The organism is Streptomyces sp. NPDC058086 (genome assembly GCF_042885015.1).
GTDB lineage: Bacteria > Actinomycetota > Actinomycetes > Streptomycetales > Streptomycetaceae > Streptomyces.
This window is the reverse complement of the sequence record NZ_JBHVST010000054.1, coordinates 1-57671: the sequence shown is the minus strand read 5'-3', so window position 1 is coordinate 57671 and position 57671 is coordinate 1. Positions and strand designations below refer to the sequence as shown.

The following is a 57671-nucleotide window of genomic DNA, read 5'->3' as shown; positions in this document are numbered from 1 at the left end:
GTGGCGCAGGAATGGGCAGCTGTGCACGGGCACTTCCTGCCCCCGGCCGCGGCGGTGTGGGACGACGGCTTCCCCGTCGGAGTGTGGGCCAAGAACCAGCGCGCGGCAGCCCGCAAGGCGGTCCAGAATGCCGGACGACGCGCAGCTGGCGAGGTGGGGGTGCCCGGCGCCGGGGAGCTGTCGGAGAGTCGTACGGAGGCGTTGGACGGGATCGATCCGGCGTGGTGTCCCGCGTGGGGTATCGACTGGCAGCGGGGCTTCCACCTCACGCATGCCCACGTGCGGGCCGGCGGGACGCTGCCCGTGCGGGCGGGCGAGGTCATCGTGCAAGGCGAAGACCTCGGCGCCTGGACCACCGCCCAACGGGCCGGGTGGGAGACGCTGATGCCCGCGCAGCAGTGGCTCCTGGACAGCGTCCTCGGAATGGATTCGGTCAGCGAGGCAGAGCAGCAACCCGCACGGCGGACACAGGCCGACCGATGGGCCACCCACCTCGCCGCAGCCCGCCAGTTCCACGCCCGCGAAGGCCACTTGAACACACCGCGCAAGCACGTCGAAGAAATGGCAGGCGAAGGCGGAGAGGTCACGGCGGTTCGGCTCGGAGGGTGGCTGGACAACACCCGACGCCGGGCAGGCCGGCTCCCCGCGGCCCGCCGCGCGGAACTCGACGCCCTCGGCATGCGCTGGCAGGGCGGCCGGGACGACAAGGCGGCCGCCCTCGCGGAGGAGCGACAAGGCGACCGTCCTGGCCTGCCACGGTGACCACAGCAGCAGGAAGCCACCTCCCACAAACGCGTCCACGGGGAGGAAGATGGATCACTCATCGTGCATGCCTGATTCACAAAGAGTGTTGGATTCTCGCCTGTCTGAATTCTGTTCACGAGTTGCGGCCACGGTTGTTCAGCACTTCGGCCCCAAGCCACCCGATGCCCGAGACGACCAGGAAGGACCCGCCGGTGCCTACCACCGCCCCACGCCCCGGACAACGGTCGGAGCGGGGCCAGCTGTGGCCCCTGTACGCGGCGGGCTTCACCACCGCGTTCGGCGCCCACAGCGTCGCGGCGAACCTGGGCCGCTTCACCACCGGCCACCACCAGTCGCTCCTGGTCCTGGGTGGCCTGCTCGCCCTGTACGACGGCGCCGAGGTCCTCCTCAAGCCCGTCTTCGGCACCCTGGCCGACAAGGTCGGCCCCCGCCCGGTACTGCTCGGCGGACTGCTCGCATTCGCCGCGGCCTCGGCCCTGTTCGCCTTCGCCGACACCACCTCATTGCTGTGGGCGGCCCGTCTGGGCCAAGGCGCGGCCGCCTCCGCCTTCTCCCCGGCCGCCTCCGCCCTGGTCGCCCGCCTCAACCCCGTCGCCAAGCACGGCCGGGCATTCGGCTCCTACGGCTTCTACAAGAGCATCGGCTACACCGCCGGCCCGCTGCTCGGCGGGGCACTGGTGGCCGGTGGCGGACTGCCGGTGCTGTTCACCGCCATGACCGCTCTGGCCGCAGCCGTCGCCGCCTGGGCGGTCCTTGCCGTCCCAGCAGTACCACCACTGCCCAAGGCCCGGCAGACGGTCGTCGACCTCGCCAAACGGCTCGGCCAGGGCAGTTTCCTGCGCCCGACCGCCGCACTGGCACTGGCCACCGCCGCCCTGTCGGCCGGCGTGGGCTTCCTGCCGGTCACCGGCGCCGCCGCCCACCTCGGGCCGGTTGCCACCGGGGCGGCCGTCTCCCTGCTCGCGGCCTGCGCGGCCCTGGTCCAGCCCCGGGCCGGAGCCGCCCTCGACCACGGGCGCATCACCACCGCGACGGGACTCAGCACCGGGCTTGCGGTCACCGCCGCCGGACTCGCCGCGGCGATGCTGCCCGGCCTGGCAGGCGTCCTTCTCGCCGCGATCCTGATCGGGGCCGGCACCGGCATGATCACCCCGCTCGGCTTCGCCGCCCTGGTCACATCCAGCCCGCCCGAACGGCTCGGCCAGACCATGGGTGCCGCCGAACTCGGCCGCGAACTCGGCGATGCCGGCGGCCCCCTCCTCGTCGCCGCCGTGGCCGCGACGACTGCCCTCACCGCAGGCTTCGCCGCCCTCGCCGCCCTGACCGCTGCCGCCGTCCTTGCCAGCCGGGTCAGCGACGAGTGCGGCGTCCGCCAGCCCCGGCCGTAGAACTCGTCGTTCTTCCAGTCGGCCTCGCGGGGTACACGGTTCCTCCGCCAGCCCCGGCCCCTTCTCGTGAGCAGAGCCAGCCGGGCTACACCTCGGCATAGGCGACGACCACGATGGTGTGCAGGCAGATCACCGCGCCTGCCTGGGGAAACGGGGTGCGCGCCTCACAGGCCTCACGGGTTCAGGCACGCTACCTTTGCCTCCTGGTACGCCACGTACCAGGAGCTCGCCGACACCTCGCCCGCTCACGGCACCGCCGCTCACCGGCGACACCTGCAGGAACTGTCCCGGCGCATCGCCGGACACCCGTACTGGCAGGCTGCGGCCGGAACGCCGGCGGCCCGGATGGCGCTGAAGGAGCTCGCCCGAGCAAAGGCGCAATCGTGACGCGCGGCACCCCATGGGAGCGCGCGGGCTACCGGCCGGTGTCCTGGTACGGGGAGGCGCAGTAGTCGACGCCGTCAATGATCACGCACGCCGTGAAGAGGATGATCGGATTGCTCTGGATGTCGGTGGTTTCGCTGCAGCTGCCGTTGAAGTTCGACAGCGTCTGAAGGTTTCCGACCCTGCGGTAGTAGCGGACGGCGACCCCGTAGTGGTCCGGATAGGCGTCGCAGACCCTGACGGCGCCGTTCGCACCGTAGGACACGGCCCGCGCGCGGGTGTGAGCGCCGTAGGCGACGATGGAGGTGCGGTCGGCGGCCTGCGCCGGTCCCGAAAGCGCCAGTGCGCCCAGCAGAGCCGCGCCGGCGGTCAATGCGCGCCCCGTCTTCCAATACCTGGCCATGATCTTTCCCTTCTCGTCGGCCCGTCGGGCCTATGGGTCCCCCGTGGCGTGTGCCGTCGGGCTGGGCGGGGCCGGTCGAGGTGCTGCCGGCCATCGAGCTTTCCGGCCGCGGCTTTGTCTGGCAGCCCCCTGCTGCCACTTCGGAGCTCATGAGTGCCTCCTGCCGCGGTCGCTACGGTTTCCCCCTGAGAGGGAGGCGAGCCCCCGGAGTGTGACATCGACGCCCTCGGAGGTGACCTACATCTCGCTGTTCGACAGTGCGTGGTCCACACATGGACGCAGTCGGCACGCAGGCAAGGAGCTGGGTGAGGCAGTTCAGGCCTGACCGTGTCCGGGCCCACCGTGATGGTCGGCGGCGGGTCGACGTTCGTTGTCCGCAGCGAGGGCGTGACCAACATGGCCGTTGATCACGCCCTGCTCGGTGCGCGGGATCTACTACGAAGTGGGCCGTCCCGACTGAGAGGGCGGCGTCTTGGAGTTCACCGTCGAGCCGACGACCTCGGCCATTGGTTCCAGGGAACAGATCTTCTTGGCGCCCTCCTCGACATGCATGGTAGGGACGAAGTTGGCTCGCGGAGTCGTAGTCGATTCCGGCCTCCTGGAGCGCGGTGCGCACCGCGGCCAGGTCGGTGGCCTCGGAGATGACCTCGAAGGTGCCGAAGAGGTCGTTGGCCTCTTCGGCACCCATGTCGAGCACGGCGCCGAGGACGTCGTCCTCGGTCAGCTCGCCTTGGGGACGATGACGACGCCCTTGCGGTTGAAGAGGTACGAGACGGAGCCCGGGTCGGCCATGTTGCCGCCGTTGCGCGTCATGGCGACGCGGACGTCTGGCTTTGTTCACGAGTTACGACAGCGGATGTTCGCCGCTCGCGGAGGTGCCCAGTTCGAGTCAGTGTCCATGTTCGCGAGAACGGACAGCACCCCCTCGGCATGATGGATTGGTGATCAATCCGATAGCCCCCGTGGTGCCTCCTGGCCGAATGAAGCAGACCCGGCAGCCCGACTTTGCACTCCCCAGAGGCATGCATCTGCGCCCTTGGCGACAGAGTGACGCGCGGGTCCTGGTGGAGTCGTGTCTCGACCCGGACATCCAGCACTGGAACCGCCCCGGTCAGCTGACCATCGGCGCAGCCCGGGAGAAGATCGCGCGCTGGAAGCAACGGTGGCACAGCGAGGAGGCCGCCATTTGGGCCGTCGCTCCCGAGGACGACGACAAGCCTGTGGGGTTGATCGGCCTCGCCGACCTGGACCTGCGAGGCGGCAGCGGCGAGTTTGTCTACTGGCTGCTGCCTGCCGGTCGCGGGCGCGGAGCCATGGTCAACGCCACCCTTGCCATCAGCCAGTGGGCCTTCGAAAGTCTGGGACTCCATCGCCTGCGCATCACGCACTCCGTGGCCAACACCGCCTCGTGCAGAGCTGCCGCCAAGGCCGGGTTCGCCTTGGAAGGAACGATGCGCAGCGCACTCCTCCACGCCGACGGCTGGCACGACGAACACCTCCACGCCCGCATCCAGGACGACGCCGGGCCCTCGTGACCCCGCGACGCTGACCTGCGGTCAACGCACTTGCTGTCGAACCTTGTGGACATCGGCGACCTGGAGCCGCCCCCGAGTGCCTCCCAAATCACTGTCGAAGCGCTGCCCTATTTCATGTACGAAGCCAGACGTCCGAGGCGGCGCGGTTGCGGTTGTCGGTGAGGCACTCGATGAGCACCGCGACACCGTTCGGGCCGTATCCCTCGTTCATGGTCGTCTCGTAGTCGGCGCCACCGGCTTCAAGACCCGCACCATATGTTCTTGATCAGCTTCGTGAGGAGCTTGCCGTGCTTGACATCGATCACGGCCTTCTCGCCGCTTCGTCGTGGCCCATTGAAAGTGGCGGAGGCGGAGGCCGTACTGGACGTCGTCGGCGAGAACCGTCGTGTTGCACGCAAAACAGCACCGCGGCGTCGGGGTCGGGGTCGGGGTCGGTGAGGACGTCGCATTCCACACCGGCCGGATCGTCCTGTCTCACATCACGTTGCCGCTGCCCCAGGTCGCGTTGCCGGACCTGCCGGTGAACGACAATGCCATGCGAACGCGTGAGCTCCATGACAGTGTTCATGCGGTTCTTCAGGACCTGCGGGCCGGTTCAGATGCCGGGGTTGAAGACGACCACGACCGGCGGGTGCCCCTCCCGCCCGGTCGACGGGCACTGGGTACGCCACACCGGACTCTCGCTGCCGAGCGGGTTCTTGGACTTCAGACGGAAGTAGCGCAGGTACTCCTCGAACGACCGTCTCGTTGACCGCGACCGCGTGCGGGGCACCCGAGCGGACCGCACCACGCGCGGTCCGGCCCATCTCCCCGACCGGTCGGTCCAGGACTTCCGCGGCGGCGTCTAGTCCGAGCGGCGTCAGGTTCCACAGCTTGTTGCCGTCCCGGGTGCTGCCCTCGGAGACGGCGAGACCGTGCCGGGCCAGATCCAGAGCCGCGTTCGGAAGGCCTTGTTGTCCTTGTGGCCCGGCGCCATCAGCCGGTGCATCTGGTCCGCCGTCGCAAGCTTCAGCACGCCCAGCGCGGCCAGTACATGAGCGCGCACCGCGCTCGTGGAGCCGTACGGATACGTCCGCGACCCACCCACCCACCCCCCACCACTCCCCTTCGGTCTTGGGTTCCTTCGCGACCTGCACACGTGACCCACCTCTTGGGGGTTCAGCGGCACCGCGTAGTGGGCCTGAACTGCGCAAACCAAGGGCAGGCCACTACAGGCTTCGGTGCTGGCAGCCCTGCTCGACCTCGACGGCCATCTCGACCTGGTCGGCGACCCGTTCTCCGGTGCCGTGATCGACCGGGGCAGGATCGTACTGCCGGGCGACCCCGGACTGGGCGCGTGCCCGCGCCCCGACAGCGAGAACACTTGGGAGAAATGACGTGCAATTCCGCTGCGCCGTACTCGACGACTTCCAGAACGTGGCGAGCACATGTGCCGACTGGTCGACGCTGAGCGATCGGGTCGAGGTCGTCTCCTTCACCGAGCACTTCGCCACCGAGGACGACCTCGCCTCCGCCCTCGCCGACTTCGACTTCGTAGTCACCCTGCGCGAGCGGGTGCCCTTCCCGGACTCGCTGCTGAACCGGCTGCCCCGCCTGAAGCTGCTGATCGCCTCCGGCATGCGCAACTCGGTGATCGACTACGCGGCTGCGAAGGCGGGCGGCGTCACCGTGTGCGGCACCCAGAGCTCCTCGACGCCGCCGGTCGAACTCACCTGGGCCCTGCTGCTGGGACTCGCCCGCGGCATCGTCCAGGAGAACAACGCCCTGCGCGACGGCGCCCACTGGCAGTCCACCGTCGGCGCCGACCTGCACAGCCGCACGCTCGGCCTGCTCGGACTCGGCAAGATCGGCAGCCGGGTGGCCCAGATCGGACTCGCCTTCGGCATGAAAGTCACCGCCTGGAGCCAGAACCTCACCAAGCAACGCGCGGACGAGGTCGGCGTCGAACTCGCCTCCTCCAAGGAGAAGTTGCTGGCAAGCAGCGACTTCATCTCCCTCCACCTCGCGCTGAGCGACCGCACCCGGGGCCTGCTCGGCGCCGCCGAGCTCGCCCTGCTCAAGCCCACCGCCTACCTGATCAACACCTCGCGGGCCGCGATCGTCGACCAGGACGCCCTGCTCACTGCGCTGCACGAGGGCCGTATCGCCGGCGCCGGCGTCGACGTCTTCGACGTCGAACCGCTGCCGGACAACCACCCGATGCGCACCGCACCGCGGCTACTCGCCACCCCGCATCTCGGCTATGTGACCCGCGCCAACTACGCGTGCTACTACGGCCAGGCCCTTGAGGACATCCAGGCCTACCTCGACGGCGAACCGGTCCGGGTCCTCGGCTGACGTGTCGTCGTGAGCCCCGGCGGCCGTGCGGCCGCCGGGGCCTCCCTTCCCCTCCGCAGTCGCCGTCCCACCGTTCCCCGCACGACCGGAGACCACCACCGCGAGCGTGTCCCGCCGCCTACGAACCCGACCCCTTCGTGGTTCCCGACGGGCGGCCGGTGGACGAGCAGGTTCTTGCCGACGCACCCGACGCCGCGGTGCGGATGGCCTCGTTGCGTGGGGTGGACGCGGCCCATCTGGTCCTCGCCGACGTCGACCTGTCGGGGTACCTGTTCGCCGGGACCGTGCACCTGGACCAGGTGCGGCTGGAAGGCACCTGCGCCTTCGACACGGTCCCACCCCGCACGCACTGGCGGCGCTGGTGCCCAATACGGTTCGCCCAACGCCGCACCCTCGCCGAAGAACACCGCTGGCGCGCGAGCCAGCCGACCGCGGTCAGGGGCTGGAACGTGGCGGTGTTCGGCGCCGGACACGTCGGGCCTGCGCAGCTGGCGCCGGTGTACCGGGCCTTACGCAAGGCGTTCGAGGACGGCAAGAACGAGCCGGGGGCGGCGGATTTCTACTACGGCGAGATGGAGATGCGCCGCCACGACCGCACCGGCACCACCCGCACCGAACGGGGACTGCTGCACGGCTACTGGATGCTGTCCGGCTACGGCCTGCGCGCCTCTAGGGCCCTGGGCTGGCTCGCTGTCGCCATGCTCGTCACCATCGTGCTGCTCATGGTCTTCGGACTTCCGAAAGACGACCCGAAGCAGGAAGCGTCCGGCACCGTACCGCCGGGCGGCGGCAAGGTCACCTTCGAGATCGACAAGGCTGATCCCCAGAACCCCACCGGGAACAGGTTCACCGGCGAGCGCTTCGAGAAGGCCCTAAACGTCACGCTCAACTCGGTGGTGTTCCGCTCCTCCGGACAGGACCTGACCACCGCCGGCACGTACATCGAGATGGCGTCCCGCGCCACCGAGCCCGACCTTCTGGGCCTGGCGGTCCTGGCCGTCCGCAACCGCGTCAATCGCTGACCCAGCCCGCCCGCGGCCAGGGGGCCGACGAACGGCCACTGGGCACTGAAGCAACCGGTGCGCCCTAACCGCCATGAGCCCCTGCGCGGAAGATTTCAGTGCCCAGGTCGCAGCCCCGCCCACTTCCATGCGGTCCGACACCGGTCGTGCAGGCCCCGGTCGGCCTCGCCTTCGTCACGTACGAGACCCCCCCGCATCCACGCCGCCAACGAGCGCGTCCGGGCATTCAAGACCGGCCCGCACCGCCCGCCACGCCGTCTGTCTGAGCCGACCTCCCTGCGGGACCCCGCTCGCCGCCACTCTCCCAGGAGCCCTGTCATGCCATCGCCACGCCCGTTCCGTCAGCGGGCCTCACCATCAACGCCGTGCTGCTCCTGCTCACCGCTCTGGCGGACAAGGCCCTCCCGTCCGCCATCCCAGCCACGGAGCCTCGTTGTCCTCGGGTCGGCGAAGTCCTGGAAGTCATTTACTGTGTCTCCGTACGCGATCGGTCGGCGGTGTCCGGCGGGGTCCGGGGGCGGAACAAGACGGCAGCCGACCCCAGGTCGATGCGCTCGTCCATGGCCAGGCGGAAGGTGCCGTACGGATTGACATGGGCAAGCGGATCGACCTGGCGCCTCTGGCTGTTCCCCGCCCCCGGCAGACCGTCGGTGCGGCGCGGGCCGCGAGATCCACACTGTGATGAGGGCTACTGTGCCAGTGCGCCGATCGCCTGCTCGGCCATCTGGATACCGACCGTTGCAGCCATGGTGGCTCCGGCTTCCAGCAACCGATCCTTGATCTGACCAGCTAGCTGGCGCAGCTGGCTCACCTGGGGAGTACCCGACGTGGCTTCCTCATGCAGTTCCTGGGTGACGCGCTCCAGTTCCACACGATCCGGCTCGTCCAGGCCCAGAGCGCCGCTGACCTGGCCCACATAGCCAGCCAGTTGGATGAAGGCTCTCGGGTCAATGCCGGTGGAGTTGTTCTGGGTGAAGTTCTGCTGCTCGCCGACGATGACCCCTTGCGCGTTCGGCAAGTAGGTGTTGTAGACGGTGAGCGGGTCGCGGCGTTTGCCCTGCCCGGAGTCCTCCGCGTACTTGGGCATGAGCTCCAGCACCTCCGTCAGATAGTCGAGCGCTATTGCAATGAATGCCGCGTGAATCCGTTGAAACAAAGAGGAGAACTGCCCAGAGTCATAGTGTCCGATAACCTCCATGCCCTGGAGTCCGTCCGTTGCCTCGGCGAATCGCTGGGGAACCTCGGTCGTCAGAAACGCCCCGAGTACGCGGTGGCACTGGTAGTCCCAGCCAGGTTCGAACGACGGGCTCGGGCTGAACCTGCCATCCACCACCTGTTCGTAGCGAAGACTGCCCTCCGATATCAACGCGGCGAGCTGATCAGCAACGGACGCCGCCACGACGTCATCACGAAGTCGGGCGAATACCGGCGGCTTATGGCGAGGCAGAGCCGGAGGCGACATGGTCCGCAGGATGTTCGCCAACCCGACGAGGCCCGCACGAAGTTCTCTTAGGCGCGCCTCCCACCTATCGCGTGGTACCGAACCAGGGAAGGCGCCGTTCCAATACTCGCTAGGAAGGATATAGCCAAAAATCTGTCCACCGGTCATTCTGCGGATGTCGCCGCCCGCAGCACTGTAAGACGACCACACTCCCTTGAATTTTTTGAAATCCCCAGGCAAGCGGGAGAGGACATTTTCCATATTCACTAGCCAGTCACGAAGGTCATAGGGCACCCGCGGCGTGGCATTTGCATGGTGCTGCATCTGGTCGGCGATGCGGCCCGCGAGTTCCGTCAGGGCCTCGCTGATCACCCGGCGTGCGGCGTGGGGATCGGGTAACCCGGCGTGTTGGCTAGATGGCATTTGATCATCATGGCCTTAGTTCGCAGCGCACGGCAAGGGGCCAGCAAGAGGGGGCGCCACTAATGATCGTGTCACAGGTTGCAAGCACAGAGCCGGAGGCGCAGTGTCGGTAAACGACCGTCTGCCGACACTCACGCCGGTGATCACGAACCCGCAGATGGGCAGTGTCGGCAACTCACTTCGGAAATCAACGTCAGTGAACGGTCCACCCGATAGATTCCGACACATGCTCAAGATCGGGGTCCGAGTAGGAACGGACCAGGAAACCGGTGTTGCTGTCAGAAGTCTCGGTCACCGCCTCGAACCAGCCCAGCACATGCAAAGATCCCGCCCGATCTACCGATCGGACGGGATCTCGTCAACCGCCCCGGAGCTGACTCAAGAACAGTTGGGAGCTTGACCCCGCAGGATCTGGGCCTGCCGGTCCCGGCCGGCAGGGAGAACGACAGCATCGGACTGTCCATCGGCCCCGACCCGTTGGGGCCCTCATGCCACCGCTGCCGCCACTCAGCCCCGGCAGCATCGTGCGGACACGCGACGTTGACCCGCGGAGTCAGGAGGAACTGACGTCCGTGGTGTAGGTCAGAACCACGCATCCATCGTTCCCCGCTGCGCCGGGGACGGAAGGTGCCTGGCGGCCGGGATTGGCCGCGCCGAGGTTGCCGGCGCCACGTCCTCCGTGGCCGCCCATGCCGGAGCCTGGGCAGGTTTCGGGATACTGGGCGGGCGTGCCGCCATAGCCGCCCAGACCGGGATTGTTGCGAAATCCTTCGCAGCCGCGCTCGCCGCCGTTGCCCGGGGTGATGGTGCGGTCGGTGCCCGCGCACCGGCTTGCCGCTGCGCCGCCGCCCCCTCCTCTGCGGCTGGGGCGGCCGCTCTCGATGCATCTGGATGCATCGCCGCCAGCCGCCTCCCAGCCCTGCTCGGCGGATGCCAGGGTCCCGCCGATACCGACGGTGGTGTTGGAACCGTTCCTACCCCATGCACCGCCTTTGCGAAGGCCGCTTCCGCCCTTGCCTCCCGATCCGCTGCTGCCGACCGTGAGGGATATCGTCGATCCGCTCTTGACGGGGATGAGGCACGACACCACGGCCGAGTTGCCGCCTCCGCCGCCGCTCAGGGAATCGCCGTTGTTGCCCCCGCCCCCGCCTTCTCCCCACCGCCGCCCAGAGCCACGATGCGGATCTGACTGACGCCCTGCGGCACGGTGAAGGTGTGCTTGCCGGCTGAGGCAAACGTCCGCACCTCGGCAGCAGGTGCCGCGGACACGGTACCCGGCGACAGCAATGACGCGGCAGCCATCACAGACACCAGAACCGCGCGCCGCGGCCTGGAAGATGGAATGAATTTCATGAATAACTCCCTGAAGACCGATTAGACCGTCCTTGGACTGGATGGAGGCGTAGCTGAACCCTTGTAGCCGCACGATGCGCGGCCGGATGCCCTCGCCGTCGTGAAGGGTTGTGCCCTGGGCTCGCAGGAGGTCCACCGCGCCGGAAGGTGGTGCGGCGGGTGTGAAGTGCACATCGCCTGCCTGCATCCGCGAGCAGTCCAGGGCCACGTCCTCGCCGTTCAGGATGGCGCCGTCAAAGGTGAGCTGATCCGATATCTGCGCACCGCGCAGGCATACGGCCCCCTGCGCGGTGAACCCCTTGGAGAAAACCAGAGTCGAGGCCACGGCGTTGTCCGCGACGCGCGCCGGACCATCGGGGTTGTCCAGTCGGGCTCCCTCCATGAACAGGCCGCCGGACAGCTGGGCTCCCAGCAGCCGTATCCCACCGTGCGCGGTGAATCCTCTGCGGCAGAACACCCCGCCTTCCATGACAAGGCCGCCGGCGAACAACGCCCAACGGTCCGAGGTCGACAGCATCGCCTCGCTCAGTTTCAACTCGCCTGCGATTTCAACTCGCCTGCGATCCGAGCTCTCATGAGCGAAACCCCGCAGTGGAGAACCGATCGCTGCAGATCGAGGGTGCCCTCTACCCGGGCCGACGTGGCGTCCATGCCGGGCGCCCGACTGCCGATGATCCCAATCGTCCGGGTGGCCGCTCCATAGAGGTTCGGACCCTCCTCGAACCAGCAGCCCTCAAACCGCAACATGTGGTCGATCTCCGCTCCAGCGAGATCGAGATGACCGGTGATCCGCGCGCCAGCCACCCGCAAAGCCGTGCCCCCCCGGTGGCGCTGCGTTTGCTCCCCGCGCCAAAGCTGTCACGACGGCCGCCCGAAGCGTGCGTTCGGGCCCCCAGTCCGCCCCTCCGGCCTGATCGTCTCCGCTCGGCGTGCCCGCGCGAAGGTCCACCTGGCGACCTTCGGGGAAGGCGTCCCACAACTCACGTTCAGGCGGGGCCAGTTCTTCGTACGGCAGCATCGATACAGCGTAGACAGCACAGTCCCGGACGGCGTCGCCGTGACCGCATCGGCTGAGACCGCGAGCGCATCCGTATCCGTATCCGTCAGACCACACCAGCCGAAACACTCCCCGATCCAGCACCTCAACTCATCTGGTCGTCGCACGTGGCCGACACAGCCGCGAACCAGATCCTTCGAGACGGGACAGCCAGGTCGGTTGGCTGGCACGCTCCGTATCGTCGGCGCGCTGGCAGGTCCCCGTGGGCGTGCCGGTCGACGGCGGACGTCGTTTCACAAGAGATCGCGTACTGGGACCGAACCTGATGCGCGACGGCTGAGGACCTGACTTCCGCTGCCCGGTCTAGGGTTCTCAGCCGTAACCCGGCCCCGGTATCGCTCTGGCGGGGCCGGGCTACTTGCTGCGCTGGCGGCGTCCGAAGAGGGTTTCGCCCAGGGTCGGGTACTGGCGCAGGTCGGTGCGGCAGGAGTGGCCGTGCCGCCCGTCCTCGGGCGGGGCGAGCTCGGCGTCCTCGCCTGGATGGCCCATGATCGGCAGTCCGCACCGCTCACACGGCGGTACGGGTTCCGCCTCGGGTTCCGGGTCAGGTTCCTGAGCCCAGTGTTCCCTCTCCACTGCCCACTCCTGTTGCCGTCGCTGCTCTGCTTCGTCGCGTTGGCGGCGGCGTTGCTCGTCGCGGGCGTACCAGGCGTCATGGTCGGCGGGGTTGGCGAGGGCGTCGGGGAGGGTTTCCCACTGGCCGTGTCCGCACCGCCACCACACCGCAGTCCGGGGGCCGCTGGTCTGGAGGCGATCGAGGGTGGTGAAGAGGAGGGGGATGGCGTCGGCGTAGTCGTAGTCGTAGTAGCCGTCCCGTTCTTCGGCGCCGTACCCGCCGCCGGCGACGTGGTAGCTGCCGGACCAGACGGGACGCGTGAACTCCATGACGGTGTTCATGCGGTTCTTCAGGACCTGCGAGCCAGTTCGGATGCCGGGGTTGAAGACGACCACGACCGGCGGGTGCCCCTCCCGCCCGGTCGACGGGCACTGGGTACGCCACACCGGACTCTCGCTGCCGAGCGGGATCTTGGACCTCAGACGGAAGTAGCGCAGGTACTTCTCGAACTTGGCCGCCAGGGTCTGGCGGACTCGGTGCAGTTGTCGACCTCCACGAACAACACCGGCAGCCCCGCCTCCGGCACATGGAGGACCGCATCCGCGCGGCCCCCGGCCCGGTTGCCTCTACTGGTAGGGAGGCTGAGGGGGACCTCGGTCGACCAGGAACCGACCCAGCCCATCCCCCACGCCTCCAACACGAGTTCCCGGGCCGGCTCCTGCCCGGTGGTGAGGGGCGCCACGGCGGTCTGCCGGCACGGCACGGGCCGGGTCGCCGTGGCGGGGGTGCGGGTGATGGCGATGACAGTCCGACCCGTCCCTGGCTGTCTCTGTACACGAGAACGGGCTCTGGTCCACTTCGTGTGGTCGCGTACACAGGGTGACTGTTGATCTTCGCCTATGGTGGTTTTAGTGGTCGTGGGCGGTCAGTGCGCGCATGACTGGCTGGCCGCGCATGAAGCTGGCTCCCCTCATCAGGCCCCTTGGAATCGATCTTCTAGGCTGGCGCGGTGACTGATGAGCAGGAGCGGGTGCAGCCGTCGGGAGTGTGGGCCACGGCGGTGGGGGTGGCCAGGGTGCGGGCGCTGGAGACCGAGCGGGAGCACGCGCTGTTTCGCGACCCACTGGCACAGGCCTTCGCCACCGCCGGCGGCCTGTGGCCCTCCTCGCCGCCGCTGCCCGATGACGAGGCCGCGCGACGCCGCCGGCTGGGTGTGGCGTTCTCCATCGTCATCAGGACGAAGTTCCTCGACGACCTGTTGCAGCAGGCCTCCGCGTCCGGGGTCCGGCAGGTCGTGCTGCTCGGCGCCGGCATGGACAGCCGGGCCTTCCGGATGGACTGGCCCGAGGGCACCCGGCTGTTCGAGGTCGACACCGCCGCGCCACTGGACTTCAAGGCTTCGGTGCTGCGCCAGGAGCGGGCCGTCGCACGCTGCGAGCGGATCACTGTCGCGGTGGATCTGCGTGAGGACTGGCCAGGCGCGCTGGCCGCCGCAGGGCACGATCCGGCGGTGCCGACCGTGTGGATCGCCGAAGGACTGCTGATCTATCTGCCCGAGGACGCGGTGGAGCTGCTGCTGGCCCGGATCAGCACGCAGTCGGCGGCAGGCAGTCGGATGGGGCTGACATTGGGCTCGCGCGGCGTGATCGAGCGCTTCGGCGCGGACGCCGCGCCGGGATCGGCGGCGTCCATGTGGATTTCGGAGATGCCCGACGACCCGGTGGGCTGGCTGGCCGGGCACGGCTGGGAGGCCGACAGCCACACCCTGCGCGAGCACGCTGCCGCCTACGGCCGCCCGATCAACACCCCGCCGCAGCGCGAGGAGCGGCCCGGCGGACTGATCTCGGCGGTCCGCCGGTAGAGCGCCTCCCGGTTCCCTAGATGATCGATTCCAAGGGGGCCTGATGAGTGGACCAGGTTCATGCGCGGCCAGCCAGCCATGCGCGCACTGACCGCCTACAACCACTAAAGTTCGCCCGAAAATCGCCTGGCTGGATGGTGGTGTGGTCGCCAGTCCTTCGCCGTGAATGAAGTGCTGCCGCAGTTGAACGAGCTGCTGTTTTCCTCGGTCGAGGGCGTGTTGGTGGAATCGGTCGAGGTGATCGACACGGTCGTCCAGGTCGAGGCCCGTACGACCGCAGGGCGGGCGGCCTGTCCCGGGTGCGGGTGCTGGTCGGGGCGAATACACGGCTCCTACCTGCGATTTCCTCGTGATTTGCCGACGGCTGGCAAGTTCGTCGTGGTGTCGTTGCGGGTGCGGAGGTTCGTCTGCGAGGAGGAATCCTGCGAGCGCATGACCTTCGCCGAGCAAGTACCCGGTCTCACCCGCAGGTTCGGGCGACGGACCGAGCGGCTGCGGTCGATGCTGGTGTCGGTCGGTCTTGCGCTCGCGGGCCGGGCCGGCGCCCGGATGACGGACGCCTTCCAGGTTCCGGTCAGCCGGAACACCCTGTTGAGGCTGATCGCCTCACTTCCGGACCCCGCCACCGCAGTACCCCGCGTGGTCGGCGTGGACGAGTACGCCCAGCGCAAGGGCCGTGTCTACGGAACCGTGCTCGTCGACGTCGAGACACGTCGCCCGGTCGACCTCCTTCCCGATCGGGAGGCGGACACGCTCGCGGCCTGGCTCGCCGAGCGGCCCGGCATCGAGATCGTCTAATGGGTCCTGAAGGCGGTTCACGAGCCTCCTGCCAAGGGGGCTCGTGCCTCATTGGTGCAGGGCCGAGTCCTAGAGATCATCTGGACCTTCGAGTCCTATCGGCAGACGGGGCCGACCCTGTGCCCAGAATCCGCCAAATACGGTTCAAGTAATGAGGAATGGACAGATAGCGGTCTACCACGAGTACGCGGATACGGTCTGGAACATACATTTTGGGATCAGTTTCCCCGATCACCACACCGATGATGTTCTCTATTCGTGGCCTGAGCCGATCGCGTGGATTACCTCCCACTACATCACGAGCGATTCAGCTCCGAAGAGGACCGAGACCCACGCGACCCGCTGGGGTTGCGAACGACTGGTGGGATGTCGTGCCTTGAGCACTGCCATTAGAGAGTACGCGCACCCCGCCCCAGGCTCTGGCCCGTGAAGAAGACCGAGGTGCAAGGGAGGCCAGTATGGAGAGCGCGGGGTTGCCAGCAAAAGTTCTCTGCGGCGTGGCCTGGGCCGAGGAGCATCACGATATTGCGTTAGTTGATGTTGATGGAAAACAGCTCGCCAGGCAGCGAATCGGCGACGACGCTTCAGGAATTGCCCAGCTTGTGACAATGCTGACTGAGCACGGGGACACCGAGGAGAGCCCGATTCCAGTAGCGATTGAGACTTCCCGCGGACTGCTCGTACCTTGCTCCCCAATCGACAGCCCACGAAGGCCACTCCGACCGCCACTTGACACTCAAAGACTTGGGATGTCTGCCGTGACCGGGCGCCCTTCTTCGCCGAAGGTGCCACCCGCGGCGCCCCGCAGGCCCTCCAGGTCGCCGACCGATGGCATCTCTGGCACAACCTGGGCGAAGCCGCCGAGAAGTGCGTCTACCGGCACCGTGGCTGCTTGCGTCCCACGCTGTCTCAGCCTGAGGAACCGCAGGAAGAGGCGGAGCCAGCTGCGTCGCCCTGGCCGACAGGGGCACCGGTTCGCCGAACGCACCCGCGCCAAGCACGCCACCATCCACGCTCTCCTCGCCGTCGGGCACAGCAAGCGGTCTGTCGCCCGGCAGCTCGGGATGACCCTCAACACGATCTTGCGTTTCTCCCGTGCCGCTACTGCGGAGGAGATGTTCACCGGGCAGTGGCGAAGCCGTGCGACCAGGCTCGATGACTACAAGCCCTACCTCGATCAGCGTTGGCAGGAAGGCTGCGCCAACGCCTGGAAACTGTGGGAGGAGATCAGGGAACAGGGCTATCCCCGCGGCTACGCCAGTGTCCGTGCCTACGTCAGCAGGACGCTTCGCGGCAAACCCCAACCGGTCGGCCCCCGCCCGCCGTCAGCCCGGGCCGTTACGCGCTGGATCCTCACCCACCCCGACGCCCTACCCGAAGGCGACCGGCTCCAGGTCAAAGCCGTCCTGGCCAATTGCCCCGAGCTGACGGCACTTGCCGAGCACGTGCGCTCCTTCGGGCACATGGTCGCTCACCTCCAGGGTGACCAGTTGCCGACCTGGATCGAAGCGGCTTCCTCCACCACCGAACTGCCCAGCCTCCGGAGCTTCGCCCGACACCGCGAACGCGACCTCGACGCCGTCACCGCGGGCCTCACACTGCACTGGAACTCCGGCGTCGTGGAGGGTCATGTCACCCGGATCAAGATGCTCAAGCGCCAGATGTTCGGCCGCGCAGGATTCGAACTCCTACACAAACGAGTCCTGTTGGCGTAACCGAGAGTCACGCGACCACACGAAGTGGACCAGAGCCCGAGAACGGGAGTCATTTTTCGACGACTTCGGGAGTCGCCTCGCGCGCGGCAGTCGTGATCAATATCGATGAGTTTGGGAGTCGCTCACGGCCCGGCGGGCGTTGTCCGTGCCAGCTCCCAGCTGACTCGCACGGGACCGCTACCTGAATTTGATCTGAACCCGGCCCTGGTGCGTCAGCGGGCGAGGGAGACGGCGAAGGGCTTGAAGCCGTGTCGGCGCAGGATGTGAGGCACGACCAGGATCATGGCCTCGGTGGCGCGGGCTGTGGTGATGTCTCCGAGGTCCTCGATCCATGCGGGCTGCCAGCCCAGGTCGGCGAGAAGGCCGGTGACTGTCTGCTTCGCGTGTTCGTCGTTGCCCGAGACATAGGCGGTCGGCGGGGTGGCCAGGATTTCGGGGGCGGTCATGACCATGAACAACATGGTGTTGAGAGTCTTGACCACCCGGGTGTCGGGGAGGGCGGCCTGAAGCTGCTCGGCGAGGCTGCTGCCGGGGTAGCACAGGTCGCCGGGCAGGCCGTCGGCGTCGCGGGTGGCGTTGGAGACGTCGACGAGGATCTTTCCGGCGAGCTCGGTGCGCAGGTCGGTGAGGCGGTCCAGGGCGCTGTCGCCGGGCGTCGCGTTGATCACGATGTCCGCGGTGCGGGCAGTGGTCCGCTGGTCGGAGAAGGAGATGCGGGGGTCGATGTCTTCGGTGGGCGCTCCCGTCTGCTCCTTCGGATTCTGGCGGCCGAGGATGACGTGGTGTCCGGCCGCGGCGAGCTTGCCGGCGAGGCTGGCGCCGACGCGGCCGGCGCCCAGGATTCCGATGCTGGTCATGAGGTGATGCTCCTTGCGGTGTCGGACAGGAGGAACGGGAGCAGGTCGCCTCGCGATCAGACGATCGGCGACAGGACCTCGAGGGCGGCGGCGTGGATGCCGGGGGCGGCGGCCAGGAAGTCTCGGCTGCTCGTGCTCCAGGGCTCGCCCGCCAGGTCGGTGACGGCGCCTCCGGCCTCGGAAACCAGCAAGGCACCGGCGACCAGGCCGGAGCGGACGTCGGAGTACTGCCAGAACGCGTCCATGTGTCCGGCGGCGACGTGGATGAGCTGCATCGTGGCGGGAACGGACACACGCACCACGAGTGCGTCGGCGAGCATGGCGGTGACCGACTCGCCGATCCGCCGGAAGGTGTGCTTGTCCTCGCCGGGCTTGGCCTGACCGGTGCCGACGAGCGCGGCGCCCAGGTCGGTCTTGGCGGACACCCTCAGGGGTCGGCCGTTGAGGCGGGCACCGCCGCCGGCGACGGCGGTGTAGGTGTCGCCGGTCAGCGGCAGGTGGACGACGGTGAGTACCGGCCGGTTGTCGCGGACCAGGGTCGCGGTGACGGCCCAGTCCGGCATGGCGTGGACGTGGTTGATGTTGCCCTCAGCGGGGTCGACGACCCACCACTCCCCGGGCGGGAGCGCGCCGCCGGCCAGCTCGTCCTCGGCCCACTGGGATCCACGCCGGGCCCGCAGCAGCGGTTCCCGCATCACGCCCAGCACCGCGTCGTCGTTGGCGTGGATCTCATCGACGACCTCGTTCAGGCTCACGCCTCGGGCGTGCGGGGTGTAGCGGTCGCGCAGCGTGAGGCCGGCGGTCTTCACCGCGGCTGTCACATCGGACATGAGCGTCGTCCCGGCGTCGAAAGGCATGGCTGTAGTCATGGCGGGCTCCCTGGGTTTCGGTGACTGCGGGGCGGCTTGTCTCGCACCCGCACTCCGAAGCTAGGCCGCCTGACGATTAACAACTAGTGCATGCTTTTCACTCGTAGAGTTACTCACATGCAATTGGATCTGAACCTGCTCACGGCTCTGGACGCGTTGCTCGAAGAGGGCAGCGTCGCCGGCGCCGCAGCCCGCCTCCACGTCACCGCACCGGCGATGAGCCGCTCCCTGGGCCGCATCCGCAAGGCCACCGGTGACCAGATCCTGGTCCGCACCGGCCGCAGCATGGTCCCCACCCCCCGCGCGCTAGCCCTCCGCGCCCAGGTCCACACCCTCGTGCAGCAGGCCCACCAACTTCTGTCCGCACAGCAGGAACTCGACCTGGCAGCACTGGAGCGGGTGTTCACCGTGCGCTGGCACGACGCCCTGACCGCCGCCTGCGGCACGGCCCTGATCACCGCCATCCACCACCAAGCCCCCGGCGTCCAACTACGACTGCCCGCCGAATCCGGCACGGACACCCCCGAGCTACGACGGGGTGAGGTCGACCTCGAATCCAGCTCCAGCCAGCCGACGCTCCCCGACATCTGCCACCGCCTCGTCGGCCGCGACCAGCTCGTTGTCGCCGTCCGGCCCGGCCACCCACTCACCGAAGGCCCGCTGAGCCTCGAGCGCTACGCGGCCGCCGAACACCTCACCGTCTCGCGGCGCGGACGCCTGCGCGACCCGATCGACGACGCCCTGACCACGTGCGGGCACGAACGCCGCGTCGTCGGCGCAGTGCCCACCGTCGCCTTCGCGCTGCAACTCGCCCCCGACACCGACCTGGTGCTCACGCTTCCCGACGCGGTCACTCGCGCGGCCCGGGAGCAACTCGGCCTGATCACACTGCCCCTGCCACTCCAGATGCCCACCATCCCGCTGTACCTGCTGTGGCACCAGCGCTACGCCGACGACCGCGCCCACACCTGGCTGCGCGACCTGGCCACCGAAACCGTCCAGGCACTGTTCGCACCACCGACCACGTCCCAACTTCCCCTCGCCTCCCGAACCGGGCAGTGAGGGGTACGCCCGGAAACAGGCCCGTTGCGGCTGACTCCCGTTCTCGTGAACATCACCTATTCGTGCGAGCGTGCGACTCCGAATCTCATGTCGAAACGACGTCTCAAGTCGTATATACAGCCAAATCCGCAGGTCACTGTGCGGATGGTCGACACTGGGGTGTAGGGAAGACGTTCGCTTAACCGTCTCCGTGACGCTCCGGCGAACGGCTCCCTTGTGTTCCTGGTCGCATGGGTCGTCCAGGGGGATCTGGAGCTGTGGCAAGGAAGAGCGTCCGGACTTGCAGCCAGTGCGGCAGCCCGCTGCCCGAGGGCAGCCGGAAGTCACGCCGGTACTGCTCAGCGGCCTGCCGCACGAAAGCGTGGAGATGGAGGCGCGAGCGGGAGGAGTGGTGGCCGAGCAATCTGGAGTTCGCTGCCGCCTCGCGCGAGGGCCGTCCGTACCGCTGGCCGAAGAAGCGGTGCCCGGTCTGCAAGGGCTGATGGTTCGTCGGAGAGGCCACGGGCGGCAACCGCAAGCGGGTGGATGCCCTGTACCGCTCACCGAGGTGCCGCACCCGGGCCTATCGCCAGAGGCAATCGCGTTCAGAAGGCGTCACACCGTGACGCCTTCATGTGACGCTATGGGGTTCAGAAACCGGCACTGCTCATCCCCCGTTGTGGTCCGGGCTGACCTGTCTCAGCGAAAGTTGATCCGATCTCACCGAAGCTGCACTGATCCATCTTCGCCTCAGCGAAGGTTCACACTTCAGCGGTTTGTCTCAGCAAATCTGCACCGACTGTGCCAGTGCAGATTGATCGGTGCAGGACAGTCCCGTCTCAGTCGATCTGGTCCCGGTCTCAAATGATCTGGCTCGATTTACTCGGCGTCTCGGATGATCTGCTCCGGCAGAACACCTGCTGGCGGGGAGGCACAACCCTCGGCAATGAGTGCAGAGCATGCTGGGCGTTCGCGCGTGGCGTTGTCACTGGTGACTGCGATGATCGCCGTGGCTGGCGTGAGCGCGCTGGTATCACGACCCGGGGTGGCTCGAATGGATACATGGCAAGAGCTCTCAGCTCTGGCGGAGAAGCGGCTGAAGGCGGTGTCGTCCTGCGAGCATGGCGTTTTCGCCGCCGGTGTCGCGGAACGGCTCATGAGCTGGCACGAGGCACCGCCTGAGGACGAACAGGCACCGTGCGCTGTGAGCCTGCGGCCGCTGCTGAACTCCGTGTGGGAGGGCGTTCTCGGTGACCAAACGGCCTTCTCGGCAGTCAAGCGCGATGCCGCCGAGTACATGCTCAGTGAGTACTGCCACAACGACGGCCAGGATGGGCCGGATGACGCGGACGAGTTCGCCGCAGCGGCTGCGTTGCATGCCGCGCATGCCTACCTGTTCCGCTGCCGGGAATTCGCCATCTGGACCAGCAACCGGACGATGGAGGCCATTGACCAGCGCCTCCAGTACCTAGCTGATCAAGAAGGAGACGACCACCTTCCCGACCCGGACGAGGCACTGGCTGCTGAACTGCAGCGGCAGCTACGGGATCTCAGAAGTGAAGTGCATGGTCGAGCCTTTCGGGAGTGCTCAGAAACGGCGCTCCCGGACGACCTATCGCCCGACCGTGACCCCGGAGGAGAGCACCCATGTGAATACGTTCACGGGTACCACCTCCTCGTTCTCTCGCACGGCCGCCGGAAAAGTAGCAGTGGTCGTGGTGGTCCGCCAAACGGGTTTTTGCGCCGGGCTCCCTGGCCGGACGCCAAGGAGTCGGCAACCTACGCAGAGCTGCTTGGGACCTCATCGCGGCTTCCCGACCACGTCGTGACAGACATGAATACCTGTTTCCGAACGCTCCCCTTGGGAGGCCAGTTGGCCAGGCATGGAAGGATGACCGTCGTCCGCGTGGGCGGCGCTATCCGGTTCGGATTCGGTTGACGTCAGAATTGCTCAGTCAAGGACCGCGAGGTGGTCGGCGGCGCCGCCGTGCCACTCGATCATGAAGAGGGTGGCGTCGTCGCTGGTGTGTCCGCCCCGTTCCCTCTTCAAAGTGTGGGAGAGCCGGCGCAGATCCGCTCGTACCCCCTGTGAGGGCTCTTCTCCCAGGCGGTTGACGCAGTGGATGAGGCGTTCCTCGCCGAACGGCTCGCCGCCGGTGACGTGTTCCTCGATGATGCCGTCGGTGTAGCACAGCACCCGGTCGCCCGGCTGGAGCGTGTGCTCTCGGATCCGGGGCAACTCGCCGCCGAAGCCGACTGGCAGCGTCGTCGCGCTCTCCAGCTGCCGCACGACCTTGCCGTCGCGGATCAGCAGCGGCGCGGGGTGGCCCGCGTTGACCAGCTCCATCTCGCCGGTGGCGATGTTGATGTGCATCAGCTGGGCGGTGACGAAGTGGTCGGGACCGAACTGCCGGGAGATGGCGTCGTCCATGAAGGCGTACTTCTCGGCCAGGCTGACGAACACGCGCCGGGCATGCCGGTAGGCGCCGATGGCCACGGTCGCCATCACGGCGGCGTCCAGGCCGTGGCCCATCGCATCGATCACGGCCATGTGCAGGATGCTGCCGTTGAGGGCGTAGTCGAAGCTGTCGCCGGCGACCCGGTAGGCGGGCTCCAGGATGCCGGCCACCGAGACCTGCGGCAGGGTCATCGTCAGCGGCGGCAGCAGGTTCCACTGGATCTCCGCGGACACGCTCATCGGCTCCCGGCGCCGGGCCAGGAAGAACTGGTCGGTGTAGGCGTTCTTGGTGACCACCATGTCGGCGACCAGGCCGGCGAGCCTGCGCAGCAGGCGCCGGTCGTCGTCGCCGACGGCGTCCAGGGTCAGGGCCATCACCCCCACCTGGTCGCTGCCGTCCAGCAGCGGCAGATACATCCGCACGCCGCCGTGGGCCTGCGGCACCTCGACGATGTCCGCGCTCAGGAAGGCCCGCCCGGCGGGGGAGTCGGCCATCGGCTCGGGCTGGCCGACGTGCAACTTCCTGCCCGCAAGCGGCACCAGCACCTCCTGCGCGTAGTCCTGCAGCAGGATGGAGACGTCCCGACCACCGATCCCGGCCACTTCCTCCGCGATCAACGGGGCAATCAGCTGCGGCGGCATCAGCCGCGCCCGATCCAGCAGCACACCGAGCAGCCGCTCGCCGAAACCCTCCGACCGATCCACGCTCTCCTCGCCCATGACCCGCCTCGCCACCCCCTCCCTGCCACCCATACCGGCTCGCCGCCTCCGCACAACCTGAACCTGGGAAGCCGCCGCAGCGGCTCATTACGCCATGCGCAGCATGTCGGCCCGCGCTGTCCGCGCAGAGTGATCAGGCGGCCCGGGCCAGCGAGGCCGCCGTCCCGGCTGGCGTCGAGGGTCGGCCACGGGCCAGTCGCCTGGTCGCCAAAGATCCAGAAGGAGGGCTGAGAAACGGGCACTCAGCCGGATGCGCATCCGCTCGTCCGGGCGGCCGCCCAGATCGACGCGGACGATGCCCGGCGGGACACCACGGTCGACCAGCGCCTGGTCCACCACAGTGGCCTACGGCCAGTGCGACAGGGTATAGGGCAACAGGCTTGGAGGTCCTGGCGGTTGGAGCAGCACGGGGCTCGCCTCCGCGGCGGGGGCGGACGGGTAGCGCAGCGCGCCCTTCAGCTCCACCAGAGCCGCCGACGGAGGCAGAGCCTGAACCACCGGGGACAGCTCCGCCAGCTGCTCGAGGACCTGCCGGTAGACATCCTCCGGCAGCAGGAACAGGGCCGGAAGAACCGGCCACTGGAGCCGGACTGGATCGTCGAACTCGGCATCGGGAACGGACGGCCGCCCATCGAGGTCCATGTCGGCGGCTGCTACGCCGCAGGCAAACGACGACGCCCCGTCCCGCCCGACGAACCACGCCGGCTCCTCACCTCGGGCGTGCGCGCCTGCACCCACTGCAAGCCCGACGCCCAGCTCCACATCCTCGACTGACCTCCCACAGACGGCGCCGCGTCTCTGCTCACCCGTCCTGCGCGGGACTTCGGCCTGGACGAGTGGATCCGAAGTCGGGGATGATCAGTGGCATGCGGACGGTCCTGCGCGGAGCCTTGGTGACGCTTCGCCCGACGACGGTGGGCGATATCCCGGCTCTGGTCGCGATCCGGACCACGCCTGAGGTGTACACGCGCTGGCGGGGCGGCGACAACCTGACAGCCGCCGTGACCGAGGACCTCGAAGATCCCGAGGCCCGGACCTTCGCGGTCGAGCACGGCGGCAGGGTGGTCGGCGCTATCCAGTGGGGAGCCGAGGACGAGCCGGACTACCGGCACGCCAACATCGACATCTATCTCGACCCGGCGGTGCACGGGCGCGGCCTTGGCACTGACGCCGTCCGCGCCCTGGCACGCCATCTGATCGATGATCACGGATACCGCCGGCTGGTGATCGACCCGGCCGCAGACAATGCCGCTGCCATCCGGTGCTACCACAAGGTCGGCTTCCGCCCGGTCGGCATCATGCGGCAGTACGAGCGCGGCCCGGACGGCAGCTGGCACGACGGGCTGCTGATGGACCTGTTGGCGGAGGAACTGGAGTAGGACTCACGTTCGGCTCCACCAAGGTGGCGAGGGCCTCAATGACTCACGCACTAATCACCCGATCGCTGATTGCTTACGACCACTGATCACTTCGGAGCCACTCGCCTGGGCGCCCCGCTTCCGCCGGGCCGGTTTCTTCGCCGTCGCGGTCTTCTTCGCGGTCTTCTTGGCAGGCACCTTCCCCGCCGTCTTCTTCTTGGCCGTCGGTATCTCGTGGACCTCGGCATCGGCGGCGCCCTCGCCGGCGCCCTCGCCCCGCGCGGCCTGCGCCTTGCGGACACTCTCCTGCAGCGCGGCCATCAGGTCGACGACCTTGCCCCCGGCTCCGCAGCCTCCTCGGTCGGTTCGGGCGGCTGCCGGCCCTCAGCCTTCCCCTCGATCACACTTCCAGAACCTGGCGGTACTCATCCCGGTAGCCGGAGATGTCGTCCGTCGCCATCGAGTCGACCAGCCGCAGCGCCTCGTCGATCTCGGAGTCCGTGACCGTGACGTCCATCGGCGCGAGTTCGGACGGGTCGCGCACCTCGTCGTCCCACTTGAGCACGTGCGCGATCAGCGTCCCGTCCCGCACCCGCAGCAGCAGCAGCACCAGACCCTCACGCCCATGCCACGCCAGCTTCGCGACGGCCATCTTCGTGTTGCGGGCCATCGCCTGGGCGATCAGCACGTACGGCTTCGCCGCGACCGGGCCGTCGTACCGCAGGAAGTAGCTGTCGCCGCTCAGCCGCACCGGGTCGATCGACACGGCCGGTACGAACGCGACGATCTCGATCGCCTTCGCAGTCGGCAGCGGCATCCGCTCCAGCCTCTTCGTCCGTGACCTCGACCAGCGTGTCCTTGGAGACCTCGTATCCCTTGCCGATCTCGGCCGCGGACACCTCGCGGTCCTCCGCCTCGCAGAACTTGCGCACCCGCACCCGACCCAGATCCTCCGTATGGACCTGATGGAAACGGACCGAACGGTCCTCGGTGGCGCTCATCAGCTTCACCGGAATGGTCACCAGGCCAAAGGAAATGGCGCCGCTCCACAACGGTCGGGGCATCACAGACCTCCACGACAGCCCCGAGCCCCACCAGCCTAGGGGGTGTCTGTTTGAACGGCGATGGGCAGGCGGGCACGAGGGTGCCGGACTGCATAGAGGTGCAGGAAACCGGGCTAGCTGCCAATCAAGCAAGATCGCAAGCATTAGCCCAATCAAGTGCTATTTCTGACTTTGTGTCAGTTTGATCTCTAGGCTTCGCTGAGGGCGCCCGACCAAGAACTGTGGATCAGCTCGGATGGGTGGCCCTCGCCGAGCGAGCGCGGGTGAGGGCCACGAGCTCAGGATTTGTCACACGACATTCGATGAACAGGCTGGCCTCCCGTTCGTTCATGGTTGAGGGCGGGAGGTTGGCTGTCGCAGGTGCTCCCCTCGCAGTACCTTCGCCCCGTCGAGTCGGTCGCGGAGGTGGGCGACAGCCTTCTGCGGCTCACCGCGCTGGACGAGACGTTCGGCGAGTGCGATGGCGCCGTGCACCGTTCCGGAGCGGAGAAGCTCCTCGTCAGATCTGGCGAACGCGGCCAGCTCCGCTTCGGCATCCACGGCACGGCCGCACCGCTTCATAACCTTGGCCCGCATGAGTGCCTGTTCCTGGCGGTTCCCGCCGTGGCGGGCGAAGTAGTCGTCGACATAGGCAAGGGCGTCGTCGGCCCGCCCCGTATCGACCAGGATGCGGCAGAGCAGATGGATGATCCAGTCCGAGTCGCCGCCGGCCGCCTCCGCGACCGGGCGCAGCACCTCGACCGCCTCGTCGTGGCGGCCGTGACGAGCGAGGAGCTCAGCGAGGTGGAAGGCCGCATGGGGATTTCCGGTCCCGGCGGACTCCCGCAGTAGGGCAACCGCCTCCGGGACCCGGTCTTGTTTCTCCAGCAGGTCTAAGAGGGCGGTCAGGGCGTACTCCTCGCCGCCTTCGGCCGGGAAGGCGCGCAGCTCGGCCTCACGTCCGTGACGGGCCAGGAGACTGGCAAGCTGCTCGGCGTGGCCGGCGTAGACGATGCCGCCGACACACACGTGCCTGCGCAGCAGCACGATCGCCTCGTCGATCCGTCCTTGGCGTTCCAGAAACGTGGCGTGCAGGGGGACGGTGTCCGAAACGTCCGAGCCCCAGGACTCGAACGGGTCCGTCGGGCCGACCCCGACGCTGGGGAGCAGTGCGTCGATCTCGGCGTCGCGGCCGTGGCCTGCGGCGAGCTCCACCAGCTCCTCGGCAAGCAGGAGGTCTGCGGCACGCGGGCCGAGCAGGGCGACGATCTGGTCGAGGTGGCCCTGTCGGGCGAGGAGGCGCGCCAGGTCGCGTAGTGCATACCGGTGGCCCGTGTCGGCGAGCGGACGCAGCAACACGATGGCCTCGTCGACGCGCTCCCAATCCGCGAGCAGCCCAGCGACGGTGCTGACAGCCGGCCACCAGCCGGTGGCTGCGAACGGCTGCAGCAATGCCAGCGCTGTCGCCTGCCCGTCCAGGGCATCCGCGGAAGCGCCCTCGGCGAGTCGGCGGGCGCAGAACCAGTCACCGTGGGCGGCTGCCTCGCGCAGGACGCCGTAGTGGCCGTGCTCGTGAAGTAGCGCGGCAACGGTGGGTGGAATCCAGCCGTCGTAAGTGCGATGGCGGTGGTCGAGGTCGGCTACGTCCATGATCGCGAACCATAGCTTGCGCAGCCGACAGGATCGGCGCCTCCAGCAGCCCCATGCGGGAGGCCTCCTGGCAAGGTCCGCCAGGGGGTACGTCAATGTCAGGCGCTCTGACGCTCAGCCCGCTCGACTAGGATGCCATTTTCAAACCTGGCGCCCGCGCGGACCAGGGGAACCAAGTTGGCTCCGGTGATCGCGCGCCAGCAGGCCTGGGCGGACTCGACAAGCTTGAACACCATCGCCAAGGCCGCGGCCGGGCTGCCAGCCCCGCGAGTAACCTTCGTACGGAGGTTGACGGTTGAGAACGTGGACTCGATTGGGTTCGTGGTGCGCAGGTGAATCCAGTGCTCGGCCGGGAAGTTGTACAAGGCCAGCAGCTCCTCCCGGTCGTCGGTGATCTTCGCTACGGCCTTGGGGAACTTGGGTCCGTAGGTCTTCGCGAACGCCTCGATCGCCATTTCCGCGTGAGTGCGGCCCTCGGCGTTGTAGATCTCCTGCATCGCCTTCGTCGCACCCGGCTGTGCGGACTTCGGAAGACAGTTCGCGACTTTACGGGCTTTATGACCCCGCACCTCTGGTGGCGGGCGGCGGGGAACACCTCAGCCAGGGCATTCCACAGACCCATGGCGCCGTCGCCGACGACCAACTCGGGGGCGTGCATGCCACGTCGGCGGCAGTCACGCAACAGGTCGCCCCAGGACTCGGTGGACTCCCGTAGCCCCTCCGCGAGCGCGATCAGCTCTTTGGTGCCATCCAGGCGGACGCCGAGCAGGACCAGGACGCACGAGTGCGCCTGCCCGAGGCGGATCTTCGGGTGCACGCCGTCGGCCCATACGTAGACGTAGTCGCGGTCCGAGAGGCCACGTTGCTGGAAGGCCGCGTGATCGTCGCTCCACTGCTTCGTGTGCCCTGACCTCAACGGGACCGGCCGCGGTGACAACACTGCGGGCCTGGTGGTGGCCGTTGCGCACCACCAGGCGGTGGCCAACCTCGTCGGTCTCGGCCGCCAAGTCGGCTATGTACTGGTTGACTTCCGCTTCCAGTGCGGCGGCCGGCATGCGGCGAGCGCCTTCGCGCACGATCTCGTCGATGAGGGAGCCGGACTGCGTGGAGCCGTCTGCGGTAACTACGCTGAGCACGGGCGCGCCTTCCCGACCCGCGCTGCGAACGCGGGCCTACTCGGAGACCATCACGGGACCACCGGGAAGGTACGCCTTCGGCGTCCGGCCCGAAGATGATCCACGGGTTCCGAGCATTGCTCGCCGTTGATGAGGTCGGGGTGTCGTTGGATGTGGGCCAGTCCGCGACGGAGTGTGCGCTTGAGGTGTTCGGGATCGGTGAACGCAGTGTTGGCCATGGGCCCTCGCCGCAGCAGCGACCAGACGCCTTCGACAGGGTTCAGTTCGGGTGCATAGGACGGGAGCTGGAAGACCGTGAGCCAGTCGGGGTCGGCCGCGTACTGACGCAGTCCGGCCGTCCTGTGGGTGTGCAGATTGTCCCAGACGATCACCACGGGGGCACCGAGTTGCAGATGCGCACGGACCAGAAGGTCACGATCATCCGTCCACGAAAAGCTCTTCCGGGCCCCTTTGAAAGGCAGATGGAACCGTGGGCGGTAGATCAGCCTCGATGTCTCGCCGGGACGGTGGCAGCTCAGGACCGCCACCGAGATCCGGCGTCGCGAACGGCCCCGGACCCTGACCACGGGTGTGTGGCCGCGCCTGCTCCAGGTGCGTGCGCGTGGCGGCGTCATCGCGAAGCCGGCCTCGTCCTCGAAGACGATGTAGGCCCCGAGCGCCGCCGCGGTCCTTCCACCTGCGGCCACACATCTTTCTTCCACAGCTCGACTGCATGTTCGTCGCGTTCCAGCGCGCGGCGGGCCGGGCTCTGCCAGGACCAGTCCTGGCGATGCAGGAGCCGCGACACGCCTGCAAGGGAGCAACTGATCTGGAACTGGCGGCCGATCACCGTTTGGACGCGTTGCAACGTCCACCGCTGATCTTCCCAGCCATGTTCGGCCGGACCTTTGGCCAACTCTTCCTCGAGTCTGGCGAAGCGTTCATCCGACGACTTCGGCAACTTCGCCGGACCCTTCGATTTCAGACCCGCCATCCCGCCTTCACGCCAGTCATGTCGCCAGCGCTCCATTGAACGCTCGCTCACCCGCAGGTCCTTGGCGATATCCGAGGTTCTGTCACCACGTGCGAACCTCTCTCCGGCCTCCAGCCGGAGCACCTCACGCGCAGCCCGCCGCTCGGCAGTCAGGCCCCCACCCGAAGCCAATCCGAAAAGGTCAGTAACTACTGCACGAGGCGTACCCTGAGTTCTCCTGGACCACGTTCGACGACTCACCGGATTCCCTTTCACGGCAAGCGGAGCGATCGGGCATGGCTCACCACTGTTGCGGCGTTACGCCGACGGGTGTTGCATGGCAGAGGAGAGGCGTTAGCACGAGGGCTGCCTATGCAGGCCCCCGGCCGCGAGCATCAGGCACATCCGATTGTCGGCTCATTCATTCGGTGTAACGCCCTCCGTGGCCTGCCGGTGCTGCCTCGCACAAGGAGATTCACCGATGGAAATGCCTGGGTCCACGCACAGCCGTCGCCAATTCCTCGGCGCCGCAGCCGTGGCTGCTGTGGCGGGCCAGTTCGGTATGAGAGGTAGCGCCCAAGCGCAGTCCGAATCGGGGCAACCTGGGGCTCATCCCACGGTTGGTTCTGCGAAGCCGACATCCTTTGGCCCGGTGAAGCAGATCAATGCCGGGGATCTGAACGTGGGGTACGTCGAAGCCGGACCTGCGAACGGCCAGGCCGTCATCCTCATGCACGGCTGGCCCTACGACATTCACAGCTACGTTGAGGTCACGCCGTTGCTCGCGGCGCAGGGATTCAGGGTGGTCGTCCCTTATCTGCGCGGCCATGGCACAACGCGATTCCTTTCGAGCAAAACACCCAGGAACGCGCAACAGTCGGCGTTCGCTGTCGACATCATAGCCCTGATGGACGCCCTCAAGATAGACAGGCCCATCCTCGCCGGATACGACTGGGGATCGCGGACGGGCGACATCATAGCGGCGCTCTGGCCGGAGCGCTGCAAAGCGCTGATATCCGTGACCGGCTATCTGATCACAAACATCGAAGCCAACAAGATGCCATCGCCTCCCAAGAGTGAATGGGCATGGTGGTATCAATACTACTTTGCTACCGAAAGGGGTGTACGCGGCCTCGAAAAGTACCGACGCGATTTGGCCGAACTGGTCTGGAAGTTCAACTCTCCGACATGGAATTTTGACGATGCGACCTTCGATCGCACGGCAGCGGCTTTCAATAATCCGGACTACGTCAGTATCGTGATCGACAATTACCGCTGGCGGCTTGGCCTCGCAAAGGGTGAACGCCGGTATGACGGCCTCGAAAAACGTCTCGCCGCGGCACCGGTCATCAAGGTGCCGACGATCACCATCGACGGAGCACACGATCCATTCACGCCTCCGGGAAACGGATCGGCTTATCGCAAGAAGTTCGCAGGAAAATACGAGCACCGGACCCTGGACGTAGGACACAACGTTCCGCAGGAGGACCCACAAGGCTTCGCGGCGGCTGTCGTGGAAGTCAACGGGTTCTGACCGTGTCACCGAAGCCCCGCACCTCAGGGGTGTCTGGTGGCGGGTGGCGCCACCAGACAGTCGCAGTGGTGGGCGCGAGCGTGTCGAGGGACATCCGGCAGGCTTGTGCTACCGCGGGACCTACCAGGTCTGCTCGGAAGCGCGGACGAGGACCTCGTTGACGGAGACCCGGCGGTCGCGAGTGACGACGAAGGAGACCGCGTCCGCAATGTCCTCGGGACGCAGCATCTCCATCCCGGCCAACTGCCGGTCCAGCGACGCCCTGATGTCGTCCCGCGAGTGCGTGACGAACTCGGTGTCCACCGTCCCCGGTTCGATCACGCTCACGCGCAGTCGCTGGCGCATGACCTCCTGGCGCAGGGCCTCGGTGAACCCGTTCACGCCAAACTTCGTCATGCTGTACACCGCCGTGCCGGGCCGGGCCACACGCCCGGCGGTGGAGCTGATGTTGACCAGGTCCGCGACCCGGCGGGGCGAGTCCTCCGCCGCTCGCAGCAGATGCGGCAGCGCCGCGTGGGTCACATGCAGCAGGCCCTGTAGGTTCACCGCCAGCATGCGCTCCCATTCCTGAGCCGGCGCGTTCAGGACTGGTCCGGCCATTCCCACACCGGCATTGTTGACCAGGACGTCCAAGCGGCCGAGTTCGGCCACCACACGCTCCACGGCGGCCGTCGCCTGTTCCTGATCCGGGATGTCGGCCTCCACCACGAGCGCCGCCCCGCCCTCGGCGCGGATCTTTCCGGCCAGCTCCTCGAGCCGGTCGCGGCGCCGGGCGACGACCGCGACTTTGGCGCCCTCGGCGGCGAGGCTCAGGGCGGTCGCCTCGCCGATGCCGCTGCTGGCGCCGGTCACCAGGGCAACGGTGTTCCGCAGACGTGCAGACATGACTGTCTCCTTGTTTCAGATCGATTGGTTCAGATCGAGTTGGTTCAGATCGAGATGGATCCGGGCCCGTGACTGCGCGGACGGTCAGGTCCGGGTCAGTGACAGCTCGGGCGGGTGGTGGTCCGGTGGCGGACTCGCGTGCCCAGTTGGCGCACACGCGGGCGTGGTCCAAGGACGTGCCGGAATCGGAAGTGCCGGTGGTGGGTGGCTTCGTCAGGCAGTCGTAGTGGCGGTCGCGAGCATGTCGAGGGAGATCTGCCACAGGCGGCCCGCGTTGTGCGGGTCCACGGCGTGGGCCGCCACCCCCCTGCGCACACCGGGCCGGTGCGGGCCGGCCTCGTTGCAGTCCTCGAAGTAGCGGCCGGTTACGTCCCCAACCAACGGGGAGGCGGCGAGCAGCACCGAGTTCGCGGCCCCCTGCCCGATGTTCTTCCAGGACACGTCGGTGCTGGTGGGGTCGAACGAGGCCGGGCTGTTGGAGACGTCCCCGATGTGGCGGCCCAGCCGGGTGCTGGTGATGCGGCCCGGGTTGAGGGCGTTGACGGCGATCAGGTCGGACGCCCAGCGGCGGCCCGCCTCGACCGCGAACAGGACGTTGGCGGTCTTGGACTGGCTGTAGGCCGCCCACGGGTCGTAGGGGTGCTGCTGGAAGTTGATGTCGTCGAAGAGGACATCGCCGTTGACGTGGCCGACCGAGCTGACGGCGACCACGCACGCGCCGTGGGCTGCTGTCAGGGCGCTGTGCAGGCCGGTGGTGAGGGCGAAGTGGCCGAGGTGGTTGGTTGCGAACTGCATTTCCCAGCCCTCCTTCGTCCGCTCCAGCGGCGAGGCCATCACGCCGGCGTTGAGGACCAGGACGTGCAACGGCCCCTGCCATGCCTTCACAAAGGAGCGCACCGAGGCCTGGTCTGCGAGGTCGAGCGTCGCAGCATGCACCGTTCCCGGGCCGCTTGCCGGGGCGATCTCCTTGGCGACCTGCGACCCGGCGGCCAGGCCGCGGACGCCAATGGTCACTTCGGCGCCGGCAGCGGCCAGGACACGCGCGGTTTCGCGTCCGATGCCGGAGGCTCCCCCGGTGACGATCACACGTCGGCCAACGAGGTCAATATCGGCCAGCACCTCGGCGGCGGTCGTCTGTGCACCGAACGGGGTCGTGATGAGGTTGTCGGCCATGGGCTCTCCAGAAAACGGTGGAATGGGGGCGTTGAGCGCACGGCCGGTCGCGCAAGGGCTGGGGCCGTCGTACTCTCATATACGGAACTGGTTCCGGTTCGGATCCGAGAGTAAGCGGAACCAGTTCCGCTTTGCAAGTGTGACAGGAAGGGGGTCGGCGGTGACCGGCCATGAGGGGGACACAGTGCGGCGTCGCGGGCCGCTGCGCGCCGACGCGCAACGCAACGAGGATCGGCTGCTGGAGGCGGCGGCGGCCGCCTTCGCCCGTGAGGGGACGGGTGCCTCGGTCAAGGACATCGCCCGCGCGGCCGGTGTGGGCGTCGGCACTCTCTACCGTCGGTTCCCCTCAAAGGAACTCCTGATCGAGGCGATCTACCGAGAGGAAGTGCAGCGCCTGTGCGAGGCGGCACCGCACCTCACGGCCGCACAGCCGCCGGTGGAGGCACTGCGGACCTGGATGGAGCGCTTCATCGACTTCATGGCTACCAAGCACGGCATGGCTGACGCGCTGGCCGTGGTGCTGACCGACGACAGCGAGAAGCTGCACACCCGGGCGCTGCTCGCTGGCGCCATCACCCACCTGCTCACCGCCGTGGAGGGCCAGGCAGTGGCACGGCCTGGGGTCGATGCACAGGACGTGCTGATGGCCCTCGGCGGAATCAGCCTCATCGCCGCCAGCGAGGAACAGCGCGCGCTGGCCACCAGGCTGATCGACCTGCTCCTGCACGGCATCGTGACGAACTGATGCGACCACGCGGCCTCCGGGCGAGTCAGCGGGCAACCCTGGCTGCCCGGCTCCGGCGTCACGCTCTTCGAGCCGCTCGGTGAGGTCCATCACCTGCCAGGCGATGGCAACGACACGACTGCCATGTGCCGTTGCTGCACGCACATGACGACGGCAGCCACGCGGCGCGCCATCTGCCGGGTGGGCCGGTGCAGGGAGTCCTGCCCAGCACCGACTACTACGAGGAGAGCCTGCGCTGGAACACGACAGCGCGCTGGTCATGGTCACCGACGACGTGGTCGAGGGCAGGGGCTGCCCCTGGATGCCGGACTGGAGCAAGGTGGACGGCTGGCGGCCCAGGCCCTCCACAACGGGCTGGACACCGAAGCGACCGCAGACCGCGTCCTTGACACCGCTGTCGCGGTGGACCACCAGGACGATGTGGCATTGCTGGTCATCCGACGCGCCGACGAGTGAAGTCGCGCGGCCCGTCGGCTGGTAGTTAGCCTGAATTCATACCGTGGCACCGATGAGACGCCCACCGGCGCGGCGGGCCCACCGGGCAGCGCTTTGGCGAGTGACCCGCCCATATCGGGACGCCAGCCTCAGACCTTCATATTCCGCGAGCCCCGGGGCCGCTCCGACCTTCACAGGTGTCGACCCAGGCCACACTCTCGGCGATCTTTGCGGCGATGTTCGCAGCTGCTGTCCGTGTGGCGGGCACGGCGCGGCCGCCTCCCCAGCACCCTTCGCCCTGCCGGTGGCCGTGCCATGGAGTGCCTCCGCGTAGTCACCGAGGTCAGAACGACTCGTCGTTCACAGAGAGGGAGAATCTCATGACCCAAAGCCACGCGCGGACCCCGGCCACCCCCAGCGCCCTCGTCGATCCGCTACGTAATCGTGGCGTGGCCTTCACCCCTGAGGAACGGGACGCCCTCGGCCTCACCGGGCGCCTGCCTTCGGGAGTCCTCACGCTTGAGCGGCAGGCCCAGCGCGCCTACCAACAGATGCAGCTTCAGAGCAGCGACCTCGCCAAGAACGTGTATCTGGAACAGCTGCACGACCGCAACGAGACCCTGTACTTCAAGGTGCTCGCCGACCATCTCGCCGAGCTGCTGCCGATCGTCTACGACCCCACCGTGGGCGAGGCCATCGAGAAGTACTCCCACGAGTACCGGCACCCGCGCGGCATCTTCCTGTCCATCGACCAGCCCGATGACATGGAGAGGGCCTTCGCCACGCTTGAACTCGGTCCCGAGGACGTCGACTTGATCGTGTGCACGGACGCGGAGGAGATCCTGGGCATCGGCGACTGGGGCGTGGGAGGGATCCAGATCTCGGTCGGAAAGCTCGCGGTGTACACGGCGGCCGCGGGCATTGACCCACGCCGCGCCGTTCCCGTCTCACTGGACGTGGGCACGGACCGCACGTCGCTGCAGGACGACCCTCTGTACCTGGGCAACCGGCACCCTCGCGTCCGCGGCACCGACTACGACGCATTCATCGAGAAGTACCTGGAGACCGCCTCGTCCACGTTCCCCGACGCACTCTTGCACTTCGAGGACTTCGGGCCCAGCAACGCACGGCGGATCCTGGAGCAGTACGGTGGCCGCTACCGGATCTTCAACGACGACATGCAGGGCACCGGAGCCATCACGCTGGCCGCCGCCCTCTCCGCCGTCAAAGTCAGCGGTGTGCGGATGCGGGACCAGAAGCTGGTCGTCTTCGGCGCCGGGACCGCCGGGGTGGGCATCGCCGACCAGCTGCGCGACGCGATGATCCGCGACGGCGCGGGTCCGGAGCAGGCCGCCGCCCAGGTATGGCTCGTCGACAAGCAGGGGCTGCTCACCCGAGACATGACCGACCTGCGCGACTTCCAGCAGACCTACGCGCGCGACCCGGCCGAGGCCGCGGACTGGGCGAGGGACGATGGCGCGATCTCACTGCTGGAAACGGTTCGTCGGGTCAAGCCGACGATCCTGCTGGGCACTTCCACCGCGCATGGCGCGTTCACACGCGAGGTCGTCGAGGCCATGTCCGAGGGCACCGAGCGGCCGATCATCTTCCCGATCTCCAATCCCACCTCCCGGATCGAGGCCATGCCCGCCGACGTCATCGCCTGGTCCAGGGGGAAGGCGCTCGTCGCGACCGGCATCCCCGTCGCGCCCGTGGAACACGACGGTGTCACCTACCAGATCGGGCAGGCCAACAACGCGCTCCTGTACCCGGGCTTGGGCCTGGGCACGATTGTCTCCGGTGCGTCCCAGGTGACCGCGGGCATGCTGCTGGCGGCCGCGCAGGCCGTGGCGGATCAGGTAGACCCATCGGGGCCGGGCGCCTCGCTGCTGCCGCCCGTGGACGACCTTCGGGAATCGTCCGCGATCACCGCGACTGCGGTGGTCAAAGCGGCGCTTGACGACGGCGTGGCCACCTCCAAGCCGGTCGACACCGCCCAGGCTGTCCGGGAGGCCATGTGGCAGCCGGTCTACACGGACGGAGCCGCAGCATGAACACACCGCACTCCCCCGCCGACCGGGCCGGGTCGGCCGGTCAGGACGAAACCCCGAAGATCCTCGACGTCCCCATCGGACTGCACACGACCGGCACCCGGCGGGAGACCGACTCCATGGGAACCGTCGAAGTCCCCGCGGACCGCTACTGGGGCGCCCAGACACAACGCTCTCTGATCCACTTCTCCATCGGGGACGACCGGATGCCCAAAGCGGTCTACCACGCCTACGGCTACGTCAAGAAGGCCGCCGCCTCCGTCAACGGGCGCGCCGGCCGGCTCCCCGGCTGGAAGGCCGACCTGATCCAACGGGTGGCCGACGAAGTCATCGCGGGCGAACTGGACGATCACTTCCCGCTGTACGTGTGGCAGACAGGGTCCGGTACGCAGTCCAACATGAACACCAACGAGGTGATCAGCAACCGCGCCATCCAAATGGCCGGCGGGGAACTGGGCAGCAAGTCACCGATCCATCCCAACGACCACGTCAACATGGGGCAGTCCTCCAACGACACCTTCCCCACCGCCATGCACATCGCCGCGGTCAAGGAGATCCACGAGCACCTGCTGCCCGGCGTGCAGTCTCTGCAGCGCGCTATCGAGACCAAGGCGCAGCAGTGGCACGACGTGGTGAAGATCGGCCGGACCCATCTGGAGGACGCTGTCCCGCTCACCGTGGGGCAGGAATGGTCCGGCTACGCCCACCAGTTGCACCAAGGGATCGACCGGGTCACCCGATCCGCCGAGGGGCTTCTCGAGCTCGCGATGGGCGGCACCGCGGTGGGCACGGGGCTCAACGCCCCACCCGGATTCGGCGAGCAGGTCGCAGCCGAAATCGCCGACGCGACCGGCTACCCGTTCACCACCGCGCAGAACAAATTCGCCGCCCAGGGCGGCTTGGACGCCATGGTCGGCGCCTCCGCCGGGCTGAGGGCCCTGGCCGTCCCACTGATGAAGATCGCCAACGACATCCGCTGGCTGGCCTCCGGACCCCGCTGCGGCCTCGACGAACTCATCCTCCCGGCGAACGAGCCCGGTTCCTCGATCATGCCGGGCAAGGTCAACCCGACCCAGTGCGAGGCGATGGTCATGGTCTGCATCCAGGTGCTGTCTGAGGACCAGGCCATCGCCTTCGCCGGCACACAAGGGAACTTCGAGCTCAACGCCATGCGCCCGGTCATCATCAACAACTTCCTGCACGCGGCCACCATCCTCGGCGACGCCTGCATCAAGGTGCGCGAGTACTGCATCGAGGGCACCCAGCTCAACCGGGACCAGATCGACAGCTACGTCGACCGGTCCCTCATGCTGGTCACGGCGCTCTCGCCGGTGATCGGCTACGACAAGGCCTCCGCGATCGCCCACAAGGCCAACAACGAGGACACCACACTGCGCGCGGCGGCACTGGCCTCCGGTTACGTCAGCGCCGAGGACTTCGACCGCATCGTCCGACCTGCTGCCATGGCCGGTCAGTCGTAGAACAAGGCCAGCCCCAAGATGGTCCAGCGTGGGCGCGGCCAGGAACGATGGCCTGCGGCACGAGCGCCAGGCCGGCGACGAGAGAGCCGGCCCTGACGGCCCAGACGGCGCGCTGCGCTGGTCAGGCGACCGTCTTCCGCAAGCCACCATCCACGGCCCCGGTTGGTCTCCCCCATCCAGCAGGGGCTTTCACGCGCTGGTCACCGGCGCGGGCCGTCAGGGTTGCAGCTACGAATCCACGAGGTACGCCTTCTCGCCCATCATCAGCGGTGCGTCGGCTTGATGTACGGGCCCGGCCAGGCATCTCGGTATTCTCCTCCACCAGGCACGCATCGCCCCGCATCCCGTACATGCCGTCCGGCATCAGCAGGGGAAGCGGACTTCCCGACACGCGCGCCTGGGAGACCGCCTGTCGCCATCCGGCCGGCTGTACGGGCCCGTCGCGGTCCATGAACGTCATGGGCCGCCTCGTGGAGCGCATGCGGTCCGTCGCCCAGCGGCGGCTGTCCGCCGGCAATAACCCTGAGACGACACACCCGCCACCACCGCTAAAGGCGTTCTCACAGCACCTGCAGTCGTCTCATCCGACGTGCAGGATCACAGGTCACCCCGCCTGCGCAGAACCCAAGATCTGTCGCAATCCATTTGCGGCGCCACAGGTCAGAGGTACGTGGCTACCGCAACATCGGGTGAGACTCACACGCGGACGACACGATAGAGCGGGTGGAGGCCACGCGTGCCCCCTGCATGCCCGATCGAGCAGAAACTTGCGGGGAGCGACGGGGAACACCGGCAAGCCGCCCCGGAACACGCAGGTCAGCGTCACCCCGGCTCAGCCGTGATCCGCATAGGCGATCTTCCGAACTGAGACTCTGGGTGACTGGGGGCGGATGGTCCCTCCGCGGCTGGCTTGGCCGGGTCATCGAGAACACACCGCTCGGCTAATGAGCGCGAGGAGTGGTCTTGCAGCGAGGTCGTGAGGACGCGGGCGCCGTCCGCATGACCTCCATCAGGCACGGCGAGGATATCCGTTTGCCGGGCCCTCCCCGATCGCGCGGCGCCCAGCAGTGCGCAGCCGACAGGGCAGCGGTTCGGCCCCGTTCGGCGGGCGTGGCGTTGGCAGGCCGAGCCCCGGCGGCCAGCATGGGCACATGGTGGAACATACGACCGTCGTACACGGCATCACCCGGAACAAACCACACCGGGGAGGGTGGACCGAGCACGAGCCGACCGGGCACGCAGTGGTGCGATGCACCTGCGGCCTCGACAGCGGCATCGTGGCGGAAGCCCAGGCAGTGCAGATCGCCGGTGATCACCGCCGGACGGCTGCAGAAGCCCGCCTTCTCACCGCCTGACAACACCGACGTACGGCAGCGGGCGAGGCACCCATGGACTGCTCTGGGCCGCTCAACGGTGATCTGGTTCCTAGCGTCGAAGCAGGTCACTGGGGGGTGTAGAGGGGCCGTCGGCGTCCGCCGCCCACCGGGCGTGAACACCTGAAGAAGGCTCCTGGGCCGGTCGCGGCTATGATCCGCATCTTCGAGCGATTGGGGGCCTGGTGGGGATATTTCGGCGCGGAGAGCGTCGTGACGGGGTGGACCTGCCGCGCGACGGGGAGTTCGCGTTCCTGTCCAAGGCAGAGGCTGCCCGGTTGCGTACCTTCGTCCGCGAGGCCTTCGCGGAGCGCGGCATCGAGGTAACGGTCGAACCGGGACGCGTGACCACGGACTCGGGTTGGCGCTTCGGCCTCTCCAATCTCGCGGCCGTGTGCCACCACGACAGCCGCGGCCCTCGGTGCTGGCGGACGCTGGTAGACGAACATGTCGACCGGGTCATCCGTTCGATGGATGGACCACAGGCTCTCAGGGCCCTGCGCACGAACGGCTCCTGGCCCAGCTCTACCCCCGCTTCATTCCCAGCGATCCCGCGCTCCTGAAGGCCTTCGGGTACGGTCCCCGATCGGTCCCGGGGCTGCTGGAGGTGCTGGCGCTCGACCTCCCGGAAACCGTCGACATGCTGACCGCGGACTCCCTCTCCGATCTGGGTGAAATCACGGCCCTTCGGGACCGCGCGTTCCAGAACCTACGGGCCGTCCGCGTTGACAGGCACAAGGTGGTCAGGGAAAAGGACGGCTCCCACTTCGACGTGCTGATGGGAGGCTCGTACTTCATCGCGAGCCTCGCCCTGGTCCTCGACGAGGTCGTACGCCGCTACACCAAGGACACACCCGCGCCGGACGGAATCCTGGTCACGCTGCCGCACCGGCACCAACTCGCCTTCCACGTCATCCGCGACAGGAGCGTGGCCCCCTCACTGCACGCCATGGCCCGGTTCGCCGCCGTGGGCTTCGAGCAGTCACCGGGCGCGCTGAGCCCTTCGGTGTTCTGGTGGCACGAGGGCAGCTTTACCCAGGTCGCGACGCAGGACAACGCCGGCCTGCACATCAGACTCACCCAGGAGGCCATGGACCTGGCGGCACGTTTCGCGAGCGGATAGCGCGGGCCTCGCAGGTCCGAGCCCTGACTCCGAACCAGATCAAACGAGACGGGACAACTGTTCACGGTAGTTGGTGAGCGAGCGGGTGCGTCCGGGCTGGTCACGGCGGTTCTGTTCATCGCATTTGGCGAGTCTGTTCGCGATAGACGGCGAATCCGTCGTCGCCACGTCCAGTTCGGCAGGCAAAAATCCGCAGACGTAACTGTTCCAGTTGGCGGGTCCGCCACCTGTGGGGCACGGCTGGCGGCGCGCGGGTCATAGGCGGATGACGATCAGGGCGACGTCGTCGCGGGCGCCACTGCTGACGCCGAGGTACGCGAGCAGGGCGTCGGCGAGGCGTTCGGGGTTGTGGCGGGCATGGCGGGCGAGCGCGTCGGTGAGACGTAGCAAGCTGGCGTCGATGTCCTCGCCGCGGCGTTCGATGAGGCCGTCGGTGTAGAGCACGAAGGTGTCGCCGGGGGTGTAGGGCAGGTCGGCCTGGGGGCGGGGGACGTGTTCGGGGCGGGCTCCCAGCGGAGGGTCGGTGGCCTGGTCGAGAAGGTCGCAGGTGCCGTCTTGGTGGACCAGGATGGGAGGCGGGTGGCCGGCGCTGCTGTACATGATGCGGCGAGCGTGGGTGTCGACGACGGCTTGGACGACGGTGGTGGCCAGCGCACCCTCCACGTAGCGTGCATACAGGCCCAGGACATCCAGGGCCCTCGCGGGCCCTTCGACGGCCCGGACGGAGGCGGACAGCGCGCTGCGGAGCATGCCCATGACGGCGGCGGCCTCCAGGCCGTGGCCGACGACGTCGCCGACCGCGACGGCGAATCTGTTCTCGGGCAGGTCGACTACCTCGTACCAGTCGCCGCACACGTTCAGCGACCCGGCGGCTGGCAAGTAGCGCACTGCGGTGTCCCGGTGCCGGGCCAGGTGGGGCGAGTGGAGCATGGCCTCCTGCAACGTGAGGGCGACCTGGCGTTCCCGGGCGTGGGCTTGGCCCAGTTCCTCGTTCAGTCGCTTGAGCTCGCGCGCCCGCGCGTACAGTTCGACCTCCATCGCCTCCACGTCGCTGAGCGCCCCGCCTTCTCGCGGGCGAGGGTGGGAGAGGATGAACGAGGTCACGTCCTCCCCCCGGTGGATGATCCACTCCACCTGCCCATCCGGCCCGAGCACCGGGGTGTTGATCGCGGACCACCACCGCTCCTCGAACACGCCGGGCCGGTCGACCACGGGAATGTCGTACTTCATCGGCGCCATCGTGTCCGGCTCCTTCGAGCGCAGGACCCGGTGCAGGGAGGCGTGCAGATTCCGCACCCCCTCCGCATCCGGGTCCGCCGGATTGTCAGGGAAGGCATCGAAGAGGTACCGCCCCAGCAGATCCTCCCGAGTACGGCCGGTCACCCGGCAGGCCGCCTCATTGACGTCGGCGAGCACCAGATCCGGGCCCAGCACCATATAGGGGCTGGGGGTGACCGCGAACAGCGCCTGGTAGTCGATCCCCGGCCTCGCCACACGGTGCGGCCGTGCATCCTCATCAGGGCTGCTCTCGTCCCTCACCCTTACGTTCTACCGTTCGTCGGCGCCCTCGGCACCTGGGCACACCGCCTGCCCTCGCATCTGCCACGTGCCCTCATGACGACAGCCTCCAGGGACCGCGAAGGCGCTGGCGCAACCGCGCCGAACGGTTGCCCGCCAACTCTGCCGATCAGCTCGCCAACTCAAGCCCCGACCACAGCAGGTCGTGTGATCACTCGGGCCGGACTCACCACGTGAACATCCGCCAATCACAACAGCCTCACAGCTTCAGGCACGCTGCCTTTGCCTCAAGAATCGAACATGTGATCTAATCGATGGTGTGGATGCCAACACCTTCCCTAGTGAACTCGTAGAGGCTCAGACCGCCTGGTACGCCACGTACCAGGAGCTCGCCGACATCTCGCCCGCTCACGGCTCCGCCGCTCACCGGCGACGCCTTGCAGGAGCTGTCCCGTCGCATCGCCGGACGGTCAGCGGCCACAAGGGCAACTACGAGATGCGGGAGATCCTCAACGCCCTGCTGTACCAGTCCCGCACCGGCTGCCAGTGGGACTACCTGCCCCACGACCTGCCGCCCGCCGGCGCGGTGAAGTACTAGTTCTACAAGTGGCGTGACGACGGCACTGACCAGACCATCCATGACCTGCCGCGCCGGCAGGCGCGGGAGAAGAGCAGGCGTCAACTCACGCACCGGCCCTCTCAGTACGCCGACCTGGACAGTCGGAGACAGTGGGGGTTGGGCGGCGGCCGTTCACGTAGTAGGCCGCCGACCGTGCTGCCGTTCGGGCACGCCAGAGCACCCCCGGCAGACAGCACGACGGCCCCAGGCAGCCGCGCTCCCATCGACCCCACACCCGACCAGCAGATGGCAGACCGCCGCTCCACCCGCCGGACTCTGGTGCGTGAGGCGATCGCCGCGCTTTCGGACGGCGCCATCGACGCGGAGCGCCGCGGTGCGGTCGACGTCCAGCGGCACGGGCGCGCGGCACTGCGTGCTGAGAAGCAGATGACTGCCCGTCAGTGTGCCGAGCAGCAAAGTACCGAGGCCGAGGTCCAGCGTGCGGTGCGCGAGGCGCAGAGCGCAGCTGCCAAGGCTCCACGGGTTTGTGCGTGGGGGCCGCTCGAACGAGTGTGGTCGCCGCTCTCGCGGCATACGGGCCGGTGATGGTCGCTCGACCGCTGGAGCTTGGGGGATGTCGGTGCTCGCCGGGCCGGTGGTCAGGCGGCGAAGGCGGCGAGGAGCTTGTCGGTGAGGCGGTCGAGGTAGTCGGCGCTGGTCGGGGTGTGGACGACCGCGAGGCGCCAGTAGAGGGGTCCGGCAAGGAAGTCGAGTGCGAGTTCGCGGTCCACGTCGGCGGGGAGTTCGCCGCGTTCGATCGCCCGTTCCAGCAGGCGGGTGGCCTTGGCGCGGCGGGTGTCGCGGACGGCGGCGAGGAGCGCCTGTGCCAGCTCGGGGTTGCGGGCGCTCTCGGCGAGCAGGTCGGGGATGATCTTCGAGGGCAATCGGTGGCGCAGCGCGTCGGCGATGTCGACGAGAAAGGCAAGTACGTCGCCGCGCAGGGTGCCGCTGTCGGCGACCTCGGGTGCATCCACGGCGACCGCGGAGATCAGGGCGACGGTCATCTCCAGTTTGGACGGCCAGCGGCGGTAGATGGCGGCCTTGCCCGCTCCGGCCCGCTTGGCGACCGCTTCCAGGGAGAGCCGCGCGTAGCCGCCCGACGCCAGTTCCTCGAAAAAGGCGGCCGAGATCGCCTCGGTCACCGAGTCCTGGAGCACGGGGCCTCCGGGGAGCCGGCGCTCAGGGGCGGGGGCGGGGGCGGGGGAAGGGCTCTGAGACGTGGGCGAGCTGGGCATACCCTGAACCTACACCAGACGGAACGGTTGCGTCTCGACTAGGCAGAGGCTAAGGTCTTCTCGTAGACGAGACGCAACCGTTCCGTCTCGACAAATAGCTTGGGGGTACACCATGCGATTCCTGTACGAGGACGAGTCGTTCTCCTTCGAGACGTTGCGCGCGGCCGGGTTCGCCAACTACGGCGGCGCCGACCTGGGCGAGGTCGTGGCCACCGTCCGGAACATCGGTGAGGGCGACGAGGAGGCCTGGCTGCGCGAGTGGAAGGCCACCGCGGAGCGCGTCCACGGCATCGGCAGCCGCGCCCTGGCGGCCGGGCACCGGGTCAGTGCCCGCGAGGCCTTGCTGCGCGCGTCGAACTACTACCGCACCGCAGAGTTCTACCGCCGCGACGACCCCGCCGACGACCCCGAGGTCAAGCTCCTCTCCACACTCTCCCGCGAGACCTTCGCGACCGCGGCGGCCCTGATGGACACCCCCGTCGAGGCCGTGCGCATCCCCTACGAGGACACCAGCCTGCCCGGCTACCTCTTCCTCGTCGACGACTCCGGCGCCCCGCGCCCCACCGTCATCTTCACCAGCGGCTTCGACTCCACGCTGGAGGAGGCCTACTTCGCCGTCGCCGCGGCCGCGCTGCGCCGCGGCTACAACGTGCTGGCCTACGACGGACCCGGCCAAGGCGCGGCGCTGCGCGAGCAGGCACTGGTCTTCCGCCCGGACTGGGAGGCCGTGGTCACCCCCGTGGTCGACTACGCGCTGACCAGTGCCGAGATCGACCCCGACCGGCTCGTCCTGCTCGGCTACAGCCTCGGCGGCTACCTCACCGCCCGCGCCGCCGCCCACGAACACCGCCTGGCCGCCCTGATCCTGGACGACGGTCTCTACAACTACTACGACGCCCACACCCAGGCCATGCCACCGTTCCTGCGGGAGTGGGTCGAGACCGGACAAGACGACCTCGCCAACCCCGTCGCGAGCCTGCTCATGAAGGGCAGCACCCAGCTCCGCTGGGCCCTGCGCAACGGAGTGTGGGCGTTCGGCGCCACCTCGGTCGCGGACTACATCCGTCGCACCGCCGACTACACCCTCGACGGCGTCGCCCAGCTCATCGACTGCCCCACCCTCATCCTGGACGCCGAGAACGACCAGTTCTTCCACGGCCAGCCCCAGCGCGTCCAGGCCGCCCTGACGTGCCCGCACACCCTGATCACCCTCCCGGAGACCGAGGGCGCGGGCGAGCACTGCCACATGGGAGCCATGTCCCGCTTCCACCAGATCACCTTCGACTGGCTCGACACCACCCTGACCCCGGCCACCCAGCCCACCAGCTGAGAGGGCGGTCGTGAGTTGAAGCGAGCCTCGCGTTGAGGCGTCCGCGCCCCCCTGCGCTGTCGGCTTGGCAGGGCTCCGGGACTGTGAAACGCTCGTTTTATGGCATATCTCTCCCGTGTCGGCACATCGATCTCGAACGGTTGAGTCCGGCTGCCTGTCGGAAGTCCCCCGGATCCAGGCTCTCGTTCGGGAGTAAGGAACAGCCATGAGGGCGACTGAGCACGCTCACGAACGCGACAACCACAGTGACCCCACCTTGTACCGCACTCCGGCGGATGCCGTCGCCGCACCCCCGGAGAAGCTCGCCTACGTCGTCGGTTTCGACCCGACCGCACAGCGCGCGGACGCGTTGTTCACCGTCGGTACCGACCCCGAATCCCCCGAATACGGCCGCGTGATCTCCCACGCCGAGCTGCCCGGCCTGGGCAACGAACTGCACCATTTCGGCTGGAACGCCTGCTCGAGCGCGCTGGCCCATGCCGGTCATCATCACGCTGCGCGGCGCTACCTCATCATCCCGGGACTGCGCTCCTCCCGGCTGCACATCTTCGACACCGGCCCCGATCCCGCCCGCCCGCGCCTGGTCAAGGTGGTCGAGTCCGAGGAGTTGGCCGCCAAGGCCGAATACTCACGTCCGCACACACTCCACTGCGGTCCCGACGGGGTGTTCCTGTCCTGCCTGGGCGGCGCGGACGGTGCGGACGGGCCTGGCGGCGTCGCGCTGCTGGACCACGAAAGCTTCGAAGTGCTGCGCGCCTGGGAGAGTGACCGCGGACCGCAGCGGTTCGCCTACGACCTCTGGTGGCATCTGCGCCAGAACATCGCCGTGACCAGCGAGTGGGGCGCCCCCTCGATGTACGAGGACGGCCTCGTCCCCGAACTGCTGCTGGATCGCCAGTACGGCCACTCGCTGCACTTCTGGGAGCTGGACTCCGGTCGGCACCTGCAGCGCGTCGATCTGGGGGACGAGAACCAGATGGTGCTGGAGCTGCGTCCAGCGCACGACCCCGAGGCAACGTGGGGGTTCGCACACGCCGTGGTCAACGTCGAGGACCTGTCGGCGTCGGTGTGGCTGTGGAACCGGGAGGGCGAGGACTTCGTGGTCCGCAAGGTGATCACCATCCCTGCCGAGCCCGCGCAAACGGAGGACCTGCCTCCGGCGCTGCAGCCGTTCGGCGCCGTTCCCCCGCTTATCACCGACATCGACCTGTCGGTGGACGACCAATGGCTGTACGTATCCACATGGGGAACCGGCGATCTGCACCAATACGACGTGAGCGACCCGTTCCATCCGAGGCAGACCGCGTCCGTGCGTCTTGGCGGCATCGTCAGCCGACAGCCGCATCCCGCCGAGCCGGACACTCCACTGACCGGCGGAGCGCAGATGGTCGAGCTCAGCCGCGATGGGCGGCGCGTGTACCTGACAAACTCCTTGTACAGCACCTGGGACGCGCAGTTCTATCCCGCGGGCATCGACCCGTGGATGGTCAAACTCGACGCCGACACCTCGCACGGCGGGCTCTCCGTCGACAGCCGCTTCTACCCGCACGGCCCGGACTTCCTGGGCTTGCGCGTGCACCAGACGCGCCTGCAAGGCGGCGACGCCTCCTCGGATTCGTACTGCTACCGCAGCTGACCGCTTGTGCTCCGCGAGGGCCTGCTGAAGGTCGTGCTGTTCCGACTCGGCTCGGGGGCCGCTATGTGCGGAGTGCGCCGAGGATTTGGCGGCACATATCGGCGCAGCGGCGGGTCGCATCCGAGCACATCCGACGGAGCCGGTTCGCCCGGGCACCGCGCACGTAAGCCCGCCACCCTCGGAGGGAGGGGACATGTCCTCCGTGCTCTACGCAGCAGGCGCACACACTGACGACGCAACCGGGTGGCAGCTGCCCTCCACCGAAACGCTGGTGGCCGTGGTGCTGGTGGCTGTGGCCACTGTCGTGGGCGCCTGGCTGGCACGGCGCGGATCCGGCCGGTCGGCGCTTCTGCTGGCCGCCGTGTCAGGGATATTGCTGATCATTGCGGTTCTCGACCTTCTGCCCGACGCGTGGGACGAGGCCCATGAGGCCGGCGTGCCGCTGTGGGCGGTGCCGGTCACCGCGCTCGCCTCGTACGGGGTGATGGGTGCCGTGGTCCGTATCGGCTGCCCGTGCAAGCCAGGTCGTGCGGGCGGCGTCGGCGCGGCATCAGGGCTCGCTCTGCACCGCTTCCTGGAGGGGTCGACCCTGGCGCTGACCGCCTCGGTCGCCGTGGTGGCGGCGCTCCTCGTGCACGCGGCCAGCGAGGGCTTGGCGCTGGCCGCTCTGCTGGGGGTGCAACCGAGGCGGCGCGTGGCTCCGTGGATCGGGCTGGCCTGCTTGAGCCCGGTCGCGGGAGCCTTCGTGGCGAGCGCTTTGCCCATTCCGGACGGCATCATGCCGCTGCTGCTCGCCTTCGTTGGCGGCGTACTCACGCAGGCGGCGTGGGTGGCGCTCACACTCGCCCATCAGCAGGGGCCCGCGGACCGGCGAGTTCTCGGGGTCCCGGCTGCGATGGCGATGACTCTCGCGGCCGTCCTCACCGCGCTCTTCGTCCATGTCGGGACAGTCAGCCGCTGAACGCGACCTGTCACACGAGGGCGGTGAAGGTCGCGGGAACCGGCGGGCGCGGCCGTGCGACTCTCTGCCTTCGGCCCGCGAGGTGCGCAGACCGGCATGGAGGCAGAGCACAGGAGCACGCGGACCTGTCCTCCCCAACGTCCTCACTGGATGCGGGCAGTTGCGCGCTGACCGCCTGCCCCACGACACCAGGCCACGCCGATCTCAGGTGTGGTCGACCCTTGGCAACGCCCGCCCTCGATAGCCGCAGCCTGCACACTGTCCATACCCGAGCCCGGACACTGCATCGGCGTCATTTCTCATGAACATCCGAGAGCCCTTGGATCGCCAACCGCTGCTGCAACTCATCGACAGACGCTGTCACTGGAAGTGAGCGAAGCCATGACGTGCCTGACGCCCATGCCCACGGTGCGCACCATGCTCGATGTCGGCGGTGCGCTCCACCATCTCCTTGCGGCAGTTGGTGACGTAGTCGGAGTCGATGACCTGCACCCTTCGCGGCGCGCAGGCATATCTGCGCCTCGTCTTTCTCAGCGGCGGAGAACTGGCTACGCCGACACCAACCTCGTGAAGATCTTCTCGGTGAAGTCCTCGAACTTCGCCACGATGATGTCGGGCATCGGCTTCAGGAACACGAGGCCGTCGTCCTTGTATTTGTCGTCCTTGTGGTTGCGGAGCGAGCTGTTCTCGGCGGAGGACTCGACGTAGGTCTCCGGGTGAGGACGGTGGTGCCGAGGGTGGACGCGACACAGGATGTCCATCTCCCCGTACCGCTTGCGGAAGCTGTCGCCCTTGCCGTCCCGGGTGGAGTTGATGAACTCGTTGGTGAACTCCTCGGAGCTCACATAGCGCACGTGCGTGACGGGCCCGGGAACCGCATCCGGATGCCGTCGATCTCGTACTCGTCGATGTGCTGGATGTCGAGGAGGCCATAGCCGGATCTCGGGGTCCGAGTAGTAGCTGCACGCAAGCGAGAAGGTGGCTGGCACCAGCCGGACCCTCATGGGCTCCGGAAGCTTGCTTGCTCGATTGCGCCCGGTTCCCGTGGTGGGTGGTGGCCGTTGCCGATGCTCTCGGGCGCGTTGGTATAGGTGCGGAGAGCGGGGCAGTCAGGTGCGGTGATTGCCGAGTTGCCGGGCGCGTACTGGTTAGAGACCTCAGTGCAGGCCCCGAGGGCGAGCCCTTCCTCAACGGCTCGCCGCTGCTCTACGTCGTCACTTCATCGCCGCCCTGGAGTAGCCTCCGCCCGCCAGCGAGCCCCGCTCGCCCTCCGCTGCCGCCCCCGCCGCGTGGCCGGCGCGCCGACCAGGCACAGCAGCTTGTGCAGCCCAGAGCCAGCGCACAGAGAAGATGGACACCGTGCACGACGACCCCAGCTCCGTCGCATCGTTGCTGCGAGCGAGGTACAAGCAACGGCTGCCGTCCAGCCTCAACGAGCTGGCCGGACCCGAGCACGGGATGGTGGAGCTGCCGCTGCATATCGCGTGCTCCGGACTGCGCATCCTCGATCTGGACCGGCCCCGCCAGCGCATGAGCCTATGGAAAACCGTGCTCGCCGAAGGCATGCGTGACGACCTGTGCCGCTTCCTCAACAAGGGCATCCTGCTTGCGCTGTGACCAGTACTCCGCAAGCTCATCACCACGGCCATCAAGGACGTCTGGGAAGAAGCGTTCCCCGAGATGCAATATGATCAACTCCCTGCACACTCCCCCGGCACCGCCGCCACCATAGGCGTTCTCACCGCACCGGCGGCAGTCTCACCCAACTTGCAGGACCGCAGGTCAAACAGCCCACACAGAGTCCACCTTTTGGCTCCTACTGCTCGCTCAACCTCGCCCAGGTGTAGCTGTCCACGCTGTCGTGAGGGCCGATCCTGGAGAGTTCCGAGCCGTCGCGCCCCACGGCCACGATGAGTGGTCGTATCCCCCCGCGGCCTGTGGACGGGGACTTCCAGACGACAATGAGGCCGCTGTTCGCGGACACCTCGATCCGTCGCTCGCCGAGGAGGAGATGGTCCACCTCCGCGGCCACCTGGAGCTCGTTGCATCCGATCCAGGAGCCCGTCCCGATCGAGCGCGGATGCGGATGCCGCAGGCGGTAGGCACGGCTCAGAACACCTGCACCTCCGCCGAGCTCGATCATGCCGACTTGTCCTGGCTGGGCCGCCGCCAGCCTTCCCGCAGGCAGGTCGCCATCTGAACTGCTGCCACCGCCCGTGTACTGCCACTTTTCACCGCGGAGCTCCATGAGCGCGGTGTGCGTCTCGGCTTTCGCAGCCCTGGGGCGCCACACCAGCCAGACTGCGCCGATATCCGCGCCGAGGTCGACGTCACCCGACACCACCGTCAGCTGGCGGCGAGGCAGCCAACCGGGCTGCGGCGCACGGCCGTTGATTATGCGCCGGATCACCCCCGGCAGGATGATCTCCATCCAGCGGTGAATCCGGCGCATCCGACGCAGCTCCGCGGAAGTGGGCATGTTCACACGGTACCCGGGGCGGGCCAGGCTCATCGCGCCAGTGGAGCCGAAGCCGCGCCGATGACCGTGAGGAACGCCCCGCACGATCCGAGAGTGGGAGACCCTGGCATCGTGCCGAAGCGCGGCATCCGTATCACGACGTCGTGAGTTGGTGGGGATGACGCCGGTAGGAGGGGTAGGCGGCCCAGGGGCTCCGGCCGCAATGGCATGGCGGCGCACTCCGGGGTGCAGCCCAGGGCTTGGGCTGTGACGACGGACGGCATTTCCTGGACCAGGGCGCGGATCGTGGCGAGCCGCGTCGGCAGATTCTCGGGCCGCGTCGGCCGACCGGCCGGGTCCTGCGGAAGCTGGGCGGCGGCCGCGGTTCCGGCCGGGGCGTCGTCCACGCCCCGGACTGCACCGAGGCCCCGTCCGGCGCCCCAGTGCTGACGCTGGAGCGCCCTGGACACTGCCCAACGATCTCCATCTGTATCAGGTCGCCGCGCCCAACCCTGTCAGCCCCCTTGTGTGGAACTGGCGCCTGAAGGACGGGGCCGGGGCGCTGCCGGGGTCTCGGCGCCGGGCGGTGTGCCGTCCGGTTGGTAGATCGAGAGCAGATACTGCGGCACGGCTCCTCGCCGATCGGCGAGAGTAGCGGGTCTTATCGGCGAGAGTAGCGGGCGATGATCACGCCCTTGGTGGTGGTGACGGAGTCGGTCAGCTCGAACTCGGTGAGCGGCGCGGGGCCCTCGAACAAGCGCGTGCCGCTGCCCAGGGTCAGCGGGTGGATCAGCAACTGGTAGTGGTCGACCAGGCCGGCGGCGTGCAGGGAGCGGATGAGCGAGGCGCTGCCGATGATCGACAGGTCGTTGCCGGGGCCGGCCTTGAGGTCGGCCACCGTCTCGACGGCCTCCCCGCTCAGCAGGATCGAGTTCTGCCAGGCGTCGGCGTCCTTGAGGGCCCTGGACACGACGTACTTCGTGGCCGCGTTCATGTGCGCGGTGAACGGGTTGCCGTCGGTCGCTCCTGCCCACGCGCTGATGAAGTCCTGCCAGGTCCGGTGGCCGAAGAGCATGTCGGTGGGCTTGGTCATGCTCTTGCCCATCTCCTGGCCCATGACCTGGTCGTTGTACTGCCCGCCCCAGCCCCCGTGGGCGAATCCGCCGCGGGTGTCCTCGTCCGGGCGGCCAAGGCCCTGGACAACTCCATCGAGGGTGACCGACATCGTCGCCGTGATCGACCGCATGATCTGCCCCTATCCTCTGCGGACCGCTCTTCCGCGGCCCGGCTCACCCCCTACACGAACAGCCCCCGGCGAAATCGACACAATCCCTGTCACCAGTTCCCCGCCCAAGCCACCAGCGGAGCCGCCGTCACGCACGATCACGGCTTTGACCTGCATCGAAAGCCCGGAAACAGGCTCTGAGCAGCAGTGGCCTTCGTCGACAAATGGCCTGTTTTCGCCGGAGGGGACGGCCGGGCCCCGACTCCCGCTATGCCGATGCGGTCCAAATTCTCTGCGAGATCCTGACCCCCGGCGACAGCACAGCGACTTCGGGCACCGTCAAGGTCTCCGTTGCCCCCTGGGGACTCGAATCGATCGATGGACACATCGAGTTCGAAGTGCCGGCGGATCAGTTGATTTGCAGCTGAGGTTCACCATCACTGGGCCCCGCCGACCGCCGGTGGGTGGGGCCCACGCATGCTCTTCGACGCCCATCTTCCCCACACCGTTCAACCAGCGACAGAGTGGGGCGAAGAGCGACAATGGCCGATTTTCAAGAATCCCCATCAGCGCTGGGCTGATTTGGCCCGCCCCCTGCTATTCCTGACTGTTTCCGGTGGCCGCGCGGATTGAGAGTGGCCGATGCTACGGCTGCTCGGTTGCCGCTGTCAGGTTGTGCCATGCATGTCCGCAGGTGCCTTTGCCGTACGTCTCGCGGCGGCGAGTGTCGGCAATGGCGAACACGGAGACGAGGACACGGAATGCCTTGACGTGTTCGGCGGCGGGGAGTATCGCGAACCCGTGGCGGGGCGGGTCCATGCAGATCATTACCGAGGGGTTAGCCGTGGGCTTCACACCGGACCGCGCCACGCCCGCACGGCCGTCCGCAGCTGTAATGTGCGCCTGCATCGCATAGCTGGCGGCTTTCTGCAGTACCTCCTGCTGGCGTGTCGGGGCGAGGTCGGAGAACCAGCCCACACCAGCGTCCAACGTGCGGAGCCCTTGGGCGATCTCGTTGACGAACTGCTCGGTCTCGCGCCGGAAGGTGCGGCCGTCGTCGCCGCTCGTTTCGGTTTTCGCTTGATGGTTTCACGTTGCCGGTTCCGGGCGAAGGCCCGCAGCCGCGCTGGCGGGGGCCGGGGACAGTCCGCTCCCGCGCGTCTTTGACAGTGCCGAAGGACTCCCACCCCGCGGATCGTCAGGCGGCCCCGCAGCACTTGAGTGACATCAAAGACTGAACTGGACCCGGCGGGCCGCCCACGACTGGAACGCATACCTCGCCACGCGATCAACAAGCTGAAAGGGCCGGAGTTGGGTGGTGGTGACGGCGGCGAGGTCGGCGCCGGGCTCCAGCCGCCCGGTATCCACGATCGCCGTCCAGGACGTGCGGCCGTGCTTGGCGTCGCCGCGGCCGTAGGTGTGGCAGAACGAGCGGTCCGGGCAGGTCGCCGCGTCCGGCCGCAGCCACGGGGAGACGTCCACCGCGAGCACCAGGCGGCCGTCGGCGGCACGCGGCAACGGCAGGCTGGCCAGAGCGGGCCGCAGCCGCTCGACGTCCACGCGACCCCAGTTCAGCGCGCCGTACAGAGCGCCGTGCCCATGCCGGTGCTCGGCGCCAGCGCCAGGTCCACCAGCGTCTTCACCGGCCCATCGGCGCACAGCAGCACGTCGGTCGGCTCGAACAGCGCGTCGCGCCGCCCGGTCAGGCAGTCGTAGAAGACCCCACGGAAGCGTGACAGTTCCGCGAGCGGATCGCGGTGCACGCCCTGCTCCACCACACTCACCACTACGGACTTCGCGTCAAGTCCTTTTCCTCTTGGTCGAGTTCAGGATCACGCGAAGGCCGTTCCGCCGTCCGGAGAACACCCGGACGGGTGATCATCCGGTCCGCCCGCTCGAAAACGACAAGGACTTCGCTGAGGAGCACCGGGACTGACTGCGGGTCTTCCACCTGCCCAGCTACGCCGAGCCTGCGCTACGGCAGGCGCCCGGGGAAGGCTCACTCCGACACGACCGGGGGCAGCGGTTCGCGGGCGGCGTGCCAGGCAGGGGGAAGGGCGGCGACTCCCGTTCGGGCGGCGATCACCCCGCCCGCGATGGCGCAGGTGGTGTCGATGTCGCCGCGTCCGGCGACCGTGAACCACAGGCCCTCGTGCAGGTCGTCGAGGTGACTCGCCGCGCACCACAGGGCGTACGGGACGGTGTCGGGCCCGGACATCCGGTAGCCGGAGCCCAGGACCTCCGCGGCGTGCCGGACCGAGGTGCGCTCCGACATCCGGGCCGCGACCCGCACTCCCGACCGGACGTCGCTGTCGGGGAGGCGTTCGGCGACGGCGTGAAGGAAATCCGGGCGGGCCGGAGCGGGCTCGCCCCGGCCTCTGGTTGCCAGGGCGGCGGCAAGGGCGACGGCCACCGCCGCGGCCACCGCCTCCGGGTGGTGGTGCGAGACCACGCCCTGGCGGGCGGCCTGCTCGGCGGCCGCGTCGAGGTCGGCGGCGTGCCAGGCGCCGAGCGGCGCGGCGCGCATCGCTGCACCGTTGCCCCAGGAGCCCTGGCCGCCGAACTGCCCAGCGACCACCTCCCGCCAGGACTCGCCCGCACCGATCCGGCGGAGCACGTCATGCATCGAGGCTCCGTAGCCGCGATGCGTGTCGTCGGCGTAGGCGGCCGCGAAGCGCCCGGCGAGGCGGTCCTGGTCGACGGCGCCGCCGCCCACGGCAAGTTCCTGGACAAGGACGACCGCCTGGGCGGTGTCGTCACTCCACCGCCACAGCGGTTCCGCGGGCAGAGTCCGCGTCTCCAGGGCCGCCGGGCCGTCCCGGCGCAGGATGGCGAACCACCGGTCGCCGAATGCGTCCCCGAAGGCGAGTCCGTGCAACGAGTCCAGCACGGCGGCAGGCATGGTGATCATCGTGGCAGTTTCGCAGCGTGGCGGCACCCCCGCACCCCGGTTTCAGTGCGGGCGTGCTCGGTGGCCTGATCGACGGCGTCCGCGGCTCGGCCTTGCCGGCTGACCCATGTCACCCAGATACATGGACGGTGCGATCATCTCCCGGGCGGGGCTTCTTGGCTTGACCACGTCCCCGACAGACCACCCACCACTCATGCTCGGTGCCGCCCCGTCTCACGTAGAGCAGCTGACGGTCACTTTGTTGGCGTAGCCGGGTGTGCGGGCCAGGGTGTTGGCGCCCACGACGTCCTGGACGTTCTCACGGCCGTTCGGCTTCAGGCTCGCGAAGGCGCAGTCCAGGTCGGAGGACTTGGCCTTGTCCCAGGTGGCCCCCTTGTCGCGGAACCACTTGTCGACCGCCCAGACCGCGTACGGCTGCGCGGCCGCAGTCTTGGTGCGGTCGTGCATGGGCACGAACATGGAATTCGAGCCGACACAGTGCCCCGCGGTGAGGATCAGGTTGTGCCCCCCGCTGCGCACCACGCTGGCCGTGCAGCGGTGCCCCCGTCAATCCCTCCGGCGGGGCGGTACGGCCCGAGGGGTCGGTGGCCGAGTCCATGCGCTCGGGAGTCCAAAAGCGGATGGCGTCCTCGACCGTCCAGTCGTCATCGGCGGCCAGCACCGCCGCGTCCGAAGCCGAGGGCTCGGCGGACGGGCCGGTCGAGTCTGCGGGAGTCGGGTTGGTCGGCGGCTTCGACGCGGGGACAGCGCTCTGCAAGGGCCCCGACGCGGTCGGCGTGGGGGTGGCGGGGACAGGGGGCGCGGTACCGGCCTGGGCCGCAGCGGCGTTGCCCAGCATCACCACGGCGCCCAGCACCGCGACAGCCCCGAGACGCCGAGACGTATTCGTCTGCGGAGCGACTCAGGCTTCTGCATTCAGGTTTCTCCAAGAGGCAGGCCGGACGGCACCAGGACCCGAAGGGCAGGCGCCTGCTACGGGACAGCAGGCGTGACACTGCTGCGGAGTCCGACGCGTGGTCTTCCGCCGACGACCTGCTCCGCGCTCACCGCGCGCAACAGCAACCCCCGATGTGTTCCCCCCGTGCCGCCGTACGGCGGCTTTCGATCGACCGTGGTCAGCGGTCGCAGCCGTCATGATCGCATGGTGGGCGCGCGAATGCACACCGTTTATCCGGCTTTGTGTCAGTGCAGTTGGGGTGCCCCCAGCAGCATGTCGAGGTCACACACCTGTGCCCGCAGGTGGTGCCCCTTCGCATCGGTCAGTTGCACGCGGGAGCCGTAGTCGTGCGCCGCGGGGTGCGGGGGCCGTACGTCGACGCGAGGGTTGTATTCGGCCATGACCTCACAGGACCCGGACGGAGAGCCGATCGCGTCGTAGAAGACCGGGATCGCGATGCTGTGGCCCGGCTTCAGCACCAGATGGCCCGGCGTGGACTTCTTCGGCTTGGAGTCGGCCGACGGCCCCTTGCCGACGTACACACTGAGCTCCGGGTAGCCGTCGAAGGCGCAGGGCTTCGATCCCTTGTGCGCGGCGCTGAGCGTAGCCGTCGGCGTGTTGTGCAGCTTGCCCGGGAGAAGGGTCATCTTCCAGCTCAGCTGGGGCGTTTGGCATGCGGCGATCCGGGTCCCGGAGGCGCTGTCGCTCTGACCGCAGGCGGCGGCACCCAGCAGCATCACCAGGCCGAACGTGCAGACCGTCGCTGTCCGCCGTGACATGAGATCTCCCCCAGAGCGACGCAACTCCCGCGGGGCCGAGTGCCGCCGCTCCTGCCTCACCGGACAACCAGATGCGGGCATGCGCGCCGAGGTTCCACACCGACCGGCGAGATGATCAGCTCCCTCGCGCGATCTCGTGCAGCCTCTCCAGGCGCTGCCCCGTCCCAGGAGAGCAGCCACCGCCAGGCTGGGACGGTGGTTGAAGGGGGCGCACCAGGAAGTGGAGAGCGCTGACGGATGGGGTCTGCGACGTTCACTCCCGTCGGGCGTGCCTCATCGCAATAGCGCAGCCGGCGACGACAGGGAGCAGCACGACAAGCGCGGTGTAGCCCCAGATCTCCCATGCATACGCGGAGACGTCGAGGAGCCAGAGGGCCACGGTGACCGCGATTCCGATGAACACGCCCACGATGGCGCTTGCGCGGAAGTCGCTGCGCGCTGGGTCGTACCGGTCGAGACGTATGGCTGCCGCGGGGGCGAGTTCGGCCTCAGGAGCAAGGTAGGCGCTGGCCCGCGCCAGCTGCGACGCCTTGCGGCCGGCCTGTACGCGGTAGCGGGCGAACTCGTCCCCGTAGGAGGCGTAGACGTTTGGTCCTGAATCCATGGCGTACCAGCCGGTGTGCTGGGCCAGTTCGTAAGCAGAGCGGATCTGGACGCTGAGTGCGGTCCATTCCTTGACGCCGGTCTGCGTGGAGAATCCGGCGAGCCGGTCCAGGACGACGGTGAGATCCGCGTGGCCGCGGCTGTCGGTCTCGATGGGGTCTGGGCTGAAGAGCAGGACAAGTCGTCGCAGGTAGTCGGTCAGGTCCACCCAGCACTCCGCCGCGTTCCGGCCGTTCTTCTCCGTTGTCGTCGGCAGGTCCTCATCGAGTTTTGCCAGCAGCGGTTCGGCCTTGAGTAAGGCGAGCTGGTGGAGTTCCGACTTCCTGACTTCGATCGCGCGCAGGAGTATCTCGGCGTCAACAGCCGCTTCCTGCAAGGCCGCACGGTCCAGTGGTTCACCGCGTTTGGGCAGCAGCTTCTGCCGTCCGGCTTCCTCCAGCTTCAGGTAGGTCAGGCCCCACCTGAGATTCCACTCCTCTTCGGCACCGCCGCATGCCGTGGCCACGGCTACGACAAGGGCACGCGACTTGAGTTCCTCCCCCCCTGCACGCGCTCGCCACCGCCTCGTGGGAGCGGTAGATCTTCTTTCCGACCTCTGTGTAGGACCCGAACTGACGGTCCACCAACCCGCGAAGGTCATCCGCGAGGACCCGCAGGTGCGGATCGAGGCCCGCACGGTCCAGTGGCTTGCGGGGCCGTCCTCGCTTCGGCCGTGCCGCCGGGCCGTCCATGGCTCCGTCTTCCGCGGAGGCGCCCCCGTGTCCTGACACAGCTTCAGGATACCCCCGCCGAGGGGGCCTGCCCCAGCCCTTCGTCGGTCGTCCTGGTAGATCAATCGGCCCCTGTACCGCTCTGTTGAAAATTCCTGACCAGCGCTTTTGGCCTCTGGCGGATGCGTGGAAAAAGCCCGGCCATGAACCCGGCCTGCGGCGGCTACAACCGAACTACGCCCCCGGCCAGCGGGAGCCTTCTTTGAAAGGCAGGACCACATGAACACGAACCGCAAGCCCCTCAGCAGCCGCCACCTCGACATGATCGCCTTCCTGGCCGTCCTGGCCACCGGAACACTACTGCTCCTCAGCGGCATCCCGGTCAGTGCCTTAGTGACTCTCGCGACCGCACTGTCCGGGCTGTACAGCGCATGGAACACCAAGCGCATCCCCCCGCACCCACACGACCCGGGTCCGTCAGACCGCAGTGACCGCGAGGACCGGACCCCCGCCGGTACAGCCTCCCGATAGGCAAGCTCTGAACGAAGGGCTCCGCAAGAACGGCTGGAGGACGGAACTGAAGTGAAGCTCGCCGCGTTCCTGTCGAACACAAAGTCGAAGCGCGGCAAGCTCACCGCTGTCAAGCTCCAGGCGCTCGCCGAGCTCGGGCTCGACTGGGCATGAGAGCACCGGTGTTGGATGATCCCCGCATGAAGCGGCCGGTCCGAGTAGCCCTCGGACCCGCCGCCTCGTGTGCGCGGCGGCCTGCCCGTAGTGTTGGTGGTTTTTGTTGCGGGGGAAAAGCCCGGCGTGCGGGGCTTCCTCAC

The 57671-nt window shown here is 68.1% G+C and carries 46 protein-coding genes and 9 pseudogenes (1 of these 55 running past the window's edge); 26 read left to right on the top strand and 29 right to left on the bottom strand.

Annotated elements, in window-relative coordinates:
* Positions 1-762: the 3' portion of a helicase associated domain-containing protein gene (locus ACFVWD_RS33820; RefSeq protein WP_389601662.1), read on the top strand. 45 nt of this gene lie to the left of the window's left edge; the window shows 762 of its 807 coding nt (coding positions 46-807); its start codon lies beyond the left edge, outside the window; it ends in the stop codon at positions 760-762.
* A 194-nt stretch (positions 763-956) separates the two neighbouring features.
* Complete coding sequence (locus ACFVWD_RS33815) at positions 957-2153, top strand: MFS transporter (protein ID WP_389601661.1); 1197 nt, start codon at positions 957-959, stop codon at positions 2151-2153.
* A gap of 415 nt (positions 2154-2568) precedes the next feature.
* Here the strand turns inward: ACFVWD_RS33815 and ACFVWD_RS33810 are convergent, their stop codons facing one another.
* Positions 2569-2940, bottom strand: a complete 372-nt coding sequence (locus ACFVWD_RS33810; protein WP_389601659.1) for a hypothetical protein — start codon at positions 2938-2940, stop codon at positions 2569-2571.
* 513 nt (positions 2941-3453) lie between these two features.
* Positions 3454-3768 (bottom strand): annotated as a pseudogene (locus tag ACFVWD_RS33805) (YebC/PmpR family DNA-binding transcriptional regulator); the annotation flags it as partial.
* Positions 3769-3962: 194 nt separating this feature from the next.
* Here ACFVWD_RS33805 and ACFVWD_RS33800 point away from each other — a divergent pair.
* On the top strand, positions 3963-4475 hold the full coding sequence (locus ACFVWD_RS33800; RefSeq protein WP_389601657.1) for a GNAT family N-acetyltransferase: 513 nt from the start codon (positions 3963-3965) through the stop codon (positions 4473-4475).
* Positions 4476-4602: 127 nt separating this feature from the next.
* Here ACFVWD_RS33800 and ACFVWD_RS33795 read toward each other — a convergent pair.
* Positions 4603-4817 (bottom strand): annotated as a pseudogene (locus ACFVWD_RS33795) (YebC/PmpR family DNA-binding transcriptional regulator); the annotation flags it as partial.
* Positions 4818-5070: 253 nt separating this feature from the next.
* Positions 5071-5247, bottom strand: coding sequence for a hypothetical protein (locus tag ACFVWD_RS33790; protein ID WP_389601656.1), 177 nt, complete (start codon positions 5245-5247; stop codon positions 5071-5073).
* A 448-nt stretch (positions 5248-5695) separates the two neighbouring features.
* Here ACFVWD_RS33790 and ACFVWD_RS33785 point away from each other — a divergent pair, with 448 nt between their 5' ends.
* The 3 genes and pseudogenes from ACFVWD_RS33785 to ACFVWD_RS33775 form a co-directional block, all read left to right on the top strand.
* Positions 5696-5851 carry a hypothetical protein gene (locus ACFVWD_RS33785; RefSeq protein ID WP_389601654.1) on the top strand — a complete coding sequence of 52 codons (156 nt, stop codon included), beginning with the start codon at positions 5696-5698 and terminating at the stop codon, positions 5849-5851.
* Between the two features lies 1 nt (position 5852).
* Positions 5853-6812 (top strand): D-2-hydroxyacid dehydrogenase family protein, encoded by a 960-nt coding sequence (locus ACFVWD_RS33780; RefSeq protein WP_389601652.1) that lies wholly within the window; start codon positions 5853-5855, stop codon positions 6810-6812.
* A gap of 116 nt (positions 6813-6928) precedes the next feature.
* Positions 6929-7834 (top strand): annotated as a pseudogene (locus tag ACFVWD_RS33775) (hypothetical protein); the annotation flags it as partial.
* Positions 7835-8522: 688 nt separating this feature from the next.
* Here the strand turns inward: ACFVWD_RS33775 and ACFVWD_RS33770 are convergent.
* The 3 genes from ACFVWD_RS33770 to ACFVWD_RS33760 all read right to left on the bottom strand — a co-directional run bounded on the left by ACFVWD_RS33770 (position 8523) and on the right by ACFVWD_RS33760 (position 13110).
* The gene (locus tag ACFVWD_RS33770) at positions 8523-9647 is read right to left on the bottom strand and encodes a hypothetical protein (protein WP_389601651.1); all 1125 of its coding nucleotides are present in this window, start codon (positions 9645-9647) and stop codon (positions 8523-8525) included.
* 604 nt (positions 9648-10251) lie between these two features.
* Positions 10252-11586, bottom strand: coding sequence for a hypothetical protein (locus tag ACFVWD_RS33765; RefSeq protein WP_389601649.1), 1335 nt, complete (start codon positions 11584-11586; stop codon positions 10252-10254).
* 876 nt (positions 11587-12462) lie between these two features.
* Complete coding sequence (locus ACFVWD_RS33760) at positions 12463-13110, bottom strand: hypothetical protein (RefSeq protein ID WP_389601648.1); 648 nt, start codon at positions 13108-13110, stop codon at positions 12463-12465.
* A gap of 599 nt (positions 13111-13709) precedes the next feature.
* Between ACFVWD_RS33760 and ACFVWD_RS33755 the strand changes: the two genes are divergently transcribed.
* The 3 genes from ACFVWD_RS33755 to ACFVWD_RS33745 all read left to right on the top strand — a co-directional run bounded on the left by ACFVWD_RS33755 (position 13710) and on the right by ACFVWD_RS33745 (position 17038).
* Positions 13710-14525, top strand: coding sequence for a class I SAM-dependent methyltransferase (locus ACFVWD_RS33755; RefSeq protein ID WP_389601692.1), 816 nt, complete (start codon positions 13710-13712; stop codon positions 14523-14525).
* Between the two features lie 162 nt (positions 14526-14687).
* Complete coding sequence (locus tag ACFVWD_RS33750; protein ID WP_389601646.1) at positions 14688-15323, top strand: transposase family protein; 636 nt, start codon at positions 14688-14690, stop codon at positions 15321-15323.
* Positions 15324-16387: 1064 nt separating this feature from the next.
* On the top strand, positions 16388-17038 hold the full coding sequence (locus ACFVWD_RS33745; protein ID WP_389601644.1) for a transposase: 651 nt from the start codon (positions 16388-16390) through the stop codon (positions 17036-17038).
* Between the two features lie 212 nt (positions 17039-17250).
* On the opposite strand, the gene ACFVWD_RS33740 is transcribed toward ACFVWD_RS33745, so the two are convergent.
* Both ACFVWD_RS33740 and ACFVWD_RS33735 read right to left on the bottom strand, forming a co-directional pair.
* On the bottom strand, positions 17251-17895 hold the full coding sequence (locus ACFVWD_RS33740; RefSeq protein WP_389601642.1) for an NADPH-dependent F420 reductase: 645 nt from the start codon (positions 17893-17895) through the stop codon (positions 17251-17253).
* 56 nt (positions 17896-17951) lie between these two features.
* Positions 17952-18764 carry an inositol monophosphatase family protein gene (locus tag ACFVWD_RS33735; protein ID WP_389601640.1) on the bottom strand — a complete coding sequence of 271 codons (813 nt, stop codon included), beginning with the start codon at positions 18762-18764 and terminating at the stop codon, positions 17952-17954.
* 117 nt (positions 18765-18881) lie between these two features.
* On the opposite strand from ACFVWD_RS33735, the gene ACFVWD_RS33730 reads away from it, so the two are divergent.
* Both ACFVWD_RS33730 and ACFVWD_RS33725 read left to right on the top strand, forming a co-directional pair.
* The gene (locus ACFVWD_RS33730; protein WP_389601638.1) at positions 18882-19826 is read left to right on the top strand and encodes a LysR family transcriptional regulator; all 945 of its coding nucleotides are present in this window, start codon (positions 18882-18884) and stop codon (positions 19824-19826) included.
* Positions 19827-20805: 979 nt separating this feature from the next.
* A complete protein-coding gene (locus tag ACFVWD_RS33725; RefSeq protein WP_389601636.1) occupies positions 20806-21744 on the top strand; it encodes a hypothetical protein in 939 nt (312 codons plus the stop codon).
* Between the two features lie 12 nt (positions 21745-21756).
* On the opposite strand, the gene ACFVWD_RS33720 is transcribed toward ACFVWD_RS33725, so the two are convergent.
* The gene (locus tag ACFVWD_RS33720) at positions 21757-22983 is read right to left on the bottom strand and encodes a PP2C family protein-serine/threonine phosphatase (protein WP_389601690.1); all 1227 of its coding nucleotides are present in this window, start codon (positions 22981-22983) and stop codon (positions 21757-21759) included.
* A 489-nt stretch (positions 22984-23472) separates the two neighbouring features.
* Here ACFVWD_RS33720 and ACFVWD_RS33715 point away from each other — a divergent pair, with 489 nt between their 5' ends.
* Together ACFVWD_RS33715 and ACFVWD_RS33710 are read left to right on the top strand one after the other, a co-directional pair.
* Entirely contained in the window at positions 23473-23757 is a 285-nt protein-coding gene (locus ACFVWD_RS33715; protein WP_389601689.1) for a DUF6233 domain-containing protein, read from the top strand.
* A 92-nt stretch (positions 23758-23849) separates the two neighbouring features.
* Complete coding sequence (locus ACFVWD_RS33710) at positions 23850-24362, top strand: GNAT family N-acetyltransferase (protein ID WP_389601635.1); 513 nt, start codon at positions 23850-23852, stop codon at positions 24360-24362.
* Positions 24363-24416: 54 nt separating this feature from the next.
* Here the strand turns inward: ACFVWD_RS33710 and ACFVWD_RS33705 are convergent.
* From ACFVWD_RS33705 to ACFVWD_RS33685, 5 genes and pseudogenes are all read right to left on the bottom strand, one after another.
* Positions 24417-25405: pseudogene (locus tag ACFVWD_RS33705) on the bottom strand (Ku protein).
* A 327-nt stretch (positions 25406-25732) separates the two neighbouring features.
* Positions 25733-27034 carry a tetratricopeptide repeat protein gene (locus ACFVWD_RS33700; RefSeq protein ID WP_389601633.1) on the bottom strand — a complete coding sequence of 434 codons (1302 nt, stop codon included), beginning with the start codon at positions 27032-27034 and terminating at the stop codon, positions 25733-25735.
* Positions 27035-27132: 98 nt separating this feature from the next.
* Positions 27133-28170 (bottom strand): annotated as a pseudogene (locus ACFVWD_RS33695) (IS256 family transposase).
* A 50-nt stretch (positions 28171-28220) separates the two neighbouring features.
* The gene (locus ACFVWD_RS33690; protein WP_389601688.1) at positions 28221-28784 is read right to left on the bottom strand and encodes a transposase; all 564 of its coding nucleotides are present in this window, start codon (positions 28782-28784) and stop codon (positions 28221-28223) included.
* Positions 28781-29314, bottom strand: coding sequence for a winged helix-turn-helix domain-containing protein (locus tag ACFVWD_RS33685; RefSeq protein ID WP_389601632.1), 534 nt, complete (start codon positions 29312-29314; stop codon positions 28781-28783). The genes ACFVWD_RS33690 and ACFVWD_RS33685 overlap by 4 nt, the downstream gene beginning before the upstream one ends.
* A 295-nt stretch (positions 29315-29609) precedes the next feature.
* Between ACFVWD_RS33685 and ACFVWD_RS33680 the strand changes: the two genes are divergently transcribed.
* Entirely contained in the window at positions 29610-30656 is a 1047-nt protein-coding gene (locus tag ACFVWD_RS33680; protein ID WP_389601687.1) for an alpha/beta fold hydrolase, read from the top strand.
* Between the two features lie 120 nt (positions 30657-30776).
* Here the strand turns inward: ACFVWD_RS33680 and ACFVWD_RS33675 are convergent, their stop codons facing one another.
* A complete protein-coding gene (locus tag ACFVWD_RS33675) occupies positions 30777-31541 on the bottom strand; it encodes an SDR family NAD(P)-dependent oxidoreductase (protein WP_389601631.1) in 765 nt (254 codons plus the stop codon).
* Positions 31542-31754: 213 nt separating this feature from the next.
* Positions 31755-32714, bottom strand: coding sequence for an SDR family NAD(P)-dependent oxidoreductase (locus ACFVWD_RS33670; RefSeq protein ID WP_389601629.1), 960 nt, complete (start codon positions 32712-32714; stop codon positions 31755-31757).
* Positions 32715-32874: 160 nt separating this feature from the next.
* Here ACFVWD_RS33670 and ACFVWD_RS33665 point away from each other — a divergent pair, with 160 nt between their 5' ends.
* The 5 genes from ACFVWD_RS33665 to ACFVWD_RS33645 all read left to right on the top strand — a co-directional run bounded on the left by ACFVWD_RS33665 (position 32875) and on the right by ACFVWD_RS33645 (position 39922).
* Positions 32875-33459 (top strand): TetR/AcrR family transcriptional regulator, encoded by a 585-nt coding sequence (locus tag ACFVWD_RS33665; RefSeq protein WP_389601628.1) that lies wholly within the window; start codon positions 32875-32877, stop codon positions 33457-33459.
* An 815-nt stretch (positions 33460-34274) separates the two neighbouring features.
* Positions 34275-35948, top strand: a complete 1674-nt coding sequence (locus ACFVWD_RS33660) for an NAD-dependent malic enzyme (protein WP_389601626.1) — start codon at positions 34275-34277, stop codon at positions 35946-35948.
* On the top strand, positions 35945-37426 hold the full coding sequence (gene fumC, locus ACFVWD_RS33655; protein WP_389601625.1) for a class II fumarate hydratase: 1482 nt from the start codon (positions 35945-35947) through the stop codon (positions 37424-37426). The genes ACFVWD_RS33660 and fumC overlap by 4 nt, the downstream gene beginning before the upstream one ends.
* 1151 nt (positions 37427-38577) lie before the next feature.
* Positions 38578-38781, top strand: coding sequence for a hypothetical protein (locus ACFVWD_RS33650; protein ID WP_389601623.1), 204 nt, complete (start codon positions 38578-38580; stop codon positions 38779-38781).
* 625 nt (positions 38782-39406) lie between these two features.
* Positions 39407-39922 (top strand): hypothetical protein, encoded by a 516-nt coding sequence (locus ACFVWD_RS33645; protein ID WP_389601621.1) that lies wholly within the window; start codon positions 39407-39409, stop codon positions 39920-39922.
* A gap of 255 nt (positions 39923-40177) precedes the next feature.
* On the opposite strand, the gene ACFVWD_RS33640 is transcribed toward ACFVWD_RS33645, so the two are convergent.
* The gene (locus ACFVWD_RS33640) at positions 40178-41416 is read right to left on the bottom strand and encodes a PP2C family protein-serine/threonine phosphatase (RefSeq protein WP_389601619.1); all 1239 of its coding nucleotides are present in this window, start codon (positions 41414-41416) and stop codon (positions 40178-40180) included.
* Between the two features lie 514 nt (positions 41417-41930).
* On the opposite strand from ACFVWD_RS33640, the pseudogene ACFVWD_RS33635 reads away from it, so the two are divergent.
* Positions 41931-42032: pseudogene (locus ACFVWD_RS33635) on the top strand (transposase); the annotation flags it as partial.
* 273 nt (positions 42033-42305) lie between these two features.
* Complete coding sequence (locus tag ACFVWD_RS33630) at positions 42306-42605, top strand: hypothetical protein (RefSeq protein ID WP_389601617.1); 300 nt, start codon at positions 42306-42308, stop codon at positions 42603-42605.
* A gap of 53 nt (positions 42606-42658) precedes the next feature.
* Here the strand turns inward: ACFVWD_RS33630 and ACFVWD_RS33625 are convergent, their stop codons facing one another.
* A complete protein-coding gene (locus ACFVWD_RS33625; protein ID WP_389601616.1) occupies positions 42659-43216 on the bottom strand; it encodes a TetR-like C-terminal domain-containing protein in 558 nt (185 codons plus the stop codon).
* Between the two features lie 190 nt (positions 43217-43406).
* On the opposite strand from ACFVWD_RS33625, the gene ACFVWD_RS33620 reads away from it, so the two are divergent.
* The 3 genes from ACFVWD_RS33620 to ACFVWD_RS33610 all read left to right on the top strand — a co-directional run bounded on the left by ACFVWD_RS33620 (position 43407) and on the right by ACFVWD_RS33610 (position 47221).
* Positions 43407-44624: an alpha/beta fold hydrolase gene (locus ACFVWD_RS33620; RefSeq protein WP_389601614.1), complete on the top strand. Its 1218-nt coding sequence runs from the start codon at positions 43407-43409 to the stop codon at positions 44622-44624.
* 205 nt (positions 44625-44829) lie between these two features.
* The gene (locus ACFVWD_RS33615) at positions 44830-46260 is read left to right on the top strand and encodes a selenium-binding protein SBP56-related protein (protein WP_389601612.1); all 1431 of its coding nucleotides are present in this window, start codon (positions 44830-44832) and stop codon (positions 46258-46260) included.
* A gap of 193 nt (positions 46261-46453) precedes the next feature.
* Positions 46454-47221 (top strand): hypothetical protein, encoded by a 768-nt coding sequence (locus ACFVWD_RS33610; RefSeq protein ID WP_389601610.1) that lies wholly within the window; start codon positions 46454-46456, stop codon positions 47219-47221.
* A gap of 360 nt (positions 47222-47581) precedes the next feature.
* On the opposite strand, the gene ACFVWD_RS33605 is transcribed toward ACFVWD_RS33610, so the two are convergent.
* Positions 47582-47713: a hypothetical protein gene (locus ACFVWD_RS33605; RefSeq protein ID WP_389601609.1), complete on the bottom strand. Its 132-nt coding sequence runs from the start codon at positions 47711-47713 to the stop codon at positions 47582-47584.
* Positions 47714-47970: 257 nt separating this feature from the next.
* Positions 47971-48087, bottom strand: a pseudogene (locus ACFVWD_RS33600) (DnaA ATPase domain-containing protein); the annotation flags it as partial.
* Between the two features lie 493 nt (positions 48088-48580).
* Between ACFVWD_RS33600 and ACFVWD_RS33595 the strand changes: the two are divergent.
* Positions 48581-48838 carry a transcriptional regulator gene (locus tag ACFVWD_RS33595; RefSeq protein WP_389601608.1) on the top strand — a complete coding sequence of 86 codons (258 nt, stop codon included), beginning with the start codon at positions 48581-48583 and terminating at the stop codon, positions 48836-48838.
* Between the two features lie 199 nt (positions 48839-49037).
* Here the strand turns inward: ACFVWD_RS33595 and ACFVWD_RS33590 are convergent, their stop codons facing one another.
* The 8 genes and pseudogenes from ACFVWD_RS33590 to ACFVWD_RS33555 form a co-directional block, all read right to left on the bottom strand.
* Positions 49038-49733: a hypothetical protein gene (locus ACFVWD_RS33590; RefSeq protein ID WP_389601606.1), complete on the bottom strand. Its 696-nt coding sequence runs from the start codon at positions 49731-49733 to the stop codon at positions 49038-49040.
* Positions 49734-50340: 607 nt separating this feature from the next.
* Positions 50341-50925: a dihydrofolate reductase family protein gene (locus tag ACFVWD_RS33585; RefSeq protein ID WP_389601604.1), complete on the bottom strand. Its 585-nt coding sequence runs from the start codon at positions 50923-50925 to the stop codon at positions 50341-50343.
* A gap of 624 nt (positions 50926-51549) precedes the next feature.
* Positions 51550-51924: pseudogene (locus ACFVWD_RS33580) on the bottom strand (DUF5958 family protein); the annotation flags it as partial.
* Between the two features lie 285 nt (positions 51925-52209).
* A pseudogene (locus ACFVWD_RS33575) lies at positions 52210-52688 on the bottom strand (transposase); the annotation flags it as partial.
* Positions 52689-52903: 215 nt separating this feature from the next.
* Positions 52904-53815: an ADP-ribosylglycohydrolase family protein gene (locus ACFVWD_RS33570; RefSeq protein WP_389601602.1), complete on the bottom strand. Its 912-nt coding sequence runs from the start codon at positions 53813-53815 to the stop codon at positions 52904-52906.
* Between the two features lie 213 nt (positions 53816-54028).
* Positions 54029-54262 (bottom strand): hypothetical protein, encoded by a 234-nt coding sequence (locus ACFVWD_RS33565; RefSeq protein WP_389601600.1) that lies wholly within the window; start codon positions 54260-54262, stop codon positions 54029-54031.
* Positions 54263-54997: 735 nt separating this feature from the next.
* Positions 54998-55531 (bottom strand): DUF4232 domain-containing protein, encoded by a 534-nt coding sequence (locus ACFVWD_RS33560; protein WP_389601598.1) that lies wholly within the window; start codon positions 55529-55531, stop codon positions 54998-55000.
* 253 nt (positions 55532-55784) lie between these two features.
* Entirely contained in the window at positions 55785-56639 is an 855-nt protein-coding gene (locus ACFVWD_RS33555; RefSeq protein ID WP_389601597.1) for a hypothetical protein, read from the bottom strand.
* A gap of 484 nt (positions 56640-57123) precedes the next feature.
* On the opposite strand from ACFVWD_RS33555, the gene ACFVWD_RS33550 reads away from it, so the two are divergent.
* Positions 57124-57375 (top strand): hypothetical protein, encoded by a 252-nt coding sequence (locus ACFVWD_RS33550; protein WP_389601595.1) that lies wholly within the window; start codon positions 57124-57126, stop codon positions 57373-57375.
* Positions 57376-57671: the final 296 nt, after the last annotated feature.

Bases quoted from the DNA above. Each gene is read 5' to 3' on its own strand.
- ACFVWD_RS33810 (WP_389601659.1), bottom strand. From the start codon at position 2,940: ATGGCCAGGTATTGGAAGACGGGGCGCGCATTGACCGCCGGCGCGGCT.
- ACFVWD_RS33800 (WP_389601657.1), top strand. From the start codon at position 3,963: ATGCATCTGCGCCCTTGGCGACAGAGTGACGCGCGGGTCCTGGTGGAG.
- ACFVWD_RS33745 (WP_389601644.1), top strand. From the start codon at position 16,388: ATGACCCTCAACACGATCTTGCGTTTCTCCCGTGCCGCTACTGCGGAG.
- ACFVWD_RS33740 (WP_389601642.1), bottom strand. From the start codon at position 17,895: ATGACCAGCATCGGAATCCTGGGCGCCGGCCGCGTCGGCGCCAGCCTC.
- ACFVWD_RS33735 (WP_389601640.1), bottom strand. From the start codon at position 18,764: ATGACTACAGCCATGCCTTTCGACGCCGGGACGACGCTCATGTCCGAT.
- ACFVWD_RS33730 (WP_389601638.1), top strand. From the start codon at position 18,882: ATGCAATTGGATCTGAACCTGCTCACGGCTCTGGACGCGTTGCTCGAA.
- ACFVWD_RS33725 (WP_389601636.1), top strand. From the start codon at position 20,806: ATGATCGCCGTGGCTGGCGTGAGCGCGCTGGTATCACGACCCGGGGTG.
- ACFVWD_RS33720 (WP_389601690.1), bottom strand. From the start codon at position 22,983: ATGGGCGAGGAGAGCGTGGATCGGTCGGAGGGTTTCGGCGAGCGGCTG.
- ACFVWD_RS33710 (WP_389601635.1), top strand. From the start codon at position 23,850: ATGCGGACGGTCCTGCGCGGAGCCTTGGTGACGCTTCGCCCGACGACG.
- ACFVWD_RS33700 (WP_389601633.1), bottom strand. From the start codon at position 27,034: ATGGACGTAGCCGACCTCGACCACCGCCATCGCACTTACGACGGCTGG.
- ACFVWD_RS33690 (WP_389601688.1), bottom strand. From the start codon at position 28,784: ATGACGCCGCCACGCGCACGCACCTGGAGCAGGCGCGGCCACACACCC.
- ACFVWD_RS33680 (WP_389601687.1), top strand. From the start codon at position 29,610: ATGCCTGGGTCCACGCACAGCCGTCGCCAATTCCTCGGCGCCGCAGCC.
- ACFVWD_RS33675 (WP_389601631.1), bottom strand. From the start codon at position 31,541: ATGTCTGCACGTCTGCGGAACACCGTTGCCCTGGTGACCGGCGCCAGC.
- ACFVWD_RS33670 (WP_389601629.1), bottom strand. From the start codon at position 32,714: ATGGCCGACAACCTCATCACGACCCCGTTCGGTGCACAGACGACCGCC.
- ACFVWD_RS33660 (WP_389601626.1), top strand. From the start codon at position 34,275: ATGACCCAAAGCCACGCGCGGACCCCGGCCACCCCCAGCGCCCTCGTC.
- fumC (WP_389601625.1), top strand. From the start codon at position 35,945: ATGAACACACCGCACTCCCCCGCCGACCGGGCCGGGTCGGCCGGTCAG.
- ACFVWD_RS33650 (WP_389601623.1), top strand. From the start codon at position 38,578: ATGGTGGAACATACGACCGTCGTACACGGCATCACCCGGAACAAACCA.
- ACFVWD_RS33630 (WP_389601617.1), top strand. From the start codon at position 42,306: ATGGCAGACCGCCGCTCCACCCGCCGGACTCTGGTGCGTGAGGCGATC.
- ACFVWD_RS33620 (WP_389601614.1), top strand. From the start codon at position 43,407: ATGCGATTCCTGTACGAGGACGAGTCGTTCTCCTTCGAGACGTTGCGC.
- ACFVWD_RS33615 (WP_389601612.1), top strand. From the start codon at position 44,830: ATGAGGGCGACTGAGCACGCTCACGAACGCGACAACCACAGTGACCCC.
- ACFVWD_RS33610 (WP_389601610.1), top strand. From the start codon at position 46,454: ATGTCCTCCGTGCTCTACGCAGCAGGCGCACACACTGACGACGCAACC.
- ACFVWD_RS33590 (WP_389601606.1), bottom strand. From the start codon at position 49,733: ATGAGCCTGGCCCGCCCCGGGTACCGTGTGAACATGCCCACTTCCGCG.
- ACFVWD_RS33585 (WP_389601604.1), bottom strand. From the start codon at position 50,925: ATGCGGTCGATCACGGCGACGATGTCGGTCACCCTCGATGGAGTTGTC.
- ACFVWD_RS33570 (WP_389601602.1), bottom strand. From the start codon at position 53,815: ATGATCACCATGCCTGCCGCCGTGCTGGACTCGTTGCACGGACTCGCC.
- ACFVWD_RS33565 (WP_389601600.1), bottom strand. From the start codon at position 54,262: ATGCACGACCGCACCAAGACTGCGGCCGCGCAGCCGTACGCGGTCTGG.
- ACFVWD_RS33560 (WP_389601598.1), bottom strand. From the start codon at position 55,531: ATGTCACGGCGGACAGCGACGGTCTGCACGTTCGGCCTGGTGATGCTG.
- ACFVWD_RS33550 (WP_389601595.1), top strand. From the start codon at position 57,124: ATGAACACGAACCGCAAGCCCCTCAGCAGCCGCCACCTCGACATGATC.